A 57,671-nucleotide genomic window follows, 5' to 3' on the forward strand; every position below is an offset into this window, starting at 1 on the left:
TGGCGTATCAGGACATCATTAATGACGTCGGTAAGCTCCAGTGAAGGCAACAAAGAAGAGTACAGCTTCGTCTATGGCGACGAAGCTTTGTGTTACGAAGTCGTCCGCAAACCGCATTTAGACGGTAAGAAACGTAAAATCACCATCAAGGTTCATCCTAATTGTGAGGTAGTGATTACTGCTCCAGAAGATGCAGAGCGTAATGACATTCACCAAGCTGTGATGAAGCGTGCTTCGTGGATTTACGATGCGTTGAAAGAGTTTCGTAGCCATCTGGAATACGTCCAACCTAAACACTACGTCAGCGGTGAAATGCAGTTCTACCTTGGTCGTCGTTACGTATTGAAGATCGTGGAAGATGCCAAAGCACTACCAACAGTAAAAATGACTCGCGGTAAATTACTGGTCACCTTAACTCGGTTTAACGATGACAAAACGGCCATGGTCCGAGCATTGGTGCGCAACTGGTACAAGGTACGTGCGGAGCGTATTTTCCATGAGCGTTTATCTGAATTGCTGCCGCAAGCCACTTGGGTTGATGGTATCCCAAGCTTTCGTGTTCTTCCCATGAGTAAACAATGGGGAAGCTGCTCGGCTAAAGGAAACTTGATGCTGAACCCACACCTCATTAAAGCGCCTAAAGAGTGCATTGACTACGTTATTCTGCACGAGCTTTGCCACATCGCCGAGCACAACCACAGTGAGAAGTTTTGGCGGCTGCTGACAAGCGTGATGCCGCATTGGAAAGAAGTGAAAAGTAAGCTGGATGGTATGGCGGAGTTGTACTTGAATGAGTGATAATTTTGATTTTGAACTAGCGGAATTGCTGCGAAAGCAAGTACCTCATGATGAGTCGATACACAGTACTTTGCTTAGAACATTATTAACGTATGATCCAAATATAAAGCCTATCGGCGTGATAGGTAATTCAGGCTGTTGGATCGATGCTCCTTTTGTTCAAAAGCAGTATCAGTTCCTTTTCTATCGCTATCCTGACCATGTGTTATTAGAAACTATAGATATGGGTTTGTCTGTGAACGGTAAGTATAACTGCCTTTTTGATAACCCTGTCTCTTACACATATCGAATTGAGTCTACTTTTTTTAGTGGGAGAAGAACTAGAGATCGAGCCTCGTCTGCAACGAAGATAAGGTATTGTTTATCTTGTATAGAAGAGAGTATTGCAAGTGTCGGCTATGGGTATTTTCGGCACTTTTGGGATAGTTCAAATTTATGTCTTATTCATGGGCAACCACTTAAAGAACTACCCGAATTAGGGTTTGCTAAAACTCTAAAAGCCGTAAAGCGGCTGTTTAATGCAAAAGATTGTAGACAAGCGATAAGCTTAGCAAAAAAGCCTGAAGTAACTGCTAAATATTCTCCGAAAATTACATGGGATGAAACGGGAAGGTATGTATTCCCTATTAAATTTGCTCCAGGGTGTTTGATGCCCGTTTTTGCTCAGTGGGTTAATAGCAAATACTCAAAGTTCGAAAATATGAAATTACGAGACTTTGCACAAAAGGTTACAGGGCAGTATTTTAATCATTATTCTCTTTATGAATTTGATTATAGGCGAGATTTTGCGGGTATTTTGATGATGTGCGCAGAGTATGAGCCAGAGTTATTACATTCATTCATAGTTAATGAAGTTAGTCTTATTGGCTTAGAGTTGGGACCAAGAAAGCAAGGAGTTCTCCGAGAAATCTTTGCAAAGCACTCAGTGAGTGATTGTACCGCTTGTGTAGAAAAGTCTTGCATCATGAAAGCACATCAAGGCACTTTCAGTGTAGATGCAACAGAATTGAATCTTAAGAACTTATTTGAAAGTTCTTACACTCTTGCAAGAATATCTATGCAGGGTAGGCCTATTAGAACTAGTAAGGACTCGATCTGGGGAGTTATCGATGTTTCTCCAGAAATTGCTGATAGTAAAGCCTTTGAGAAGATAGAGTTTCAGCTAAACGAAGTTTGTTACAAATAGTGTACAAACTTTATTATTCCAATCTTGATTTAGTGTACAAACTTTATTGTGCCTAAACATCAACAAAGCTTGCGTGACTAGCTCAGTGACAAGATTAGTTAAAGCTCAGAGTGGAAACATTGAACTGACTTATGACATTTACAAGACGGCCTGCATTGCAGGCCGTTTTTTATTTGTGGAAAACTTACTCGTTGATTTCTTAAATTATCATTTGAACGCTTAACAACGCAGTTCTGCACGTGTGTATATGTCTTTGAAATCACCCAAGGATCAATGGCAATGATCTTTGCTCGAGCCGAAATGGACAAAAAAGGATCTATATTGATTTGGTTATCCACAATTTCTGTGGATAACCTGTATCAAATTCAGTGAGTAACCAGATCTAAGAGGAGTCGGGAGGTTATTTTGAAGACTGTATTTGAGCGAGAACTCGCCCTTCTTTGGTCAGAGAAGTCTTTAATGATAGGTGAAGTGCAAGCGCTAAGGAGCAGCTCATCATCACGAAAATAGCCAACATGATCATCAGTTGATACTTAATCGCGATCATTGGTGAAGCACCCCCTAAGATTTGTCCTGTCATCATTCCTGGTAGCGTTACCAAGCCTGTGGTTGCCATTGAGGCCATAATAGGAGACATCGCTTTCTGTATCGCATTACGCACAAAAGGCGCTGCAGCATAGGAAGGAGAGGCGCCTAAAGCGATAGCCGCTTCGTACTCTGATTTCTGCGTTTCAAAAGCACCGAACAAGTTCTGCAATGCCACGATGTTACTGCTTAAGCTATTACCTAACAGCATCCCTGCAATAGGGATTAAGTACTGAGCGTTAAAAACCGGTGTTGGTTTAATGATGAATAAGCAGATAAACAAGACAATGGGTACACAGGTTACCGCTAGGCTCACAGCGACTGGGACTAACAAGAGGTTTCGGGGTAACTTGGACTTTTCAACAATCGAGCTTGCCCCAACGATAATCATCGTAAATAACCACAGTAAATTGACCCACAAGCTATTCAAAGTGAACAGGTATTCTAGGTAGAGGCCAACCAGAAATAGCTGAACAGTCATGCGAATGATGCTGATAGAAGCCTCTTTGCCAAGGCCAAGTTTTAGCTTGTGGTTGATTACAATTGGCAGCAAGAGAAGTGAACTGAAAAACAATAATTGCCACCAAGATATATCAATAACGTCTTGCATAATGCTTCCTTTTAATAAGGCTTCTATCATATCTGAAAGTGCCAAATGATGCATTTCAACTGCAAAGTCATCGATTCGAAAAACGATCAATTATTTAACAAACAAAACACAAAATAGTGGTTGTTTGAGGCTTTTTTGGCTACTACTTAGTAGGTAAAAAGTTAAAATCGGTTGTCAAATAGTTGCGCGAGTGTTGGTTTTTAACATTTGTGAAATATACTTAATTCTTCACATTTGTTAATACTTTTTAATAAGTTTGTTTAACTGAAAACAAGTTTGGATGACCTCAAAAAAGTATTGATTAGCAAGGGTTATAACAGGAGATTTGATTGAACCCTACTTTGTGTATGGTCTAAAATTTGTTGTTAGATACTCAAGAACTTTAGCTCCTTAGAATGAGCTACTCGAAATTACTAAATACAAAATAGGCAAAATGTATGAGTGATGTTAATAAAATTGAAACTGGCGAAAAACGCTCGTTGGAGTGGAAGTCATTCCTCTTCATTGCAGTGGTTCTCTTTCCAATATTAAGTGTGGCTTTTGTAGGAGGCTACGGCTTTCTAGTTTGGGCACTGCAAGTGTTTGTATTAGGTCCCCCAGGTGCACACGGCGGCATGTAATGCCCTCTTGCTATCACATTTTTATTAGAACTAATTTTTAAGAGAGCTAAACATGAAATCATTTTTAGTTAAATTATGGCGCACAATGACTCGCCCAGCAGTACACATCAGTCTTGGTGTACTAACCATGGGTGGCTTTATCGCCGGTGTTATTTTCTGGGGCGGTTTTAATACAGCGCTAGAACATACAAATACAGAAGAGTTCTGTGTAAGCTGTCACACCATGCGTGACAACGTATACGTAGAACTACAAGAAACGGTTCACTGGAAAAACACTTCTGGTGTACGTGCTACTTGTCCTGACTGTCACGTTCCACATGAATGGACAGCAAAAATTGCTCGTAAGATGCAAGCATCTAAAGAAGTATTCGCTCAAGTATTTGGTGACCTAGATACGCCTGAGAAATTCGAAGCTCGTCGTATCGAATTGGCTAAACACGAATGGGATCGTTTCTCTTCGAACAAATCTCTAGAGTGTAAAAACTGCCACAACTACGATTCAATGGATTTCGAAAACATGCGCCCAACAGCGCGTATCCAGATGAAGAACGCGGCAGAGCGTGATCAAAGCTGTGTTGACTGTCACAAAGGTATTGCTCACAACCTTCCATTAGATATGGCATCAGCGAGCGGTATTGTTGGCGAGCTAGAAAATGTAGCAAGCAGCACATCTTACGCAAATGGTTCTGACGTGATCTCTATTCGTCATCTTCCAATGTACACGGATGAGACAGCAACAGTTGAAGCGGGTCTACTAAGCCCTGCAAGTAAAGTTGCGGTTATCGACGAAAAAGGCGACATGATCAAGATTCAAATCGACGGTTGGCGTAAAGCGAAAGGCTTCGGACGTGTAATCCAAGAAGACTTCGGTATGAACATCTCAACTGCAATCTTGACGAAAGATGTATCTCAAAGTGACGTTATCACTGTTGGTGAGAAGAAAGAAGATGAGCTTACTGGCCTTCCATGGGAAGAAGTTAACCTAGCACTTTGGATGAAGAAAGAGTCTATGGTTGATAACTTCGATCCAATCTGGAACGCAGCGGGTCAAGCGTACCAATCTAACTGTTCAACGTGTCACTCACAGCCAGATGAAGCTCACTTCAGCGCTAACGGTTGGGTAGGCATGCTAGATGGTATGATTGCGTTCGTTAACTTCGATACAGATACAGAAGCACTTGTTCTTAAGTATCTACAGAAGCACTCATCAGATTTTTCTGAAGGCCATCACTAATAAGACGTCAATTGGAGTAACACAATGGCAATTACAAGAAGAAGTTTTCTGAAAGGTGTCGCTACTACAAGTGCGGCATCGGTTATCGGTCCAAGCTTATTGGCGTCGGCATCAGCGTCTGCTGCAGAAACAGACGGCGCGTGGAAAGTCTCTGGTTCTCACTGGGGTGCATTCCGAGCTCGCGTTTACGCGGGTAAAGTACAAGAAATTAAACCTCTAGAAATCGATCAACACCCAACTGAGATGTTGAAAGGTATTAAAGGTATTATCTACAGCCCATCACGTGTGCGTTACCCTATGGTTCGTCTAGATTGGTTGAAGAAGCATAAATACAGCGCAGACACGCGTGGTAACAACCGCTTTATTCGTGTGACTTGGGATGAGGCACTAGACCTTGTTTACCGCGAACTAGAGCGCGTACAGAAAGATTACGGTCCATGGGCACTTCACACAGGTCAAACTGGTTGGAGACAAACGGGTCAGTTCCACAGCTGTACTAACCACATGCAACGTGCAATGGCACTTCACGGTTACTCTGTGAAGAAAATCGGTGACTACTCAACAGGTGCTGGTCAAACGATCATGCCTTACGTGCTAGGTTCGACTGAAGTTTACGCACAAGGTACATCTTGGGAACTTATCCTAGAAAACAGTGACAACATTGTTCTTTGGGGTAACGATCCAGTTAAAAACCTTCAAGTAGGTTGGACATGTGAGACTCACGAGTCGTTCGCATACCTAGAACAGCTGAAAGAGAAAGTTGCTAAGAAAGAGATCAACGTTGTTTCTGTTGACCCTGTTCAAAACAAAACAGGCCGTTACCTAGAAAACGAGCAGATGTACATCAACCCACAAACTGATGTGGCGTTCATGCTTGGTGTTGCTCACGTTCTTTACAACGAAGGCCTGTACGACAAGAAGTTCATCGAAACTTACTGTCTAGGTTTTGAAGACTTCATCAAGTACGTTCAAGGTGAAACGAAAGATAAAGTTGAGAAGACACCAGAGTGGGCTTCGGCTATCTGTGGCGCAAGCGCGGACTCTATCCGTGAATTCGCTAAGATGCTGGTTAACGGTCGTACGCAGATTCTTGTTGGTTGGAGTATCCAACGTCAAGAGCACGGTGAACAGCCTTACTGGATGTGTGCAGTTATCGCAGCAATGGTTGGCCAAATTGGTCTTCCGGGCGGTGGTATCTCTTACGGTCACCACTACTCAGGTATCGGTGTATCTTCAACTGGCTTCGCTGCTCCGGGTTCTTTCCCGTTGAACATCGACCAAGGTCAATCACCTAAACACACGAATACAGATTACAACGGTTATAGCCGCGTAATTCCAGTAGCTCGTTGGGTTGATAGCTTGCTTGAACCAGGTAAGAAGATCAAAGCGAACGGTTCTACTGTAACGCTACCAGACATTAAGATGATGGTATTCAGTGGTAACAACCCGTGGCACCACCACCAAGATCGCAACAAGATGCGTAAAGCATTCAAGAGTCTACAAACTGTAGTGGCTGTTGATTTCGCTTGGACTGCAACTTGTCGTCACTCTGATATCGTGCTTCCAGCATGTACTCAGTGGGAACGTAATGATATTGATGGCTATGGCGCGTACTCTGGCCGTGGTTTGATCGCAATGCACAAGCTAGTGGATCCTCTGTTCCAGTCTAAGACTGACTTCGAGATCATGTCTAGCCTAACTAAGCGTTGGGGTCGTTACAACGATTACACGCGTGGTATGGACGAAATGCAGTGGGTTAAATCTCTGTATGACGAATGTCGTGCATCAAACGAAGGCAGCTTCGAAATGCCTGAGTTTGCTGAGTTCTGGGAGAAAGGTTTCTTAGACTTCGGTAAAGGTAAGCCATGGACTCGTCACGCTTCATTCCGTGAAGATCCAGAGATCAACGCACTAGGTACACCTTCTGGTTTCATCGAAATCACAAGCCGTACTGTTGGCAACATGGGTTACGAGCACTGTCAAGAACACCCAATGTGGTTTGAGAAATCTGAACGTTCACACGGTGGTCCAGGCTCTGACAAACACCCGTACTGGCTACAATCTTGTCACCCAGACAAGCGTCTTCACTCTCAGATGTGTGAATCTGAAGAGTGGCGTGCGACTTACGCGGTACAAGGCCGTGAGCCAATCTACATCAACCCAGTCGATGCTAAGAAGAAAGGCATCAAAAATGGCGATGTAGTACGTGTGTTCAATGACCGTGGTCAACTACTAGCAGGTGCTGTTCTAATGGATAGCTACGCTCCTGGTGTTGTTCGTATCGAAGAAGGTGCTTGGTACGGTCCGATCAACGAGAAAGTGGGCGCGCTAGATACTTACGGCGATCCAAACACACTAACTCAAGACATCGGTACGTCTGAACTTGCTCAAGCGACTTCAGCAAACACATGTTTGGTTAACTTCGAGAAGTTCCAAGGCAAACTGCCTCCAGTAACTTCATTCGGTGGTCCAATCGAAGTTTCTTAAGACTTGTTCTTGAGAACCAAGATTGAAGCTTGAATTAAAGCCCCTCTAAGGATTCTTACAGGGGCTTTTTGTTTTTCTGGTGTTAGTGTTGGGGGTTTCTAATTAAGCATTGTAGCGACGCTTATGGAGGCATATATGGGAAGCGCTATAATGTGATGCGACTTAAGCAATTGAGCCAAGAGGGTAAGTCAAAAGAATCTCTTTTGAGAAGCTTAGGTTACTGGAAGCAATTAGATTACTGGAAACAAAAAGGCCGATACAAAGTACCGACCTAATAGAAACCTATGGAGTTAAGCTTGAACCTTGGATACAAACCGGAGCCTTAGATAAAAACTCAAGCTTCATTTATAAACCTAAGCTTCGAACGTAAGCCTAAAGTTCGAACATAAACCAGTAACCGTATGCACAAATCAAAGCGGGAACACTGGAATACAAGGTCGCGACAAGAGCGGCTTTCGGTGCCATCGCAATCGCAGGGAATAGCGCATCACCGTCATTCGAAATTGCGTTACCTACCTGAGCTGACAGTGGCAGTGCACCAGAAAGGTATAGGCTAGTGACCAGCAATTGCGGACCACACCCCGGTAACAAACCCATCAACACACCCGCCAGGGGGAGCATCATGCCCCAGCTTGAGAATAGTGTCGCAAAATCGACATTTGCTATCACAGAGCCAAATTCGAAGAAAAGAAAAGCAACCACCACCCATGCAGTAACGAAGTTAGTATCTTGAGCCGTTTTTTGTAGTGGATGAGAGCCTACACATTTCTCGTCTTCACTGACGGCTGATTTGTAATCTTCAATTTCACGGGTGAGACCCCATAGAAACATCGAGCTAATCAGCAAAATAGTTCCAGCCCATTCCATCGACATTTCAGGCAAAGCGAGCAACTCATTCACATCCACTTGAAAAGAGCCAAGTAGGGCAACCGCAGCACCTGGAATAATGAGTACAGACCATAGATAGCCTTGTAGGTTGATCGCTTTTTTCGATACTGCTTCTTTGTCTTGAAATTGAGAAGCACAGCTGCTCACCGCTTCATTTTTCTCTGCTTTTTTTGGGCGTAAGAAGTCGTCTGCGTGAAACAAGTTAATGATTCGACCTGACGCAGTTCCGACAATCACGCCCATCGCCATCATGGCTAAACCAGTCTTGGGTTCGCTTGCAATGAGCAGGAAGGCCGCGTCACCCATGGTTGAGACGAGCACAGCAACAACTGCGCCGAATCCGAGTTTGCCCGAGATAAATTGTGTGGTAACCACGATCGCACCACCACAACCAGGTAATGCACCCATCAGCGCAGCAAACACTACTTGGTTAGATCGAGATTGATGCACGAGCTTATTGAAGACGTTGTCTTTGTTGATGTACAAGCTTAACCAGTGGTAAATGGCTAACGTTAAAGCAACATAACAAGACACGGCCCAAAAGGCGTCTGACAAGGTAGTGACCGTCAATTCTCGCGTGGCAGGCGCCATAACTAAAGCTGCAAGTGAGATTGGTAAAAGCAGGCGCTTAAAGGACAGTGAAAACTGAGTTGTTTTCGCAGCGCTACTGCTTGGCAAAAAAGAGATTAGTCGATCCATAGGTGTTACTCAAAATTAGTGGCTTAAGATAAATATATACGAATGATAATAATTATCAATTGCATTTGTTGTATTTTTATCTATTGTTACCATTGGCTAAACCTACGAAACATGACCAACCTGAAAAAATGAGGTAAAGTATGGCTAATAAAGAGAGGCTCTAAAGGTAGAGTCATAATTGTTAGTGTAATAGGAAGAAACATGATTTTAGTTGTTGGTCACAAAAACCCTGATAGTGACAGTATTTGTAGTGCGTTAGTTGCAACAGAGCTTCTTAAAGCTCGTGGCGAGGAAGCGACACCAATTCGCCAAGGCGAGATCAACCGCGAAACTCAACACATTCTAGAAGTCGCTGGTGCTGAAAAACCAGAACTTCGTACTTCTGTTGCTGGTGAAAAAATCTGGCTAGTAGATTACTCAGATCTAGCACAAGCACCGGACGATGTTGCTGAAGCTGAGATCGTAGGTATTGTCGATCACCACCGTTTAGGTGACGCGATGACAGTTAACCCTATGGAAGCCTGGATCTGGCCTGTTGGTTGTACAAATACTGTACTTTTCAACATGTTCAAGATTGAAGGTCACTCTATCTCTCAACAAATTGCTAAACTGATGATGTCTGCAATTCTTTCAGACACGGTTGGTTTTGCTTCTCCAACATGTACTCAAAAAGACAAAGACGCGGTTGCTGAGCTTGCTGAAATCGCTGGCGTGACTGACGTTGATGCATTCATCAAAGCGCTTCTAATCGCTAAGACAAACATCGAAGGCCTATCTGCTGCACAACTAGTAGAAAAAGACCTTAAAGGCTACCCATTCAACGGTCGTGATGTTGTTGTTGGTCAAGTTGAGCTTGCGACTCTTGACCAAGTAGATGGCATGATTGAAGCGTTAGAAGCGGATCTTGAAGAACGTTGTGAGAAAGACGGTCTAGCATTTGCTGCGGTAATGCTAACAGATATCACTACTGCGCAAACTCACCTTCTATACAAAGGCGAGTGGGCTGATAAACTGGTTAAGCACGAGAAAGACGGCGTATTAATGATGGAAAATACATTAAGCCGTAAGAAGCAAGGCTGGCCTTGGTTACAGGGTGAGCTTGTTTAATCAAGTCGCTTAATTATAAACGCCTGCTAATTTAGCAGGCGTTTTTCTTTGAAGTGGATTTTCTTCTTCATCGAAAATGTTTGAAGTTAAAAGCTCTCGGCATAAAATAGCTTTAAGAGCAAAGTTACTGACTAAAGTAGGAAATTAAGATGACTACACAGCTAGACGATAAAAAAATCGCTGAAATCAATAAGTATACGGGCGAGCAACGCCTAAAGTACTGTGTGAAAGAAATCGTAGCGAACCGTGAAGTATGGATCTTAACCGATGAACACGGTTGTGTAATGCTGAACACAGAAGATGAAGACTGTGTTCCAGTATGGCCAAATCAAGAGTTTGCTGAATCTTGGGCTACGGGTGATTGGTCTGAGTGTAAAGCTGAGTCTATCTCGTTGAACAAATGGCACAGCCGTTGGACTAACGGTCTAGAAGACGACGAGCTTGCAGTGGTTGTGTTCCCGAACGAACAGGAAGAAGGTGTTATCTTGTTCCCGGATGAATTCGACTTCGAATTGAAAAAGCAGGCTGCTAAGCGCTAATGCTTTCGTAACACTGTTATATCGTTACATGGTAAGTCAGCGTTGCCTTTTCTTAGGCAGCGCTATCATTCTATTTTCCCATCTAAGCTGTTTACAACGCATTTTCGTTAGTACCCAATCAACTGATACAACGGCGCTTGCTGTGCGGATTTTGAAGCTTGTTGAAGCACACCTGTTTTACTGTACCTCTTGAGTATCTTTCGAACGACAGGTTTTACTTTAGATTTTGTCATTCCAGCTTTCAATTCTGGTTCATACAGTAGTTGCAATAGCACCACATCTAAGGGTGATAACAAGTCTTCTGGCGTATGGTCATTAAAAATAGAAGGGTAGGCTTTATCTGAATCATTCGGCAGGCCTAGAACCTGTGTGATTTCTTCCACGATACAGGCGACGAGCTTACCTCGAGATCTTGCTTGATCAACGGGAATAACAATACCAGCGTAAACAATCTCACCTTTAGAATTAGTTCGATAACCCGCCGTGCAAATAGCGTTGTTTAGATGCTGAGTTGATTTGAGTTTGAGCACCGATTTCGCCTCAGATACCCACTGACTTTGCCGCGTGTATATCCATTTTACGTTCGATTCAGACTCTTTGTTGACGATTGTTATCGGGTGCTGAGTGACTTCGGATAAGTGTCGGATATGAAGCTCTGTGAGCTCTTGATGCAGTTCTTCATCACCCACTCGATGATCGATCCAAATCTTGATCGGTTGTTTCCATTTGGCGAGTGGCTTGTTGCCTTGGGAATATTCGTGTTGAAGTGCGACGTTATAAAAGGCAGTTTCGACGAAGCTTCTATCTAACCAAGTGAGCGGTGTGCTTGCTGCGTTAAAGGAAAACAGCGCCAACAAAAGGGGAAGCATTGAAGCTCTTAATAACATACCTTTCCCCTTTGTTAAACGTAGCGTGATTCGAGGTTAGTGGTTCGGCGCTTTGGAGAAATGGCTCTCAACCAATCTTTGGGTGATTTGGTGAGTTGGGTTGGTCAGCACTTGATCCGTTTCCCCACTCTCAACCACATTACCTTCGTGCATGACGATGATTTTGTCTGTAATGTGCTTAACAATACCGAGGTGTTGAGATACATAAACGAACGATACGCCCATCTCTTCTTGTAACTCTAAGAACAGGTTGATGATTTGCGAGCGCATTGCCATGTCTAAACCATTCAACGCTTCATCAGCAACGATGATCGATGGTTGAAGAATCAAGGCACGAGCCAAACAAACTCTTTGTTTCTGGCCAGCAGCCAGCATCTGCGGGTAGAAGTAAGCATGTTCCGGTAGAAGACCCACACGTAATAGGGTGTCTTTCACACGACGCATACGGGCTTCTGGTGGCATATTGGTGTTTCGCTTTAATGGACCTTCAAGAATTCGACCAATCTGAATGCGCGGGTTAAGCGATGTGTTCGGATCTTGGAAGATCATTCGAATCAGCTTACAGCGAGTCGAGTAGTCCTTGTGCTCTAGCCTTTCACCGTTCACACGAATCTCGCCTGCAGTTGGCTCTACCATGCCTGCTAGCATTCTTGCTAATGTCGACTTTCCTGAACCATTCTGACCGATAAAACCAATCGTCTGTCCCGCCTCAAGCGAAAAGCTTACTGGTTTCACTGCCTGATGAATCTTTTTACGGAAAAGACCAGAGCGAGTCGTAAAGTCTTTAGATAAATCAATGACTTCTAATAATGCACTCATGATTTCTTTTTCTTCTCCATATTAAGAGGGAAGTGACAATTGAACTTATGGTTTTTGATTCGTTTGGTATAAGGAATCTCAACACATTGCCTTTGCGCATACGGGCAACGTGGTCCTAGTCGACAACCAATAGGAAGGTGCTGCAACGGAGGGATTGAACCTGGTAAAGACTGTAGTTTCTCTTTATGAGGAATCCAGTCGTTAAAGTCTGGCATCGCTTTCAATAGAGCGACGGTATATGGGTGTTTAGGTGCATCTAACAGCTTCTGCGTATCCGCTGATTCCACAGACTGACCACAGTACATAACGGTAATGCGAGTTGCCCATTGGGTAATGGTGGTTAAGTCATGGCCGATCAGCACGATGGTCGTGTTATTGATCTGATTCATACGACTCAACAGACGCAATATTTGAGACTGTGTAATCGGATCTAGATCGTTGGTTGGTTCATCAGCGATCAAGACTTTTGGTTTGGCTGCGATCGCCATGGCGATCATGACTTTTTGACACTCACCATCAGTCAACTCATAAGAGTAACTGTCTATAAGACGAGAGTGATCTTTAATACCGACTTTGTGCAGTAGAGCGATGGCCTGCTTCTTACGCCATTTGAATCTCTGCCACCACCGACCTTCAAACGAATAGGAAGGAATCGCTTCAATAAGTTGATGGCCCACTTTTTCAGATGGATCAAGACAAGAGGATGGCTCTTGAAAGATCATCGCGATATCACGAGCAATAACTCGGCGTCGTTCTTTGGGTGTCAGTTGCAGGAGGTCGATATTGCCAAGGCGCATTCGGTCGGCAGATACTTTCCAGTTTTCTTTACAAACCCCAACGATCGCTTTTGCAACTAAGCTCTTGCCTGAGCCTGACTCACCTACTAAGCCGCGAATTTCCCCTTCATTGAGGGTAAGACTCATTCTATCAACGGCTTTAACCATCCCTTGAGGGGTCTCAATCTCGATGGTTAGATGTCGAATATCAAGTAAAGGCATTATTCGATTCCTGCATTTAGCGCTTGGCGAACACCTTCACCGACGAGGTTAATCACGATCACTGTAAACATAATGGCTAAACCGGGTAGGGTTACTGTCCATGGCGCAAGATAAATCAGCTCTACAGAGTCACCCAAGATTGAGCCCCATTCGGTACTTGGTGCTTGAGCGCCAAGCCCTAAGAAACCCAAAGCCGTGATATCAAGAATGGCGACTGACAATGCCAGTGTAATTTCAAGTGCCACCACGGTAAGAATATTAGGAAGGATTGAATTCCATAACAGGTAGAAGTCGTTCGCACCATCGAGGCGAGAAGCCAAAATATAGTCTTTTTCTACCTCAGCGTGCACGGCAATGTATACCGAACGAATAAAGCGTGGAATCAATGCTAAACATAAGGCAAGCAAGATATTAAACTCGCCAAAACCAAGAAACGCCACGAAGATAATTGCTAGTAACAGAGACGGAATCGACATAACGGTATCAAGCAGGTGGTTTAGCGTGCTTGATAGTAATCCACGAGTCATCCCCGCAAGTACGCCAATCAGGCAACCAATGACTGCTGCGATAAAGGTAATCACAACCGCGGCACCAAACGTCAGCTGAGAGCCGATAATCAGACGAGAAAGAATATCTCGGCCTAAGTCATCGGTACCTAAGAAATACTCAACTGTTCCTGAGGGATCCCAAGAGGGTGGGGTTAACAGGTGTCCCGTTTGTTCTTGAGCATCATGCGGAGCTAGCCATGGTGAAGTGACGGTGATTAGAATGATTAAGGCCAAACACCACAGTCCAAACATAGCGAGATTATTGCCACGGAAGCTGCGCCAGAAACGCTCGAACTGGGTTGGAATCTGCTCTTCTTGGTAGACGTTATTTGTTAGCATACCATTCCTTCCTTACCAGTGGATTGACCATCGCGCCCAATAGATCGGACAGAATGTTTGCGGTCAAAACCAAGGTTGCTACCACGATCACGCCCGCTTGAATTGAAACGTAATCTTGATTAGATAAAGCATCCAATAACCAGCGGCCAATACCCGGCCAGTTAAAGATAGACTCGGTAATAATAGCGAGCGTTAACATACTTGATAGTTGAACGCCGACCTTAGGAATAATCGGTGGTATCGCATTTCTTAACACGTGCTGCGTGACGATCTCTCTTGTTGAAAGACCTTTAATTCGTGCGGCGCGGATGTAGTTTTGAGTCATCACTTCAGCCACTGACGCTCTCATCAGCCGAATTACCTGAGTCGTTGGGGCGAGTGCCAATACAAGACAAGGTAACGCCATATGTTCGATAACACTTTGCAGTGCGTGTGCTCGATAACGACCTTCAGCAAAAAAGGCATCAATTATAGCGAAGCCAGTGACGTGTTCGATTTCGTAAAGCAGGTCGTATCGCCCACCAACTGGGAACATCTCAAAGTGCAACGAAAACACCATGATCATCAGTAGTGCGACCCAAAATATAGGTGCAGAGTAACCGGCCATTGAAGTAAACGATATAGTGGTATCGACAAACTTGCCCTGTCTCATGCCAGCAATAGTGCCGAAAGGGATGCCGATAAACAGCGCAAGCACAAAAGCAAAGAAACACAGTTCTAACGTTGCAGGGAATACCACGACAAGCTCATCGATGATAGGCGCTCCGTGCTTGCTCAAGCCAAAGTTCAGTGTCGATAATTCTGTGATGTAACTAAGCCAACCGGGCCAGAAGTCTTGAATCGCCCAAGGTGAGGTTTGGTCTAGTCGAAGCAGAGCGAACCCCACTAACGTCAGGATCCCCAGTGTGATAATGAATAAGTTTACACGTCTTAATGTATACCAAAACATCACTGCACCTCTCTTCTGACTTGATCAAAAGGTTGAGCATTGAACGGGCTCTGCTTAAAGCCACTTAGCGAACGATCGTGCACGCGGAATTGCACGCCATGAGCAAGAGGAATCACAGGAACTTCTTCATTGAGAATGTTTTGGGCTTGTCGATACAAGTTCACACGGTGCCTTTGTTGATTGATCTCTAATGCTAAGTCGAGAAGGAAATCAAAGTCTGAATTACACCACATAGAGACGTTTAATCCTGCGCGCTCTGAGCTACATGAAAGAAGCGGACGTAAGAAATTGTCTGGGTCGCCCGTATTGCCGATCCAACCTGTGAGCAACAAGTCTGTTGAGGAAATTGATGACAGCTGCGTACGATCAAATCGATCGTCAGTATAGAGCTTAAGTTCGATACCAATATCAGCTAAATTTGCTTGGATTAATTCTGCCGTTTTCCTTGGGCTTGGGTTGTAAGCTCTTGGCTCTAATGGCACCCACATTGAAAGTTCTAGCCCAGGTTCTACCCCAGCTTCTTTAAGAAGCGCAACTGCGTAGTTGCGGTCATAGCGAACTTGAACGCTGTCTTTTTGGTAAGCCCAAGAGGTCGGTGGCAAGAGAGTGTAGGCTTTCGTGCCCGTACCGTAATAAACAGAATCAAGAATGTTCTGACGATTAATAGCCAAGTTCAGCGCTTTGCGCACTCGTGAGTCACGCAGTGCAGGGTGCTCGGTGTTCAGTGCGATGAAAGAGACATTAACCGCAGGCGTGGCGGAAATCTTCAACTCTTCATGAGCTTGAATAATAGGAATCTGACTAGAAATCGGTGAGTTCAATACATCACACTCACTACGAAGTAGCTTGGCAAGAGTCCCTGTCCCACGTTGTGAAGTATCAAACACAACTTGGTCCATTTCTACGTCACCCTTCCAATAGTGCTTGTTCTTTTTCAAGCGAACTAGATCATTGATTTGGTATTCATCCAAGTAGAAAGGACCTGTGCCAACGGGCTTGGAGTCTATTTCATTCTTTTCATCCGTAGCAATGAGTTTATTGGCATATTCTTTAGAATGAATGACCGCATAGCTGGTGGCGATATTGTTGAGGAATGAATTGTCTGGGCGACTTAATTGGAATTTCACCGTCAGGTCATCAACCGCAGTGATATCAATGATCAGGTTTTGGAAGTCGATACCGGCAAACCATGGGTATAGGCCGCCGCCCACATAATGAAATGGGTTTGAACTATCAATGATTCGCTCAAAACTAAAGACCACATCTTGTGCATTCATACTGCGAGTTGGGGTAAACCAGTCTGTGGTTTGAAACGCAACATTAGGGCGCAGTTTGAACGTGTACTCTGTACCCGATTCATCGACAGACCAGCTTGTTGCCAAGTTCTGTTTTGGTCGATAAGTCATTGGATCAAGAGTGAGCAGTGTATCGAAAATTTGAGGGCTCAGCGATTCTGAGGTAATGCCACTATCAACCAGTTGTGGGTTGAAAGTACTAGGATTACCTTGGCCGCAATAAATGAAGCCTTTTTCACGGATTTGCTCGTGATTCACACTCTCACCACATCCGGCTAAAAAGCTCAGCGTGCAGATGCTCAGTGATAGTCTTATTAGTGCTTTCATAAAAAGAAATACTTTTCGAAACGAGGCGTTAGAGGAGCCTCAAGATCCGGATAATTTAACATTTTATTTATTCGGCTCCAAATAATAATCAAGTGCTGACAGCTATTTATCGTTAGCTTGTCCGACAATCGCGTACTTCCTCACCATTCCACGTAATTGGTTGTAGGTTAATCCAAGTAATTCTGCTGCTTGTTTCTGGTTGTACTTGCTCTGTTTTAGGGCTTGATTGAGCAGCTTAATGTCTTGTTGTTCTTGCCATGCTTTGTAATCAAGTGGCAAAGAAAACGAGCTCTCTGATGAAGTATGGCTGTTGGAGGGCGCATTGCCAATTTCATGCGTGGAATCTTGATCTATTTTCCATGCGGGTTTGAATGGGTTAAACACCAAAGATTCAATAGGATATGGGTCTTTACCGTGCTGGTAGACTGCGCGCTCAATAACGTTCTTGAGTTCTCGCACATTCCCCGGCCATGAATAATCCAGCAGCGCCTCAACGGCAGACGGAGCAAAGCCAACAAACAACTCCAATTCTAATTCACGGCACATCTTAATGGCGTAGTATTCTGCCAGCAGCGTGATGTCTTCTTTTCGCTCTCGAAGAGGGGGGATAGTAATCACGTCAAACGCGAGCCTGTCCAATAAGTCGGCTCTGAATTCGCCCCTTAATGCCATGTCTGGCAAGTCAGCGTTGGTCGCGCAAACCAGTCTTACGTTGGCACTTAAAGCTTTTTGTCCGCCGACACGTTCATACTGCCCGTATTCAATAACGCGCAATAGCTTCTCTTGAACGGCTAGGGGCGTGGTCGCGAGCTCATCAAGAAACAGTGTTCCACCTTCCGCTCTTTCAAATCGACCCTGATGACGGCCTTTTGAACCAGTAAAGGAACCAGACTCATGACCAAACAACTCAGAATCAATCAAACCTTCACTGAGCGTTGAGCAATTAAGTGAGATCAACGGCTGATCCCATCGCCTTGAAAGGTAATGCAGCCTTTGAGCTATGAGCTCTTTACCCGTTCCACGCTCTCCAATGATCAGAATCGGTCTTTCGATTGGTGCGAGTTGGGACACTTTATCTAAAACGGAGAGAAAACTGGGTGATTCACCAATGAGGTTCTGCTGCATAGCGGGTCCTTGTGTGATTTGAGCGCCGATGGATGTGATTTAGAGGGCTTTATTTAAATCACATCATGTAAATAGCTTAAGTATAAGAGTCGTAGTGGTGAAAAATACCAATACTTGGCTAAATTCATCATAGCATGGTTCGGGTTAATCACCATTTTATTGTAAGTGTCTGATAATAAATGGCTTAAAAGTTGGCACGCTACTTGGATTACTTATGGTAGGTTTAACAACAAACGTAAATTTTTGAGCAAGTGGATTGAGAAATCGAATAACGCTTTAAAGCACATTTGCCATCATTGTAATTAAGGAGTTCCTCATGGGTATTTTTTCTCGCTTTGCAGACATTGTAAATTCGAACATCAGTGCACTTTTAGACAAGGCTGAAGATCCTGAAAAGATGATTCGCCTGATTATCCAAGAAATGGAAGATACGCTGGTTGAGGTTCGCACTAACTCCGCTAAAGCTATCGCAGATAAAAAAGAGTTAGCGCGTAAAGTTGAAGCTATCGAAACTCAGATTCTAGATTGGCAAAATAAAGCGACACTAGCACTAACTAAACAACGTGAAGATTTAGCTAGAGCGGCGCTAATCGAAAAGCAAAAACTTGAAGATATAATCAAAAGCCTTCACACAGAGCAAACCTTGGTTCACGAAACCATCGAAAAGCTGACCAGTGAGATTGGCAAGCTTGAAACCAAAATCGCAGAAACACGTGCGAAGCAGCAAGCATTAATGATTCGTAATAATGCGGCAAGCAATCGTCGTGATGTTCAAAAGCATCTGCATTCAAGCAAAACCCACGAAGCAATGGCGAAGTTTGAGCAATTCTCGCGTAAAGTGGATGAATTAGAAGCTGAAGCAGATGTTTACGCCAAAACAGGTAACGCAAAATCGTTAGACCAAGAATTTGCAGATCTACAAGCTCAAGATGAAATTGAAAAAGAGCTGGCGAAACTGAAGCAACAAGTTGAAAACCGCGATAAATAATTTTAGGAGTTGTCTATGTCAACATTTCTAATTGCAGGTCCACTGATTGTCTTTTTAATCTTTGTGGCACCGCTATGGTTGTTCTTACATTACCGTAGCAAGAAGAAATCCAGTAATGGTCTTTCAGAAACGGATCTTGATCGTCTGCATAAGCTTTCTGCACAAGCTGAATCCATGCAAGATCGTGTGAAAACACTGGAAAAAATACTGGATGCGGAGTCGCCAAGCTGGAGACGAAACTATGAGTAGAGAACTGTATCGCGACCCAATTAACGGTAAGTTATCTGGAGTGTGCGCAGGGTTAGCAAACTACTTTGGCCTTGAAGTGTGGTTGGTTCGCATCTTGGTTATCTCGGCGGCACTGCTTGGTGGTAGCTTTTTGGTGTTATTAGCGTATGTAGCTTTGACATTTATGCTTGAAAAACAACCACCTCAGTATGTCGATCAGATGAAAGCCAAACAAGAGCACACACTGAAGCAAAAACCTTGGGAAAAAGGGCAAACCGCAGAGTCGTTATTGGGCACTTTAGAGGGTGATTTCCAGAAATTAGAGACCAGTGTTCGCAATATGGAAGCTTATGTGACTTCGGATACTTTCAAAGTCGATCGCGCATTTAAGAACATGTAGTGGTAAACCTGAAAAACATTAGATAACGGTTTAGGAAAATTTATTCCAAGCCGTTATTTTTTTTAATAATTTTGTCTAAATAAATCTTACGATAACTGGTAAGTTACATGTGATTAATCTATGTTATAAAAATATTTATAGTTATGGATGATCACTAATGTATAGAGCCTCCGTTGTCCTATTGACAGCCTTAGCTGGGTTGTCTGGGTGTGGTAAGGAGCTTCCTCCCGTACCTGAACCTGATTCTAGACCCGCCAAACTCTTCACTGTCTCCGTCGGTAGTAATGCCTTTGAACGTAGCTTTCCTGCCACCACAGAAGCGGGTGACAAAGCAGTACTGGCATTTCGTGTTCCAGGGCTACTTCAGACTATCGATGTCACATCTGGTCAACAGGTTACCAAAGGTGATGAGCTTGCAACGCTTAATCCTGACGAATATCAGTTGTTAGAGAAGCAAGCGAGAGCCAACTTTAAACTTGCCGATGTTCAATACCAACGTTCAATTAAGTTGCGCAAAGATCGCGTCGTATCTGAGCAAGACTTCGACCAAGCGAAAGCTAATCATAATTCTGCTAAAGCGGTGCTTAACCAAGCAAAAGCCAACCTACGTTATACCACTTTGGTTGCGCCTTACGATGGTACTATCTCCATCATTCCTGCTGAAAACCATGAATATATCGCTGCCAAACAAGGCGTGATGAATATTCAAACGAATCAAATCCTCAAAGTCGTATTCTTATTACCCGACCAACTTATCACGCGCTTTTCTTCAGGGTTTGAGACGGATGCAACCATGGTTTTTGATGCTTTCCCGGGTAGCTCCTACGCTTTAGCATTCCAAGAAGTTGATACTGAAGCGGATCCCAAAACCGGGTCGTACAAAGTCACCATGGTAATGGAGAGACCAACCGATGTTGGTATTTTGCCGGGTATGTCAGGCACGGTTCATTTAGTTTCAGCGTTAGCGGCCGCCACAAAAATTCCCACATCAGCAATGATGACTGATGGGGATGATGTCTCTGTGTGGCGCGTGAATAGCGACGGTATTGTTGAAAATGTCGCAATCATCATCGATGAAAAACGCCATATTGTTTCAGGGTTGAACGATGGTGATCGCATCGTAACTTCTGGTGTTAATGGTCTTGAACCGGGCGTTAAAGTTCGAGAGTGGATCAAGGAAAGGGGGCTATAACATGAAAACACTTAAAGTGGCCGCTGGACTGTCGTGTTTGGCTTTACTTACGGCTTGTAAAGATAAACAAGTTGTAGAAGTGAATAACACACCCTTGGTTAAAGCTATCGAGATTTCAGTCATCGACTTTAGCGACAAACTCTATTTCCCTGCGGTTGCAAACGCTGCCGAGAAGGCTCATCTCAGCTTTCGAGTCGCTGGTGAAATCAATAAGCTTGATGTGAAAGAAGGTGAGCGTGTTTCACAAGGAGACATCATTGCAGAGCTTGACCCTACCGATTATCAACTGGATGTCGACAATGCTCAGGCACGTTACACGGTAATTAACAGCCAATACAGACGTTCAAGTCCGCTAGTGAAGAAAGGTTTATTGGCGAAGTCACAGTTTGATGAAATTGCTGCTCAACGCCAGATCGCTTATGCCGAGCTGGAACTCGCAAAACTGCGCTTGTCGTTCACTAAGCTTCGTGCCCCTGTTGATGGGATCATTTCTCGTGTCAGTGTCGATCAATATGAAAATATTCAGGTAGGCCAGCAGGTCGTGAACATTCACAGTATCGAAGATGTTGAGGTTGTTATCCAACTGCCTGACCAGATTTACGTGAATCAGCCTAGCGAACAGCTGTTATCGAATGTTGAGGCTGTGGTAAGAGTGCCCAGTGGCAATGAATACACGGCGGCTATTAAGGAGTTCACCACTGAACCTGACCCAAGCACGGGCACGTTCACGGTTACGCTTGCTCTACCTATGCCGGAAGATGATTTGATTCTGGATGGTATGGCCGTTGAGGTGACGTCAAATGGGCGAGATATCGGCTTGGAGTTAAAAGCTGGGGTACTTATCCCAATCGAAGCTGTGTTTAATGCGGATGGCGATGATTTAACGCGTCAAAACTCTTATGTATGGGTGCTCAATGACGACAATACCGTCTCGAAACAGCAAGTCGTATTAGGAAAAGCAAATCAGAAAACATTGCAGATCATGAAAGGATTAGAAATGGGGCAGCATGTCGTTGTTGCAGGCATATCGCGATTGCGAGATGGGATGACAGTGGAAGTATTGTCTCAGGAGACGAACAATGAGTGAAGTAAATAACAAGCCCCAAAATGACGATCAACAAGGTGATGATCAGATCACAGGTGTTGCTTCTTACTTTATACGTAACAAAGTCATTAGCTGGATGCTATCTTTGATCTTTCTTATTGGTGGTGTCTCTGCATTCTTCGGCTTGGGGCGTTTAGAAGATCCTGCCTTTACCATCAAAGATGCGATGGTTGTGACCTCTTACCCAGGGGCCACACCTCAACAAGTCGAAGAAGAAGTTACTTACCCGCTAGAAAAAGCGATTCAACAACTTACCTATGTGGACGAAGTGAACTCTATCTCTAGCCGCGGCCTATCACAGGTAACGGTGACGATGAAGAACAACTACGGCCCAGATGATCTTCCGCAAATATGGGATGAACTTCGCCGAAAAGTGAATGATCTCAAGGTTGAACTGCCACCCGGCGTCAATGATCCTCAAGTCATCGATGACTTCGGTGATGTTTACGGTATTTTGCTGGCGGTGACGGGGGATGGCTATAGCTACAAAGAGTTGCTGGATTACATTGATTACCTGAGGCGAGAGCTAGAGTTGGTTGATGGGGTCAGTAAAGTCTCCGTTTCCGGCCAACAACAAGAGCAAGTGTTCATTGAGATATCGATGAAACGGATAAGCTCTCTGGGTCTGTCTCCAAGCACGGTATTTAACCTTTTATCGACTCAAAATATTGTATCAAGTGCAGGAGCGGTAAGAATTGGTGATGAATATATTCGAATCCATCCAACCGGTGAGTTCCAAAACGTTGAACAGCTTGGAGATTTGATTCTTACGGAAGGTGGCGCTCAAGGGCTTATCTATCTAAAAGATGTGGCGAATGTAACTCGTGGTTACGTTGAGGTACCGAGTAACATCATTGGTTATAACGGCGAACTCGCGCTTAACCTGGGTGTCTCTTTTGCGCAAGGCGTGAACGTGGTCGCAGTGGGTGAAGACTTTGATCGAAGACTCGCCGAGCTTAAATATCAACAACCCGTCGGTATCGACATCTCCGAGGTTTATAACCAACCTAAAGAAGTGAACAAGTCGGTAAGCGGATTTGTGGTGAGTTTAGGGCAGGCGGTTGCGATCGTAATCGTGGTGTTACTGTTCTTCATGGGAGTACGATCGGGCCTGTTGATTGGCTTGATACTGCTATTGACCGTATTCGGCACCTTTATTTTCATGCAGTACTTCAAAATCGATCTTCAACGTATTTCACTGGGCGCGTTGGTTATTGCCTTGGGGATGCTGGTGGATAATGCCATTGTGGTGGTGGAAGGGATATTGATCGGTACGCAGAAGGGGAGGACCCGGATGCAGGCCGCCACTGATATCGTGACCCAAACCAAATGGCCACTGCTTGGCGCAACGGTGATTGCGGTCACCGCGTTTGCTCCAATAGGTTTGTCTGAAGATTCAACGGGCGAATACTGTGGCACCTTGTTCACGGTGCTATTGATTTCATTGATGCTGAGTTGGTTTACCGCCATCTCGATCACGCCGTTTTTTGCCGATATCTTCTTCAGAGGACAGAAGGTTGATCCCGATAACGAAGGCAAAGACCCATACAACGGGATGGTTTTTGTTATCTATAAAAACTTCCTTGAGTTCTGTATGAAACGCGCGTGGCTAACCATGATCGTTCTGGTGATTGGTTTAGGTGCGAGTGTGTACGGTTTTGGCTTTGTGAAACAAGCATTCTTCCCGTCTTCAACCACTCCGATGTTCCAAGTGGATGTTTGGATGCCGGAAGGTACGGATATTCGAGCAACTAATACCAAGTTGAGAGTGCTTGAGAGTTGGTTGTCGGAACAAAGTGAAGTTGAACATATCACGACCACGGCCGGTAAAGGTCTGCAGCGTTTCATGTTGACCTACTCACCCGAGAAGAGTTATAGCGCGTATGGCGAAATCACGGTTCGTGTGAAAGATTATCAGGTGCTTGAGGGGCTGATGCGTCGCTTCCGTGAACACGTTGACAGTCAGTTCCCAGAAATTGATTACAAACTTAAGCAAATTGAATTAGGTCCTGGTGGCGGTGCGAAAATTGAGGCTCGAATCGTCGGTTCAGATCCAACCGTGCTACGTTCAATCGCAGCTCAAGTTATGGACATCATGCGTGCCGATGACGGAGCGTTTAACGTTCGTCATGATTGGCGTGAAAGAACTAAGGTCTTAGAGCCTCAGTTCAATGAAAGCCAAGCGCGTCGTTATGGTATTACCAAGTCTGACGTTGATGATTTCCTAGCGATGTCTTTCTCTGGTAAGTCGATTGGTGTGTATCGTGATGGTACTACGCTGATGCCTATTGTGGCTCGTTTACCTGAAGATGAGCGAATTGATATTCGCAACATCGAAGGTATGAAGATTTGGAGCCCGGCATTAAGCGAATACATTCCGTTGCAACAAGTGACGCTTGGCTACGAATTGGAATGGGAAGATCCGCTTATCATCCGTAAGAACCGTAAGCGTATGCTGACGGTAATGGCCGACAACGACCTATTGGGTGAAGAAACGGCTTCGACGTTACAGAAACGCTTACAGCCACAAATTGAAGCGATTGATATGCCACCGGGTTATTCGTTGGAGTGGGGTGGTGAATATGAGTCATCTGCTGATGCACAAGCGTCACTGTTTACCACTATGCCGATGGGTTACCTGTTCATGTTCTTGATTACCGTGTTCTTGTTCAACTCGGTCAAAGAGCCGCTGATTGTTTGGCTAACGGTTCCATTAGCGCTAATCGGGGTAACGACAGGCTTGTTAGCCTTGAATACACCATTTGGCTTTATGGCATTGCTAGGCTTCTTGAGTTTATCCGGGATGCTACTTAAGAACGGTATCGTATTACTTGATCAAATTGAGATTGAAATGAAATCAGGTAAAGACCCTTATGTTGCGGTAGTGGATGCAGCATTGAGTCGTGTTCGCCCTGTATGTATGGCAGCGATTACAACGATTCTAGGTATGATCCCGTTACTGCCTGATATCTTCTTCAAGCCGATGGCGGTAACCATCATGTTTGGTTTAGGCTTTGCAACGGTACTGACTCTTATTGTTGTCCCAGTGCTGTATCGCCTATTTCATAAAATTGAAGTGGCTTAACGTTAGTTAACCTTTGAAATAATGCCCCCATCTGGGGCATTATTTTTATACACGATTATTAAAAGAGACCGTAAAAATGGAAGTGAACACATCAGATCGAACGTGTGCATGGGCACTTAAGCACGAACTAGAAAGGGAATATCACGACGCTGAGTGGGGCGTGCCTGTTTATGATGACCAAGTTCTGTTTGAGTTCATTACTTTAGAAGGCGCTCAGGCTGGTCTTAGCTGGATTACTATCCTTAAAAAGCGCGAAGGCTATCGTGCTGCGTTTGATAACTATGATCTCAACAAGCTTGCAGCGATGAACGAAGATAACGTGCCTCATATCATTGAAAACTTCGATGTGGTTAAGCATAAGGGCAAGATCGCCTCTGTATACGGTAATGCTCGAGCAACGCTTGAACTCCAGAAAGAGTTTGGCTCTTTATCAAATGCTTTATGGCAATTTGTCGATAACAAGGTGATAGAGAACAACTGGACTGAGATGTCTCAAGTTCCCGCTTCTACCGAGCAATCTAAAGCGATGAGTAAGTTTTTGAAGAAGAGAGGCTTTAAGTTTGTAGGGGAAACAATCTGTTACGCGTTTATGCAAGCGACAGGTATGGTTAATGATCATTTAGAAGGTTGTCCACACAAATAAAAGTGTTATTTCTCGTCGCGAAATAATTGCGTGAGAATTGGAAAATTTACTGGTCATTTGTAAACTATTCAATATCATATGCGACCGAATTCAAACCTAGAAGACGATAGTGAAACAACAAATCTACCAAATATGTGATGCTAGTTATGATCCCTTGCTTAGGCAGTTTGTGCGTGAAGATGGCCACGTAGAAACAATTGCGCCGTTAGAAGGTAAGGTGTTTCTATTCTTGCTTGAAAATGCTGGTGAGTGCATCGAGCGAGGTATGATATTTGATAGGTGTTGGGGTAATGTAATTGTTTCAGAGCAAGCGCTGACTAACGTTATCTCAAAGATTCGAAAAACACTGTCTAGGGTAACTTGTGGTTGCGCGACGATTCGTACCGTTAGTAAGACCGGTTATTCTCTTGAAATCGACGAGTTGAGCCGGTCCACAGTAACTGAAGAGGTGCCTTCTCAAGCGAGTAAAGAAGTCTACGAACTAGGTGTCTCGCTTGCCGATTCTACGTTGAAGCAAAACGTACCTTTGTCCCAAGAAATGTCCCAAGAAATAACCCAAGACCCGTTAACAATAAATGAAGTCTTGATTGATGCAGATTCTGCGAAAGTTGTTTCTTCCGAGCTACCTAGTGACTCACACCTAGATCAGAGTGCAGTTAAGCAAGAACAGGCAAATGTTGTGTCTAATAGACACCTCGCTAAAGCCGGTTATTTACTCGCTTTGGTTTGTGTCGCAGTAACGGCGTTCAACCTTTTCCAAACCTACTATACGCCCCTGCCTTATTTTATTGATAAAGCGGAATATCGTGACAGTTACACCGACAATACCAACCACTACTTCTTCCATATTGCTCATAATGACTCCTATTCGTTGCCTGCGGTCACTCAAAAGCTTACAGCGGTGATACCTAGCCACTGTAACGTTGATGTATTTGTCCGTATTTACCCATCAGTCGACCAACCCGAAGATGACGCGTTATACATGTTGATTCAAAGGAAAGATGGTGAGGCTCTGAATTATAGTGCTTCGGTTTTCAATGTAGAGTCGTCTTTTGATTCCTTTGCTCAGTATATGAAGAAGAGGAGTTACTTTTGCGACTAATTGGTTTACTTATTTTGGTGGTAATTGCTGCAGCAAGTTTTTGGCCAGAACAGAACGTATTAGCGGGCACTCAATGGCATTGCAAAACGATTAAAACTGATTTTTTATCTCAGGCATTCCAACCATATCAATCGCTTTATGAACGTATAAGCCTTACTTTTCAATCTGACCATACCTTTAGCATGAGAGAGTTTGTGACGATTACAGAGCAAGACGGTAAGGAGAGTACTATGGAAAATCTGTATTTCGGGCACTATGAGCTTGATGGGAATAATTTGTCGATGAGCATTATAGATGTGAGAACGGCGACCCCTTTCCATGATCCAATTATTAACAATGAATATAGTGAGTATAAAGGGGTGACGATTGATTACGCTATTGCAGTCAAGGATCAGTCTTTGTATTTGTTCAATGAACACCGCTCTGAAATTTTCAATTGGGCGTGCTTTGACGTTCAGTAGCTTTTTAAAGCGATGTGTCTAATGCGCTAATCTAAAAAAAGGCAGGAATATCCTGCCTTTTTGGTCTGAGTCTGCTAACGCTTTAAATTAAACGAGCGCGTTGTAACGCTCCAATCCTGCTTCTAGGTCTGCAATCAGGTCATCAACGTCTTCTAAGCCGATATGAACACGTACCAAGGTTCCAGCGAAGTTAGGGTTCGCTACTGTTCTTAGGCTATCAAAGCTGTTCGGTTCGTTCGCTAGAATTAAGCTTTCAAAGCCACCCCATGAGTAACCCATACTGAAGTGTGTCATACCATCAAGCAGCGCTGTGGTCGCTTTTGTATTCGAGTTCTTCAGCACGAAAGAGAACAAGCCATTACCACCAGTGAAATCTCGTTTGAAGAATTCATGGCCTGGGCAAGACTCAAGGGCAGGGTGACGAACATGATCAACCTCAGGTCGAGTCTCCAACCATTTTGCGACTTTCAAGCTGCTTTCTGCATGTTGGCGTAGTCGAACGTCAAGAGTACGAATACCACGAAGGGCAAGGTAAGCGTCATCTGGTGATACACATTGCCCCATCAAATAGCTCTGTTCTCTTAGTTGATCCCAACACTTCTCGTTGGCAACAGCAGTCCCTAGCATCACATCAGAGTGACCAACAATGTATTTGGTCGCAGCTTGAATCGAGATATCAACGCCAAAATCAAACGGTGAGAAGTTCACACCAGCAGCCCATGTGTTATCGAGCATCACGATGATATCGTGTTCATGAGCAATACGCGCTAGCGTTGGAATGTCTTGCACTTCCATGGTGACTGACCCCGGAGATTCGGTAAACAGCACCTTAGTGTTTGGCTTAATAAGGTCTTGGATGCCTTCACCGATGGTTGGCTCGTAGTAGGTCGTCTCTACACCCATCTTCTTCATTATGGTGTCACAGAAATCACGCGTCGGTTCGTAGCAGGTGTCGACCATCAGAATATGATCGCCTGTTTCTACAAAAGAAAGAATGGCATTTGAAATGGCTGCAGTACCACAAGGGTAAAGTGCACAGCCTGCGCCGCCCTCGACTTCAACCATGGCATCTTGGAAAGCGAAGTGAGTGTTGGTTCCACGGCGTCCGTAAAAAAGCGTTTTATTAGCGCGATTAATCGTAGCTTTACGCTTTTCTTCTACTGAGTTGAACACGACAGTAGAAGCGCGCTGTACTGGTGGGTTAACGACACCATTGGTCCACTTTTTATCACGACCTGCAGTGATCAGTTTAGTGGTTTTGTTCTCGGACATGCTGTGAATTCCTTATCAATCGGTTATGTCCTATTTAAAACATGCCAATAGCATTCAAAGCAAGAGCAGAGGGGGAGTTTTTATGCTTTTCTTTCGCTTTTTAACCTTTCACGTCGTTTATTGTGAAAGGTCAAAAATCTGATAATCAGAGAGATATGAGTCGCAGTGGGTCCATTGATTGGATTACAGCAGGGGATTGAACAAATAGAACAATCGTTCGAAGAAGCGGTTACGTAAATTTCTCTGCTCCCATTGCTCCAATTCCACTGGATGAGATGATTCAATATAGGATTGCTGCAAATCAAACAGTTGCTTGGTGAAGTGTACGTCATCAACGGCTAGTGTCACTTCGAAGTTTAGCCAAAGGCTACGCATGTCGATATTGACCGTCCCGATTAAGCAAAACTCTTCATCAATCACTACCGATTTGGTGTGAAGAAGGCCACCGTAAAATTCGTAAATCTTAACGCCAGCTTCAAGTAACTCTGTATAGAAAGCACGAGAAGCCCATTTAACCATCAATGAATCGTTGTTGTGTGGAATGATCAGTTCGACGTTTACGCCCCTTTGCGCTGTCATTTTTAGCGTTTCTAACAAGTCGGCACTCGGTACAAAATAAGGCGTAGTGATGCGCACAGAACGATTGGCTTGATTAATAGCAATAGTCAGAACTTGTAGGATCAAATATTCCGGCATACCAGGACCAGACGGAACGACCTGAACCGGATGGTGCGTCATTACTTCTTCAATCGGGCATTCAGGTAAATCAGGAAGAATGCGTTCGCCTGTTTCTACTTCCCAATCCCAACCATGAATGGCCGAAAGCACGTTAACGGTTGGCCCAGTGACTCGGACCATTACGTCGATCCATTGACCAACGCCTGAACTCTGCTTGAAATGCGCCGGATCCACCATGTTCATTGAACCGGTATAGGCGATGGATTCATCAATCACGATGATCTTACGGTGCTGTCTTAGATCTAGGCGACGTAAGAAAATACGCCATGGGCTTACTTCTAATGCTTGAACAACTTGCACACCAGCGTCTTTCATCATTGAACGCCAATGGCTTTTGAAAAAGCGTGGACTACCTGCTGAATCGAGTAAAACCTTAACATCTACGCCACGCTTGGCCGCTCGAATCAGTGCAGAGGCTACGGAGTCGGTTAGGCCACCAGGATGCCAAATGTAGAAAACCATTTTGATACTGGTTTGTGCGTTTTCTATATCTTCGATAATTGCGTGCAGGATCTCATTGGGTGAAGCTTGCAGTGAAAGTGTGTTTCCACTAAGTGCAGGAATACCCATTCGATTATTACAAAGCTCATCAATCTTGTGGATTGGGGAGCCAACTTTACCTGGAAGGTGAACCTGACAATCATTTAATTGGCGGAACCAATCACCGAACGGAGTAAACATGCGATGTGCGCGCTCAGCCCGCTTTCTACCTAGGTTTAGCTCGCCGAAAAGGAAGTAACAGGCCACGCCAACAATCGGGATAATGTAGATAACCATCAACCACGCGAGAGAAACGCTGACAGAGCGTCGTTTTAGTACGACACGGAAAGTCACACCGGCGACGAGAACCCAGTACAAAGCAACGGAAGCTAAAGTTAAAAAATGGTAGAGCTTTTCCACATTGAATACTCGAAAAAAGAGACACTTAGATAGTAATGCTATTTTGAGGATATGGGAATTTAAGGAATCAACTATTTACAAAATAGAGCAAAAGCTGTAAACAGGTTATAGTTGTTAAGTTTTGGTTAACTTAAGAAGAAAACGATTGTTTTGTATAAAAAGACGGCATTTAACCATAAAAATTTACATTGGTAACGAAATATGTACGGTTCGGACTTCCAATTTTATTCTTAAACTGGTTTACTTGCCATACAACGAGCGTCAATCAAATCTTTTAAGTGTGTAAATTTTTTTATACACCTTATCTTTTAAAGACGCCACCCAAAGCAAAACACAACATCACACAACACAAAAGTTTGGAGTACACGTGGCTACTAGTAATACAACCACAACACCCCGCGATACCTGGGGTTCGAAGTTAGGATTCGTAATGGCTGCAGCAGGTTCTGCTGTTGGTCTAGGTAACATCTGGAAATTCCCTTACACAGCAGGCGAAAGTGGCGGCGGTGCATTCGTTGCAATTTACCTGTTTTTTGTAATCTTCATCGGTTTCAGTGTCATGCTGACTGAATTTGCGATTGGCCGTCATACGCAAAAATCAGCAGTAGGTGCATTTAAATCAACTGACCGTCGTTGGACGTTCGCTGGTGTTATCGGCGTAGTCAGTGGTCTACTTATCATGGGTTTCTACCCTGTAGTAGGTGGCTGGTCTATCGCTTACATCGGTAAAATTGCTGGTGGTCTACTAGACGCACCTGAGGCAATTGGTGACAGCTTCGGTGGCTTTATCTCAAACCCAGTTCAACCACTTATGTGGATGGGCCTATACCTACTACTTAACGTTGTTATCGTTATGAAGGGTATTTCTGGCGGTATTGAGAAAGCGGGTAAGATTCTGATGCCACTTCTTTTCATCATCCTTATCGTGGTATCAATCAAAGGCCTAATGCTTCCGGGCGCGATGGCTGGTCTTGAATTCCTATTCAGCCCTGATTTCTCTAAAGTAGACAGCGGTGTAATTCTAGCTGCACTAGGTCAAGCATTCTTCTCATTATCTCTTGGTATGGGTTGTATGTTGACTTACGGTTCTTACCTTAAGAAGAAAGAGAACCTAGTTCAAACTACAGCTATGGTTACGGCGATGGATACAGGCGTTGCTATCCTAGCTGGTGTTGCAATGTTCCCTGCAATGTTCGCATTTGGTATGGAACCTGCGGCGGGCCCTGGTCTAGTATTCGTTGTTGTTCCTCAGCTATTCGCTGAAATGGGCGGCGTAGTTGGTCTTCTATTTGCTCTAATGTTCTTCGTTGGTCTAAGTGTTGCGGCACTGACTTCTTCAGTATCTCTACTTGAAGTTGTGGTTTCGTACCTAATCGATGAGAAAGGCATGAAGCGTGTGACTGCAGTACTGTCTGCAAGTGTAGTAATGGCGATTCTATGTATCTTCGCTTCTCTATCACTTGGCGGCTTCGGTCCAACACTGTTTGGTACTGGTGCATTTGATATCTTCGACTTACTAACGGATAAAATCTTCCTAGCAGTTGGCGGTATGTTGGTATGTATCTTCGCTGGTTGGAGACTAAACCGTGCTGACCTAGAGAAAGAAATCACTAACGACGGTGAAGTATCTTTCCCACTATTCGGTCTATGGTACACACTTGTTAAGTACATCATCCCAGTAGCTATCGCTATCGTAGCGTTCATGGGTATCTCTTCTGGCTTCGACAGCGGTAAAGGTGCAATCATGCTACTAGGTATTGGTATCATTGCTGGCTCTGCGCTTATCTCTAAGAAGCTATAGCTCTTAGAAGCTACAATCGCGAGTTAAAGTAAGTTAAGAAACGGGAGCCATTGGCTCCCGTTTTTTTATGCTATTAACTTAATTATCAAAGAAAAATAAATACTTAAAGTTATTGGTCTGGTAGCCGATATAATGAAAAGTAATAGCTGATTGAGCTGTATTTTATTTAAGTAGGTGTTGTGTGAAATTGTCAGTTAGGAAGAAGTTGTACGCCGGGTTTGGCTCTATATTGGCGGTGCTTGTCACGTTAGTCGGTATTGTATGGATAGAAGTCATTGGGGCTCACAAGAGCGCTGATGAAATTAGGATGGATGATGTACCGGGAACGGTGACCTACCTTGTATTGATAGATGAAGCCGGGGATGTTTATCGCGATGCACTTGGTGCGATTACTCAGGCCGACAATGCGCTTAATGATTATCGAACCAACAAGAATGAATTTGCTCAGGCTATTAAAGAAGCAAAACGTTTAGAGAGTAGAGGTTCAGAAGACCATCGCCGTATTGAGCGAATTGAAGACCTGATGGGGCGCTTTACTCAAGAGTTTGAATCTAAGCTTGTACCTATGATCAACGATGAGTCTGCGCTGTTATCGAATATCCAGCAGCTTCGCTCCTTATATGAGAGCAATCTAATCCCGGTTGAAAACTTACTGGATCAAGCGTCTGCAAGTGAGCGTGCCGATACAGAACAATCGCTGCTTGTATTAACCGATTCGTTTACCACCATCGAACGCACTATCATGGTGTTGTCTGCCATTGCGATTGTGTTTGGTTGTGTGATTGCGTATGTATTGTCTAGCTCTATTACTAACCGTCTAACTCGTGTTGAACAAGTTGCGCGACGCGTGGCAAATGGCGACCTTACCGCTGGAGATATTGTTGATAATTCTGGCGATGAATTGGCCGATCTTGCTACGTCGATTAACCAAATGCAGAAATCTTTGGTCGACCTATTGGGTTCAATCTCTTCTGTGACGAACCAAGTTCAATCGGTGACCGGTGAGCTATCATCAATCAGTCAAGACATCGTTTCTGGTGCCTCTGCGCAAGCTGATAAAGCTAACCTGATTGCGACTGCCGCAGAAGAGCTAAGCTTGACTATTTCGGAAGTCGCTCAGCAAGGTACTTCTACTTATGAAGAGGCGCGTCGCTCAGAAACGTCAGCAGAAGATGGCCGTAACGTGATTGTTGAAATGGTGGCAAGTATCCAACAAGTGTCGACTCAAATGAGCGACATGTCGGTACAAATGAATACGCTAGGTTCACATGGTGAACAGATTGGCAGCGTTATTAAGGTAATCGAGGACATCGCTGGGCAAACCAATCTACTGGCGCTGAATGCTGCGATTGAAGCGGCACGTGCTGGTGAGTTTGGACGTGGCTTTGCAGTGGTTGCTGATGAAGTACGAGCACTGGCAGAGAGAACGACCAAAGCGACTCAAGAAGTGTCTGGTATCATTCAGTCGATTCAATCTGGTACGCAAGAAGCGGTGACTTACACTCAAGATAACTGTCGTCTAGTTGAGATTGGTGTTGAGCAAAGCTCTGGCGCAGTTTCGGCGCTAGAAGCGATTGTAAGTGGTGCTGGCAATGTACAAAGCATGGTCAACTCTATCGCGACAGCGGCAGAAGAACAGACAGCGGTGACCAAAGAAATTGCAGCGGATATTACGGCGATCAGTGATATTTCTGAGCAGTCTTTGCAATTAGCGACTCGCAGCTCTGAAAATACCTCAGGCTTGAACGCTAAAGTTGCTGAGCTAGAAGCATTAGTCGGTAAGTTCAAACTCGCGTAGGGCGGGTGGCTTTGTTCTATTTTCCGAATGCCAATAGAACAAAGACCAAGCACTGATCGCTACTTGCTGAAAAGAAGCCCAATGATTCAATATTTATTGAGTGAGTTGGGCTTTTTCGTAGCTGGAATCTGGGTTCAGACACGGTATACTCCACGTTCTACAATGGAGCTAGCCTTTAAATGTTCGACATTCTTCTGAACCACTCTGATTTTTTACTCATAAACAAACATCCTGGCGTCAGCGTCCATAAAGACGATGGTGATACCATGTTGTTGCAAGAAGTTGCTAAAGCAATCAACGAGCCGAAGCTATACCTAGTCCATCGTCTCGATAAAATGACATCAGGTATTCTACTGCTGGCAAAAAATGCTTCGGCAGCAAGTGAGCTTTCACAGCTGTTCGCAAAGCGTGAAGTCGAGAAGTACTACCTTGCGATTGGTTCGAAGAAGCCTAAGAAAAAGCAGGGGCTGATTTCAGGAGATATGGAGCGTTCACGACGCTCGAGCTGGAAGTTACTGACAAGCAAAGAAAACCCAGCGATTACCCAGTTTTTATCTGCAACGGCTGAACCCGGTGAGCGTCTATTTTTATGTAAACCCTATACGGGGCGAACTCACCAGATCCGTGTCGCGATGAAGTCGATCGGCTCAGCCATTGTTGGTGACCCTATTTATAATCCATCGAGTGAGGCTGATAGAGGTTATCTGCATGCCTTCGCGATTCGATTTACCTATCAATCACAAGCCTACGAATATGTCTGCGATCCAAGAAGCCTAAACTCCTTGGGTGAGAAGTGGCATCAAGAGATCGTGTCTAATGGTTTAGACAACTGGCTTGAACCTTGGTCATTAACTTGGCCAAAGCTAAACACTAAGTGAGTGAAATAATGGAAGCATCAGCTTTACCTCTGTTTTTTAGTCATATTGAACAGCAACTTAATGAAGTGCCGAATGAACTACGCCGTATTTTTCACGGTCGTGGTAAGTTTTGGCCAGGCCTAGATCAACTGACATGTGATTGGGTTGATGGGCAGTTATTAGTTAACGTATTCAAAGAAGTGGATGACGAATTCTTATCATCTCTTAAAGCTGGATTGGTTGATTTGACTAATAAAGACATCTGGCAAGCAAAGCTGGGCACAAGTATTGTTCTGCAACATCGTTATGCCGATGGTGCGCCGTCAGAGGTTTTATGGGGTGAACTCAATGACTCACCCGTTGTGGTTGAGCACGGTCTTAAGTACCAGTTAGACATTGGCCGTAATCAGAACTTTGGTTTGTTCCTCGACATGCGTAATGGTCGTCAGTGGGTACAAGACAATGCCAAGGATAAGAATGTTCTTAACCTGTTCGCATACACTTGTGGTTTCTCTGTCGCGGCTATCGCTGGTGGCGCTCGCCAATGCATGAACGTAGATATGTCGCGCGGCTCTCTAAATAAAGGCCGTGATAACCACCGCTTGAATGATCACGACATGCGCTCGGTTAACTTCCTTGGTTACGATATCTTTAAGTCGTGGGGGAAAATCAAGAAGGGCGGCCCTTACGAGCTAGTTATCATTGATCCGCCTTCGTTCCAAAAAGGCAGCTTTGCTCTAACCAAAGATTACAAAAAGATCTTACGTCGCTTGCCTGATCTTCTAACAGAAGGCGGAGAAGTGATTGCTTGTGTTAACTCACCAGCAGTATCGCCAAACTTCCTAATTGAGACGATGGCAGAAGAAGCGCCAAGCGTTGAATTCATTGAGCGTCTGGACAACCCACCTGAGTTTGTCGATGTCGATCTTGATTCAAGCTTGAAGGTGTTGAGGTTTAAAATTAGCGCTTCTGCAGATGCCTAATTAGGTTTAAGTATTAGCTAGAATATAACACCGCCGCTCATCTGAGCGGCGTTTTTGTTTATGAGGAATGCAGAAATTCACACTAGTTGTTTTGATTCTTGAGTGTCTGAAACCCAAAATAAATGCGCATAAACGTAGTCAGCCAACACGCAGCGCCAAAGGTATAAGCGATAACTGCAAAGTGTTGAGGCCAAATACAGAAAGCAATGAAACACGCGATGGTTTCTGTACCTTCGGTTAACCCCGACATGTAATAGAGAGACTTATGTTTATAGACTGGGTTTTCAATGCCTCGCTTACCAGCCATAACCGCAAACGCTAAAAAGCTGCTGCCTGTGCCGATAAAAGAGAAAATCAAAAATGCACCGGCAATGGCGTTGTGTTCTGGGTTGGCGATAACAAAGCCAAAGGGGATTAATGAGTAGAAAAGAAAATCGAGGCTGATGTCGAGGAAACCGCCCGCATCACTAATGCCTTGGATTCGAGCCAAGGCCCCATCAAGCCCGTCACAAACCCTGTTAAATACAATAAACCCCAACGCCCATTCGTATTGTTGAAATGCCAATGCTGGAAACGCTAAACATCCAACCAGAAACCCAAACAGGGTGGTTTGGTTGGCTGTGATGCCGAATCTATTAAGTAGTTTGGCTGATTGATTTAATGGCCACTTAATGACCTTAATAGAGTACTTATCCAGCATGGTTACTTCTCCATGGCCAAGACAGAACTTTTGCCCCTTGAGGCACATCGGTTTGGTCGTGCGTCACCATTAATGTCGGAATATTTGCCTTAATGAGTTGCTCAAATACCCAGTCGCGAAACTGGGCTCTGAGTTCTTGGTCGAGCTTACTAAACGGCTCATCAAGCAACGCCAATTTCGGTTTCGCCAATAGCATACGAGTTAAGCTAATTCTCGCTCGCTGGCCGCCAGATATTTGGTCGGGAAACGACTCAGCCAAGCGGGTCAGTTCAATGTCTTTTAATGCTTCCATTGCTTGTTGCTGGCGATCTGAACCCTTAACCGAGTTTGGTAACGAAAAGGCCAAGTTCTCCCATACTTTTAGGTGTGGAAACAACAAGTCGTCTTGAAACAGAATACCAACTTCACGCTGATGTGATGGGAGATCGTCTAGTTGAATATCGTTCAAAATAACGGTGCCAGAGTATGAGAACTCGTCATTTAGGTGACCCGCGATGGCATCTAACAAAGTCGATTTTCCGCAGCCACTTGGCCCCATCAACGCCAATATTTGGCCTGATTCTAATGTTACGTTTAGCGCTGAAAACAGCGATTCGCCACCGTTTTTATGGATGGCGAGGTCGTTGAGGTGCAGACTCATTAGTAAGAAAACCTTTAAAAGTAAGACGGCGATATCTAAGTTGAAGTCGGCTGACTAATATCGCTAAAGAGAAAAAGAACAGAGGCAACAAGGCCTGCCAAATGGCATAAATTGCGGTTACCCTGCGGTCGAAACCACTGGTTAGGGCAACGGCTTCTGTGGTGATGGTGCTAATACGACCAGCACCGAGCATCAATGTCGGTAAGTACTGAGCCAAACTCACACTGATCCCAACCGCCCAAGCGAAGGCGATGGCAGGCAGTAATATAGGCAGCTTGATCGAATACCAGCTTTGAAATGGCGATTTACCCAAGCTCAGTGAAGCTTTTATCAGCCCATCGTTGAAGCTTTTCCAAGGGCCGTCTAGAGACAAATACACAAATGGGAAGGCGAAGAATACGTGTGCCCAAATTACCCAAAAGTCATAGGCGCTGCTGCCGATATAAAGCGTGGTCACTTGCATGCCGAACAATACCGAGAGTTGAGGTATCAACATGGGAATCGCGATAATAAAGCCCGGAACTTGCCACTTGTATTTGATTCGGTACTCATGAGCTACCAGCGCGAGTAATAAAGCAACGGAAGCAGCAATCAGACCAATCCATAAGCTTTGACCAACGGTGTTCATGATGCCATCCCACTCGAATTCCCAGAAGCGCATGCTGTAGCGGCTAGGCAGTAAATCAGGGAAGCGCCAGCGCTGAGCAAAACTCCAGATAATCATCAAAGGAATGATCGTCAGTGACAAAGCTGCAAGAGCTGTGAATACGGTTTTCCCCGGTAAGTTAGCCCCTGTTCTTCCTGAATACTGCCACGTTCGAAAATATTTAAGAATTGCCCATTCAACTAATCGCGCCAAGGCGATGATCAACGAAGCCAAGCCAAACAAAACGATCGCACCAGCAGCAGCTCGTGGTAGTAGATTAAGATCTGGATCGTTGAACCATTGCCATACCAAAACGGCAAAAGTCGGTGGGTTGGTTGGGCCAATGATCAGAGCGATGTCGACAACCGATACGCTATAGGCGAGCACAGCCAGCATTGGGAAGCGAAGCTTAGTAAACCATTGCGGGAAAATACACTTCCACCAGATCTGAGCGCGGCTGTAACCGAGTGATGCACTCACCTTAGTGATACGTTCTACATCGATTTGTTGAAGTATCGATATGCTCATCAGCAACAAGAAAGGAACTTCTTTGAGTGCGAGCATAATGATTAGGCCAAACGCGTAAGGATCTTTGATCAGCAAAGCCAATTCAGAGCTTGTAGCCGATTCATCAAGTAAGTGGTGTACGGCTCTTGCTCCAAGGCCTGTTGGGCTAAACAAAAAAGCAAAGCCGATAGCGAAAGCCACATGCGGAATGGCAAGCATTGGCGATAGCGTTAGCTCAATCTTTCTCCAAAACTTGTTTCCCCAAGAAGCCTGAAGAATACAAAAGGTCAGGAAGCAGGCAATGTAGCTGCTGGCGACCGCTGAACCTAGGCTTAAGCCAATAGAGTGCCAAGCCCCTTCCCATTGAAAGACTTGGCTAAAACCGTTGAGTGTTGGCTCGTCTAAACCTAAGGGCGGGATGAAACTCAGTGACGAAGCCACGACTCCCGCTACCCCAGGAATGGTTGGGATGATACATACCGCTATAACAACAAAATATAGAGCGCGTAGCATGCAGACTAGTTACCGTATCGCTTAAGCCACTCTTTCTCGAGCGCATTTTGCCAACTAGGATGCGGTTCATCAATCGATTTAAATTGCTGAGTATTTTTAGCGCTGCCGGTTAAGTACTTACTGCTCAATACAGAAGGGTCACCCCAAACATTGAGGTCACCTTTGCGAGATTGTGCTTCTGGGCTCAACAAGAAGTTGATGGTCACTTGAGCACCCGCGGTTGCATTGGCATTCCAAGGAATCGCAAGGAAGTGAATGTTAGACAGAGCGCCGCTTTCTAACGCATAAGTCTTGGTAGTTTCCGCTAGGCGGCCACTTGATTGTGCTGAATATACAGAGTTTGGATTGAACGTAATCGCGAGGTCGAGCTGTCCGTCATCCAGAAGTTGAATGCTTTCAGATGTACCTGCAGGAAATTGCTTTCCGCCTCTCCATGCCACTTTATGGAATTTATCTAAGTAAGCCCACAGTGGTTCCGTAACGTCTTGGAAGGTATCTTCTGAAACGGGTTTAGCAAGCGCAGGACTGTTGTTTGTTAGTTCAATCAGTAGAGACTTAATGAAGCTCGTACCGTGAAACTCTGGTGGGCGCGGGTAGCTTAAGCGATTCGGGAATGCCTGAGCGTAGCTCAACATCTCTGAAAACGATTGTGGCGGATTGTGCAGTGTTTCTTGGTCGTGGATGAAGACAAGTTGCCCAACGCCCCAAGGTGCCTCCAAGCCTTCTGTTGGCTCCGAGAAATCGACATCGATCGGCAAAGACTTATCCACGTACTGCCAGTTTGGAAGTGTTTGAGTGAATGGTCCAAACAACAAGGCATTTTCTTTCATTGAACGGAAATTCTCGCCGTTAATCCAGACGATATCGACACTGCCTTCAGTGTTCTTTCCTGCCGCCTTTTCTGCGAGTAAGCGAGTGGTAGTTTCTGCAATATCGGTTACTTTCACATGTTTTAAGGTAACACCGTACTCGCTTTGTAATTTCTTACCCGCCCACTGTAGGTAACGATTGATTTCTTGGCTACCGCCCCAAGCGTGAAAGTAGACAGTTTGTCCTTCTGCCTGCTGTTCGATTTGGTTCCAGTTATTGGTTGATGTTGCTTCATCAGCATAAATGGTTGCGCTGTATGCAACGGTTGCCATGATTCCTAACGTACTTACTATCTTGTTCATAAACTTTTCCATTTGGTAGTGAACGGGTAAGAGCATTGTTATTTAGAACTCCCTACAGTTATTCTATCTGTTTCTGAAATAATTTCTAATTCAACAGTAAATTCAATCAATTACTTGAGAACAAGCAGGGAGGGCGTGCTGGTCTTTTTTGGTTAGACTTTGTTCGATATGCGACCGTCTCAAAAGCTCGACAGACTCTAGGCTCTTACCATCCTAGCAATAGACCGATAAACCAGTGAATTTATTGCATCTAAATGAGAGATATTTGAGGTTTATTGGAGGTTGGTACGAAAAGTAGGCGATGAGTGTTAATTTTGAAGGTGTTGTGAGGGTAAGCAGGCAATAAAAAAGGAGCCATGAAAGCTCCTTTAATCAATATCTATTTCGAGAAAGGATTAGTTTACCCAATCACGAATTGTGTACGTTAGCGTGTGTACATCGTTTTTCAGTACTAGCGTATCGTTTGTTAGGGTTACGTCGCTCCACTCGCTTAGAGTAGCAGAAACCGACTGTTCGATTTCCATCGCAGAGCCGTGACACATTTTCATTGTCATGCCCATTTGCTTGATACGGAATTGACCGTCTTTCAGCTCGCCTTGGCCGAAGAAGTTGTTACAACCAGCCATGCCGTTTGCAGTCATCTTTTCGCCGATCTCTAGACGAGGAGCTGCTTGGTCTTCGCTTTTCGCAATGTCCTTGCCATCAATTTGCGCAAGTTCCCAATTATGGTGCTGTAGATCGGTTGGTGTTACTTGCATCGCGTTGTCACCTGTTGTTGTGCATGCTGCTAGCATCATAGGTAAAGCGGCTACTGCTAGTAATTTTTTTGAACTAAACTTCATATTATAAGGCTCCAAAGGAAAGAACGAAGTTACCGAATAAGTGTAACTTGATGGGTTCAAAGTATAGTTTACAAAACACTATATGTGTCAGTATAAGGTCATAGTTTAGTATGTATTTCACGAGCTGGGCGACAAATTAATCGCTTATTTTTTAATTAGTAAGCTCGATTTTGATGTGTAAGGAGGCATGGTGGAGCAGTTAGAGTTTTTCCAGGTTCCAAGCCCTTGCGTTGGGGTTTGCTCAAGCGATGATAAAGGCTATTGCAATGGTTGTATGCGCAAAAGAGAAGAGCGCTTTAATTGGATGTCGATGACTCCGTCAGAACAATTGCACGTGATTAAGCTGTGTCGTCAGCGCTATCGAAGGAAGATAATGAAGCAAAAAAACTTGGTTGGTAAGTCGGTCGACGAAGAGGGAAATACAAGTCCCCAAAGAGATCTTTTCGGTTAAAGAGGAAGTATCAAGATTTTATTTAACTCCGAAGTAACTATTACTTTACATAATGGTTGGGGTGTAATATTAAGGTAGGTACCTTTGTACCAGAAGGAGTGATGTCGGTATGAATAAAAAGAACGTAAAACTCAAAAAAGAACCGGTTAAAGCACTGGATCGAAAAAACATTGGGGCGAAAAATGACCCTGAAGAGAGCCCGCGTGATTGGCATTCGATGTCAGAAGAAGAACGAATGGAAATCCTTTCACACCTTTCAGACATGCCTTTTCAATAACATCACTGGTTCTTCAGAGTCTTTCTAACCCCTGTTTTCTTAAATAAACAGCTTTCTGAAATAAACATATTGCTAAACAAACATGTGATTCGCTTTCGTTACACCACGATGGTATGTACAAAATGTATCATCGGCTTCGGTGGTCTTACTATGAATCTTAATGTTGGTTATCATTTCTACAGCCCCTGCATCGTAACAAGCTTGCTCTGCCTTTTTAACGATATCGAGTAAGTGATTGAGTTCACCTTTCATAGTGGTTTCCATCGCACCAACTTGGAAAGGGACATCGGCTGCTTTCACTACTTCAATGGCTTTATCAACTACTTCGAAGTTGTTGCCTTCTTTAACGCGAGGGATAACTTGGAAGGCAACCATCACTTCTTTTTCTCTTTTTAACTCAGACACTTTCTGCTTACTCAATGATAGGGATTTGTTGCAGATGATAGGTTAATGCGGAGATAAATTCTACAGTGGTTATGCTGCTTTATTTAAGGCACGAGTGACTGGAGATATCGGACTACTTACTACCCCAGTGGTCGCTAACCCAACCACCAATATGCTCATCAAAATGACTACCACTGAACCTCTGGTTGCGTTCCACCGAGGTATCACAGTCGTCTTTGTTGTCGATTAGGTTTTGTATGTAGTTTGCCATTGGGTCATTGGAACTCTGACGATCTCGGCGAGTAGCCACTTCCTTAATCAGTTGTAATCGATATGTAGAGCTTGCACGTTTCATTTCAATGACCTCCCGGTTTTTAGACACTAATAGAAAAATCTAGTTGCCAGATATAGGGGCGTCAACGTGATCAGAAAGTATTTTTTTTGAGCAACCAAGAATCAATACCTTGGCTTCATAATTCACAAAAGTGTCATTTAAATTGGCATTTTTTCTGAGTCGATAGGTTGTAATTTTATATCTGATTGCATATAAAAAGCCCAGTACAAACTGGGCTAATCGATTTTCTATGGTTATTTTGAAGAGCTGGCTATTTTGAAGAGCTGGCTATTTCGAAGAACTTGGCTTGCTCTTAAATTGCTTAGCACTTTTCTTCTTTGCGGTTCTTCGGTTAGCCATTTTGTCTTTAGGTGGACGTTTGCGAGCTGTGGCTTCAGATGCAGGTTTGTCTGTAACAGGGAAACCTTCTAATGCTTGCAGCACAAGAGGCTTATTGGTCAGAGTACGAATCGCATTCAAGTAATCAGTTTCGCTGTGACTAACCAGAGAGATAGCGCAACCAGTGCTTCCTGCTCTTGCTGTGCGACCAACTCGGTGTACGTAAGTTGCGGAGTGTGTCGGCAAATCAAAATTAATCACGACAGGCAGCTGATCAATATGGATGCCGCGAGCCATCACATCAGTCGCGATAAGCACACGGGTCTCGCCATTTTTGAAACTCTCTAATGCTTGCTCTCGTTCTTCTTGGCTCTTATTTCCGTGTAACGCACTCACATTGATTTTGGATTTATTCAATCGCTTGGTTAATGCGTCGGCATTGTCTTTCGCACCAATGAACACCAATACTTGCGGCCATGGGCTCTGATGAAGTAGGGCGATAAGCGCTTGAGCCTTACTGCCTTTGTTCACTAAATACAGAGTTTCTTCAATAGTCGCGACCACGCTGTTTTCTTGGTGTGTCGTGACTTTAACTGGGTTTGAAAGAAGCAGCTCAGCCTGACTAACCAACTCTGGCGGAAGTGTCGCAGAGAACAACAGTGACTGACGTTTGCTCGGTAGTGCTGCAGTAATCGCTTGAATATCGGGCCAAAAACCCATGTCGATCAGGCGGTCGGCTTCATCAAGAACCAATGATACGCACTGAGTTACATCCAGTTCGCTACTTTTGATTAAAGCAAGTAGACGCCCCGGAGTAGCGATTGCTAATTGCGGTTGGGTTAGTAATTGTTGCTGTTGATCATCAGTATTCACGCCACCGGTTAAGGTTACCAATTTGATATTGAGCGCTGTCGCGACCGGCTCTAAAGATTCAGTCACTTGAGACGCGAGTTCACGTGTCGGGACGATGATAAGCGCTTGCAGTCCATTCACATCATGGTTGATGTTGTTCAGTAAGGGTAAGCCGAACGCCAATGTTTTTCCGCTACCCGTTTGAGCCAACGCAAGTACGTCTTTACCCGCAATAATTGATGGAATTACCGCTTGTTGTATCTCAGTCGGTTTGTCGAATTGAGAAGGGATCGCTGTGACGGTTTTTGCGTTAAGGGTGAGGTTATCAAATGACATAAATGAACCAAGTATCAAAATGGAGGTGGAGTCTAACAGGGCTATAAATGTTAGAGAATGAGTTTTGCTGCGTTACAGGATAAACGGGTGAATTATACACGTTAAATTTAAGCGTTATCCATACAACTGAACTAAGGCAAGCGAGCTAAGCCAAGCTAATTAAACGTTGGGCATATTGTAATGGTATTGAATGGACGTACAATACCCGCCCTAAAACGATCAAGTATGACTAGGAAGCTTTAAGGAAATGAGAGCGAAATGAGTTGGGAAAGTATCTGGCTGTTTATTATCATCGTGTTTTTTATTGCCATCATTCCAGGCCCAAATGCTTTGTTGGTATTGAGTACGGCTTTAACTCAAAGAAAGTTGTTTGCGTTTATTAACGTGTTGGGTGTGTCATGCGGGTTCTTATTTCATGCGTTTGTTTCTGCGAATGGCATGAGCTTACTGTTATCTAAGACTCCAATGGCCTTTGAGGGACTGAAGTGGGCGGGTGTCTTGTACTTAGTCTGGCTTGGTTATAATCACTTTCGAGCGGCACTGCGAGCTCAAGAGGGTGTACTTGCTATAGTGAGTGCATCGGGCAGTAAGCTCTATAACCAGTTTTTCAAAGGACTCATCACTAATCTACTGAATCCTAAAATCGTTCTGTTCTACCTTTCGATATTCCCTCAGTTTGTTTCTAAGGATCACATTGTGTCCGACAGTTTAATGCTGGGCGCGATACAGGCGACAGTGGTTGCGACATGGTTTTTGGTTGTCATTTTGATGGCTGATACGTTTAAGAGATTATTGACGAAAAAGCGCACGTCTCAATGGATGAACATTGTGTGCGGGTTGTTGTTTGTTGGCTTCAGTATTCAGTTGGCGCTGTTTCAGCTTTAGGGTTCATAGCTAACAATCGCACCCCTAGCATATACGACTCATATCTCACTTTTTACTGAATGCTCAGCAATCCTTGTTTCTGTTCATAAATCTCTAAAGCATTAGCTCGTAAAGTCGATATAATGGTCAGCTATCAATTCGGTGAATGTGTTCGTTCGAAATCCAATTGAAGCTAAAGGCTATTGCTTTACCGAATAAACAGAGACAGGGAGTCACAGATGAGTGAAGAGTTATTCACCCAGAAACGCAAATATTATCGCTTGAAGTACCCAAAAAAGGCACGTCCAGTGATGCGAATTAAGGATGAGCTTTTTCATGTGAGTGAAGTGTCTGAAAAAGGTGTGCGCTTGATGATGCGTAACATCATTCCTGTTTATCGAGGCTTCTCAATGGCGGGCAGTTTAAGACTGCACGATAACAACACCATTGATATTAGTGGTGCAGTGCTGCGACAAGAAGGCGATGAAGTAATCGTTCAGTTGTTAGAAGGACCAAGCTTCAAAGATATGGTGTCAGAACAAAGACACATTAGACAAAGATACCCAGTATTTTTTGCTAGCCTCAGAGTGGCATAAAAAGCTTTTAAAGTTAGATGCCTTAAAGCCCAAGTCATTCATTCAGATCCGATATTAAAAAAGCCCAGCACTTTCACAAGTGCTGGGCTTTGCTATATATGTAAGCAAACTAACTATACGGACAAACTAAGGCGCTTAGCCTGTCTATGGTTCGTTTTATAGCTCGTCTACTGTTGCCCAAACCGCGGCTAGCATGTCGTGACCAAATGCAACACTGCGCTCTGGAGACCAACCGTAAAGTTCGTCAGCGTGGCTGATGTGATCTTTAAACGGCATCTCGACAGTGTAAGCCAGACATTTGAACTGCTCACCGATCCAATTTGTGCCGACGGTCATATTTGCTTTGCCCGGTTCGTCTTTATCGTAACCAAATTCATCTTGGAATTCTGGCGTGATAGTCAGAAGCGCTTGCTTGAAGTGATTCTCCAATTTTGCAATGCGCTCGTTGTATGAAGGTGTGCCTTCGCTACCTGCAACAAAGTTATATGGAATCGCTTCGTCGCCATGAATGTCTAGGCACAGATCAACGCCAGTTTCTAGCATGCGCTCGCGCACAAGGAAAACTTCAGGGCTGCGTTCTAGAGAAGGTGATTGCCATTCGCGGTTAAGGTTTACACCAATCGCATTAGTGCGCAGGTGACCACGGATGCTGCCATCTGGGTTCATGTTCGGTACAACGCGGAACACAACGCTGTCTAGAAGAGAGCGACCGACTGTGTCTGTCTCATCAAGCAGGCGTTGCAGCAGACCTTCGATTAGCCATTCAGCCATAGTCTCGCCTGGGTGTTGGCGACCAATAACCCAGATGTTTTTCTTCTCTTCACTTGGCTCACCAATGGTTAGCAAAGTGATGTCGTTGTTGTCTAGCGTGTGACCCAGAGTTTCTAACTTACATGCTGGGTGAGTTTGAGCACTGTGCAGAAGATCTTGGTGACGATCGTATGAGTACGGCGCGAAGTACGCGAAGTACATTGAATCGTGTTCAGGGATGATATCAAAGCTTAATGTATCGCCATCGAACTGAGATGGAATACGGAACCACTCTTCACGGTCATAAGATGCTACAACATCATAATCTTTCCACCCATCAGGGTAAGCAGATGTTGCCAATTGGCCGATTTCAAAGTGGTGAGCTTGTTGAGCTTCACTTTCTAAACGGAAGTGAAACCACTGAGAGATTTCAGTCTGGTTGTCTGCTGGGATAGTCAGTTGAATATTTTGTGGTGAATCTGCTGAAACGACGTGAATGTTGCCGCTTTCGAAATTGCTGAAAATTTTCATTGTAGTTTTTATCTCGTAGTTGAGTTGCCGTAAGACTAGCACACTTTTTTTCGAGCAAACCACTAACTAAATCGTAATGAGATGTTATTTCAATTCTCTATTTTTTGTTATCTACCTTTAAGCAATCTGATTTTGAACTAGCGGCGTTGACAAGTAGTACAACCACGACAGGCAGAACGTGTGTAACGATCCAGTTTACTGCGTTGAACCTTACAGTACGCGTTTTTCAGTGCTCTTCTTCCAGAAAACCAATCATCGGGTTTCGACAGGATCAGATAACCATTAAAGCGCTTCACAAGCTCTATTCTATTTTGGTCGATAAACTTGCTATCAAAGCCAATTTCAAAGTAATCAAGCGCTTGTTCGATGGCGGTGAAACTCGCTATTTTTTGCTGGAATTCTGTTTGGTTCATGGGGATTAGTCTCTGAACTGGTGGCAGCTATTGTACCGAGTCTACGACTTGTTTTATTGACTTTAGTTATGACTTATCTGGATTTTAGTCATAGGTTTTCTCAACTTAAAATGATCTTTTTAACTCTTTGAAGCTTATAGATAAAACATCAATGAACTGTGCAGGAAAGAATCATGAACCGGATCAACCCAAAGAAGTTACTTCGTAGTAAATGGACCGCGGTTAGCCCAGTAAAGAAAGAAAAGCATTTTATGGTCACTGAGGTTGAGTTTGAAGAAGGGGAGGTGATTCGTTGCTTGATAGAAGCAGTGATGACCAAACGAGAGGAAGCTATTAATTGGCGAGATCTAACCGACAAGGAGCATTGGCTTCCAGGTTGGAAGTAAGGACGTGAAGTAACGAAGAGTATCTCAACTACGCCCGTTTTAACTGCCCGCTACCGTTTGCAATTGCCAGTATTTGAGTCCTTCTAACACACCTTCAGCGTGTGTTGCTCTGCTAGTATACACATTGTCTCGATCAGACAAGTGAGCGACCTCAGGATAATGGTTAGCCACTAATATTGAGTTTATGCCCTTTATCGTCAGCATAGAGGTGTCGTTGGCAGAGTCACCGGCAACGCACACTTCTTCAACGCTCAACTCATGTTGTTTAAGTAGATGATGAATCGCTGTGGCTTTATTGACACCTTTAGGCGTGATATCTAGGTACCAATCGTGAGAGTAAGTGAGGTGTACATCTATCCCGTGTAATTCTAAGCTCGATTCGATCAGTTCATGCTGAGGCTCTGAGAGCTTTCCTTCAAAAGTGATTTTGTAATCACCCTGATGGCTCTCTAAGCGTTCGCCCATGAAATCGAGTGGCGCCAGTGCTGACTCTACCTTTGATTTGTTCCAAGAAGCTTCTAATTGGTTGTGCCAAATATGATCAGGCTTTTGGGAGTGAACGTGATGAATTCTGGTGCCCACATCGCTGATAATACTGTGTGGTTTCGGGTAGTTATCTGATGCCAAACCCACCCGAATTGAGGGCAGAGTTCTACCCGTCGCGATGATAAAGCGGATATCAGGTTGCTCCGCTAAGTAGTTAAATAACTGATTAACCCCATGAGATGAACCCCCATCAAGCGTACCGTCAAAGTCACACACCAGCATTTTTATCATTCGAGCGCCTTGTCCTTTTCTTTAATAATCGCGGAAAGTATGTCGATTTCTTCTATAAATAATGGCTCAGCAATGAGGACTCTACAAGTTGTCTTTCGGCTTAGATAATCGACACTCATTAGTTTGCAGTAAGCATCACACTTGGCGTTATGTTTTGGATACTGAAGATAATTCTATCAATTTGACCAGTGCCAAACTTGGTTTATTCCATCGGCTATTCTATTTTCATATAGTGACCTTCTGGCCCTCTATTGGTTTAAATGAGCGGTTGTGAATACCTCTGCGTTTTTGCCGAAGCTATACCGATCTTCTTGTTACATCGATAGAGAAGAAGGGGAGATTTTGCTCTCCGTAAAGCGCAAATTTCCAGTTTTTAGATATCGTTAAAGCCACAATAAATAGTTTGTATTCGAATTATTTGTGCACGAAGTATTTACGTTGAATCCTAGTCTGTTTCACCCATTAATTGTTTTAATGTGAAATAAATATTCAATAATCTATCAGTAAGTAATAGATAATATTGAACGCATTTATATCGTTTTAATATCCTTTATTATCAGTGTTTTGGTGGGTTTTTTCTGGATATTGAAACTTGATTTTGGTTGGCGAAATGATTGTTTTTGATAAGGGTTACCGAACGCAACCCCTTGATTTACAGCTCTACATTGCTTAGAGTGCTAATCGTTTTTCGAGCTTAAATAACCATTTTTAAGTTAAAATAGCTAAGAAAGGATTAGATTATATGGATCCCATACTGGAAGTTAAGGGACTGTACAAGGTGTTTGGTGAAGACACCGACCGTGCTTTTACAATGATTAATGAAGGCGCGGATAAAGACAAAATTTTCGAAGAAACAGGGTTAACGATCGGTGTTAACGATGTTTCTCTTAGTATTCAAGAAGGCGAGATTTTCGTGATTATGGGATTGTCAGGATCTGGCAAATCAACCCTAGTACGCCTTCTTAACCGCTTAATCGAACCTACCAAAGGTAATGTGCTTCTTCGAGGCAAAGACATTGCCCACATCTCAGAAGATGAACTGCGCGAAGTCCGCCGCAACAACATCTCCATGGTTTTCCAAAATTTCGCACTGATGCCGCATATGACAGTTATCGAAAATGCTGCATTTGGCCTTGAGCTGGCAGGTGTTGAAGTAGATAAACGAAAACAGTCAGCATTTGAAGCGTTAGAGCGCGTAGGTCTTGGCGCATACTCAGAATCGTACCCAGATGAATTGTCTGGCGGTATGAAACAACGTGTTGGTCTAGCGCGAGCCTTGGCATGTGACCCAGATATCCTGTTAATGGACGAAGCGTTCTCGGCACTCGATCCTTTGATTCGTACTGAAATGCAAGATGAACTGATTCGCCTACAAAATGACGATAAACGAACGATTGTATTCATCTCCCATGATTTGGATGAAGCGATGAGAATCGGTGACCGTATTGCCATTATGCAAAACGGTGAAGTGGTTCAAGTGGGCACACCAGACGAAATTCTTAACAACCCAGCGAACGACTATGTCGAAGCCTTTTTCCGTGGTGTGAATGTCGCAAGCGTACTTACTGTGAAAGACATTGCACGCAAGAAACCGGCTGCGGTATTTAAAAAGTCAGAACACGACGGTCCAGCTTCCGCTCTGCAAATCCTAATGGATAACGACCGTGAATACGGCATCGTTGTTGAAAAGAGCAGTCTTTACTCCGGCATTGTTTCTATTGACTCTCTTCGTAAAGCTCACAAAGAGAACAAATCATTAGTGAGCGCGCAGCTCGATGATGGATTAACGCTGAACCCTGATTTACCAATCAATGACGTGCTTGGCCTTGTTGGTGGTGTGCCTTACTCAGTGCCTGTTGTGGATGAGCAAGGTAATTACTTTGGCGTGGTAACTAAGTCACGTTTGCTACAAACATTGGATAAGGGGTAGATCATGTCGTCTGAACAAACAAATAATGACCCATGGTCACAGTCTGCTCCTGCCGCTCAGCCATCAAGTGATCCTTGGGGTCAAGCCGCTGACACTTCACCATCGGCAGATTGGCTAAGCAGTGAAACTGTAGAAACCATTCCTTTTGATCCTCTTAATCCTTTTGCAGAGGCAGTTTTGCCTGTTGATACTTGGGTTGAGTCTGGATTGAATTGGCTAGTTGAACACGGACGACCATTGTTTCAAGCAATTCGTGTACCTATCGATTTCATTCTAAGTTCATTTGAAACGGCATTGGTGTCTACGCCAGCCCCATTTATGCTCATCATTTTGTTCTTGGTGGCATGGCAGTTTTCAAACCTGAAACTGGGTGTTGCTACGGCAGTATCTCTTACTATGATTGGTTTGATTGGCGCTTGGTCTGAAGCGATGACCACGCTTTCACTGGTGATGACATCTGTATTCTTCTGCCTGTTGATCGGTTTACCCATGGGGATATGGCTCGCCCGCAGTAACACGGCGGCTAAATTCGTTCGCCCAATTCTGGACGCTATGCAAACAACGCCAGCCTTCGTTTACTTAGTACCCATCGTAATGTTGTTTGGTATCGGTAACGTTCCGGGTGTGGTGGTGACCATTATATTCGCACTGCCACCGGTGGTACGTTTAACCATCCTAGGTATTCAGCAAGTACCGGAAGATTTGATCGAAGCGGGTCATTCATTCGGTGCAAGCAAAAAGCAGATGCTTTACCGAATTCAGCTGCCACTTGCATTACCAACCATTATGGCGGGCGTGAACCAAACACTGATGTTGTCGCTATCTATGGTGGTTATCGCATCAATGATCGCGGTAGGTGGTTTAGGTCAAATGGTACTGAGAGGTATCGGCCGTCTAGATATGGGACTGGCCGCTGTTGGTGGTCTCGGCATCGTTATTCTAGCAATCCTGCTTGACCGCATTACCCAAGTTCTTGGGGTAAATGCAGGTAATACAAAATTACGCTGGTACCACATGGGCCCTGTTTCTCTTGTGCTCAATGCGATAAATCGCGGCAACAAATCAGAACTACAATTAAGGAAAAACACCAATGAATAATTCATGGAAGAGCAAACTTGCAGTTAGCATCGTTTCTACATTAGCAGTATCAACTAACGTGTGGGCAGCAAGCTTACCGGGTGAAGGTGTATCAGTTCAGCCAGTTCAATCGTCTGTAGCGGAAGAAACATTCCAAACGTTGATTGTTAACCGCGCCCTTGAAGAGCTTGGCTACGACGTGAAATCTACGCAAGAAGTGGACTACAACGTAGGTTACACCTCTATCGCAAAAGGTGACGCGACGTTCCTAACGGTAGGTTGGTTCCCGCTTCATGCTGATAAATACAAAATGGCGGGCGGCGATGACAAATTCTACCGCGAAGGCCAATATGTAAGCGGTGCCGCTCAAGGTTACCTAATTGATAAGAAAACGGCTGAAAAATACAACATCACTAACATTGGTCAACTGACGGATCCGAAAATCGCGAAGCTGTTTGATGCGGACGGTGATGGCAAAGCCGATCTTACAGGCTGTAACCCAGGTTGGGGTTGTGAGATGGTGATTGAACATCAACTTTCAGCGTTCAAACTGGACGATACGGTAACTCACAACCAAGGTAACTACGCTGCAATCATTGCAGATACGATTTCTCGTTACCAAAAGGGTGAATCAATTCTTTACTACACGTGGACACCTTACTGGGTAAGTGGCGTATTGGTGCCTAACGAAGATGTAGTTTGGTTAGAAGTACCTTTCTCAGCACTTCCTGGCGAGCGTTCGAATGTGGATACAACGTTATCTAACGGCAAAAACTACGGCTTCGAAATGAACTCAATGCGCATTATTGCGAACAAAGAGTTTGCTAAAAACAACCCATCAGCAGCGAAGCTTTTCGAAATCATCAAACTTAACATCAATGATGTAAGTGCTCAGAACATGATGATGAGTAAAGGCAAGAACAGCTCTGCGGATATCGAAGCGCACGTAAACGGTTGGATCAAAGCGAACCAAAGCATGTTCGATGGTTGGATTACAGAAGCGAAGAAAGCAGCACTGTAACTTTGACTTGTATTCGCTCTGTCTTACCAGACATTTTGATTTGAAATGATGAGCGTGTTGAGTGATTGTGTAGAGTCACTGAATCACCTTCAAATCAAGTGATAAGGCGACAAGAGTGAACGTTAAAAAGCCAGCAGTCCATTTGGATTGCTGGCTTTTTGTTTTCTGTTTCTGTTTCTGTTTCTGTTTCTGTTCTTGAGCTGTGAGCTTCTAGCTTTTAATTACAGCTCTAGCGTTCGCCTTGAACTTCGAAGTCGTCGCTGACTAAACGAGCGCAACCATCCGCTTCCAGTGCCCAGTGTTCACGATGAACAACACCAAACGCCTTGTTCATTGTCCAGCTAGCGGTAAGAATGTAACCACCTTCTGGGTGTTCTTCCCATTTTACATCGGTGTAATCAACGTCTTTGAAGCCTTGGTCGATGATGTTTTGCCAAAATGCTTGAATCGCTTCACGACCTTCAAAAGTACCAAATGGACGCGCTTCCATTACACAGCTTTCAGTATATTGAACGGCACAACCTTTTGCATCTTGGCTGTTGAATGCTTTCTGCCACGCGTTAATGCCTTGCTTACATGCTTCTAAAATTTGGTTGTCTAACATTGTCTTTCTCCATAACAGTATTGTTTCGAGCACTGTCTTTTTGATTTGGTATCTCGATAAGTTGAATTGAGTTTAATCTTGGAAATTGATTTGAAAAACAGAGATAATAGAAAATACTGTTTGTAAAAAGAGAACAATAAGATGAGTAAGCTAAAGCAGATGTCGATTTTCGCTCATATCGTAGAGCAGGGTTCAGTCTCGGCTGCGGCTGAAAAGCTTGAGTTGTCTAAATCTGTCGTCAGTCAGCACCTCAAAATCTTAGAACAAGAGCTAGGCGCTTCTCTTCTTAAGCGCACAACACGCAGGCAATCGCTGACTAGTATGGGTGAGCGTTTTTATTTGAGTTGCAAAGACATCAACGTGATCGCTGAATCGGCTTGGGATATGGCGAAAGCTGAGCTAGAAGAGCCCCAAGGTCGGATTCGTATTACGGCGTCGAATGCTCTGATGGACTTGCTCGTCGTACCCGTCATTGCAGATCTGATGAAGCAATATCCGAAGCTAAAACCAGAACTGATAAGCGACGATCAGCATCTAGACTTCATGGAACACGATATTGATCTCGCGGTACGAGTGGGCAGTTCTCGTGACAGTAACCTCAAACAGAAACGCTTGGGTGAATTTAAAGACGTGTTATGTGGTGTTGAAAGCATGCTCTCTCGTGAGCTTGAATCTATTCCTTACATCGCAAATTCTTGGCAGGGAAAACAGGTGACTCATCACTTTAGTTCGCAAAATGAACAAGACTTTATTTACCAACAGCCAGCCAGCTGCATTACGAACTCCTTTCACAGTTGTCTCGCCTTGATCAAATCTGGCGTCGGTATCGGCGCTATTCCAGACTTTTACCTTCATCATCTATCCGGTGAGGTGGTCGACATGATGCCAAGCTTTCAATTACCCACTAACACGGTTTATGCGTTGAACCCATTCGCTTCAAACACGCCTATCGCCATCAAGCTGTGTGTTCAAGCGTTGGAAGATAAGCTTAAGCAGAACTTAGTTTAAGCTTTCTAGACACAGCTCTAGGGTTATGAGGAGGTGGCCAATTGGTCATCTCTTCTTTTATCTTTCTACCTCTCATTTCTACGATACTGTATTTGTTTAATTGTGTGCATATTGGCAAAAAATCCAACCCTTACTTATAGTTAGTCTTAGTGTCTAGTTGCTTATCAATCGCTAAGAGGTGCCGTTATTGTCTGATCTTTGTACCAAGTCATGCATCGAATGTGGGTTAGTCAGTCAGTTCCGGGAATTACCTTCGGGCAGTGAGGCGTCGTGCCCTCGTTGTCATCATACTTTGTGCAGCATCGGCGCGAGTAAGGGGCAAGGAGTGATGGCCTACGCAGTGGCCAGTTTGATCACACTCGTGATGAGTCTTACTTTTCCCTACATGTCATTTAGCGTCCAAGGTATCAGTCAACAAATAACCCTTTATCAAGCCGTAGATATGATGAATAGGTTAGATAATTCACTGATTGCCGCACTCTTATTTCTTGCCGTTATTTTCTTGCCTGCTTATTTTCTAATTAGCGCGATCTGGTTCTATTCGTTGACTGAAAAAAGGCGCACTCACTCGCCGAACCTAAGCCGTTTAGCGATCTTCATTTTAAAGACCTTGAGCTGGGTTAAACCGTGGCTCATGGTGGATGTATTTTTGATTGGTGTGTTGGTTAGTTTGATTAAAATAGCAGCACTAGCCGATGTCTCTATGGGCATATCGTTTTGGGCATTTGGTATCTACGCTATGCTGGTGGTCAAAACCATTTCGTTGGTTGATTTTGATTGGATCTGGGACCGATTGATCCCACCTAAGCCGTTGCATGAATCGGTAACGGGTAGCCTTTTTCAAAAGCACGACCATTTGGTTTGTCATGTTTGTGGGCAGGTTCACTTGTACGATGAACAACTTAGTCAATGCTCTCGTTGTCATGTTCACCTACACCGATTTAATCCAACTAAAAACCTTCAGATAGCGTGGGCTCTATTACTCACATCCATTATTTTTTACATCCCGGCAAACCTATACCCAATGATGTATACGTCTGCATTCGGGACGAGTGAAGGTTCAACCATCATCGAAGGTGTCATCATTCTGTGGAATATGGGGTCATACCCAGTCGCTTTGATCATCTTGCTTGCCAGTGTGTTTATACCGATGGCAAAAATGATTGCGCTCGCATACTTGTATTGGAATGCAAAAAGGGTTCAGGGTTTACCTGTTCATGAAGCGACTCGATTTCTCAAAATATACCGTGTTACTGAGTTTATTGGTCGGTGGTCAATGATAGATATTTTTGTGGTTGCCATTCTGGTTGCCTTGGTTCAATTAGACGGATTGATGGCGATTTATCCTGGGCCTGCTGCTTTGTCTTTTGCTGCCGTCGTCATTTTCACTATGTTGTCGGCAATGATTTTTGATTCTCGAATTATATGGAAATAATCTCTCGGTAGAGGTGTGGGGTATATGGAAAAACAAAGCGCGTCAGATGCGAAAGTATCAAAAAAAAATGAATTGTCTCCGGTCTGGATTGTGCCCATTATCGCGGTTCTGGTCGGCTGTTGGATGTTGTTTCAGTACTTCAACAATCGCGGACCAGAGATCACTTTGATCTTGCCTGATGCTTCAGGTATCGAAGCTGGAAAGACAGCAATTAAGTCTAGAAATGTACATGTGGGCACTATTACGGATGTCGCGCTGAGTGAAAATTACGAATACATCATAGCCAAAGCTCAGATAGACAAGAAAGCCTCACGCATGATCAATAAAGAAACCCAGTTTTGGGTGGTTGAGCCCCATGTCGGCACCGATGGCATTAGTGGGCTTGAGACCATTTTGTCGGGGTCGTACATTGAGTTGAAGCCGGGTAAATCGAGTGAGTCTCAATTGAAGTTCGATGTATTAGACACACCACCCGTCGCGGGACCAGATACCAAAGGAATTCGTGTGGTGGTTTCACATAATAAGGCCAATCAACTGCGTGTAGGAGAACCTGTCTTGCATCATGGCTTCGTGGTGGGTCGGGTTGAGAAAACAAGCTTTGACTATGAAAAGAAAGAGGGAAAATACCAACTGTTTATCTTTGCACCTTATGATGGCCTGATTTTCGAAAAAACGCAGTTTTGGCTATCTTCTGGAATCGATGTGAAGTTTGGTGCGAATGGTTTAGACGTTAACTTTGCATCAATAGAAAGCATCCTGACTGGTGGTGTGAGCTTTGATGTAGCCGAGAGTATTAAGCCTGGATTGCAGATAAAAGAGAACCTTCAAGAGTACACTCTGTACGACAATTACGACGCGGTTTTACAAGGTAAGTACACGACATCGATCGAGTATGTGTTGCTATTTGAAGAATCGGTTCGAGGTTTAAGGAAAGGGGCTCCAGTGGAGTATCGTGGTGTCAGGATTGGCACTGTGGATACGGTGCCGTTACAAATTCGCATGGATAAAGATGGCAAGGTCTCGAACCGTATTCCTATCTTAATCAAGCTGGAAATAGAACGAGTTTCTGAAGTCTTTAGAGCCGTGAATGCCGAAGCCTTTGCTGAACGCGTCAGGCTGCAAATGGGCGAAGGGTTAAGAGCGACCTTGAAAACGGGTAACTTGCTTACAGGAGCGCTGTTTGTCGACATTAATTTTTATGAAGATGAGGAGACTTACGAACCCAGAGAATTTGATGGTTACCCTGTGTTCCCAGTTGTCGCGGGTGGTCTAACCGAAATTCAAAATCAGATCACCGATTTCCTAACCAAGATTAACGAGCTACCGTTAGACGCGACTATCGCCAATTTAAACGGATCGCTTGCATCATTAGATACTACCTTGAAGAGTGTCGATCAACTGATGGGTAGTGAGGGCGCAAAAGCGTTACCACAAGATCTGAGTGACACCATGAAGCAACTTGAGGCGACATTAGAAAGTTACGATGATGACTCCGACGCTTACAAGCAATTGATCAGTGCATCTGAAGAGTTAGAACATGTGTTAAAAGAGCTTCGCCCACTGATTAAAGTACTGAACGACAAACCCAATGCGTTAGTGTTTGGTAGCGAAGTAGAAGAAGACCCGATTCCAGTTAAGGGAGTGGAATAATGAGAAAGCAATTTATATCACTGGTTGTGTCAGTTGGGCTCTTGGGGTGCGCAGCGCCTACTGATGGTACTAACGCCTACCTCTTGCCTGAAAGTACATTGGATAAGCCCATCTTTAAGGTCAAAACTAGTGTTGATTTGCCGGATTACCTCGACACGATAGGAATAGCTTATCGCAAGTCTGAAAATGAATTGGTGTCTGCGCGTAAACACGTTTGGGCGGAAAACCTTGAAGGGTTGCTTGAAGAGCGAGTCAATACTTCTGATACATCGGGAGAGCCTGAAAGAGAGTTGACGATAACCTTTGAGCAGTTCAATGGTTCTTATACCGGAAACGCAGAAGTGAAAGGAACTTGGGTATTGAGCGAGCAAGGCTCAGAGCTCGCGCGTGCCGACTTCGAATCAAAAGTACCCTTGAAAGAAGCAGGTTATGAAGCACTTGTTGAAGCCCTAGGTGAAGGGTTAGATGAGGTGTTATCTGAGATACAGACGCAATTGCCTTAGGTGTCTGTCTGTGTGAATACCGCTGGTAGTTATCTGGCTAATTGACTTATTCACCCGATTACTATTGGGTAGCCTCTCGGAGAATTAAAAAGCCACCTATTGTTTGGTGGCTGTTTATATCCAGTAAACCTGAGTCGTTAACCATATTTATTAATAAATGCGATAACATTCTTGTTACTCAGTAATTCGATTTTGTCGATAGTCAGTACGCAATAGCGGTAGTTTTTGTTTTTGAAGGTGATGTTCGACTTTTGTTCTGTTGGTTCTGAAAACTTCCATATTTCAAATCCGATGTTCTTCATAAGTTCCAATGCACTTGGGTTCTTTATGATCATGGAATACTTTTTAATCTTAGTATTTCTTGCAAGAAGCTTCATATCGGAAATCAGGTTCGCAATAGATTGTTCACGCTTCTCAGAGTGACCGCTAACCACAATGTAATTTAAGTTATGATTAGAATCTAAAGAGCAGGCTTGCTTAATATGTAGATGCTTATTTTGGTATTGCTCGAATACCTCTTCGTTGAAGAAAAAACCTAGG

The 57,671-nt window shown here is 44.1% G+C and carries 57 protein-coding genes (2 of these 57 running past the window's edge); 33 read left to right on the top strand and 24 right to left on the bottom strand.

What is annotated here, in order from left to right; all coding sequences use genetic code 11:
• The 3 genes in view from M4S28_RS06800 to M4S28_RS06810 are tightly spaced (each overlapping or abutting the next) and all read left to right on the top strand, a layout consistent with a single transcriptional unit that may run on beyond the window.
• Positions 1-22, top strand: partial view of a type I restriction endonuclease subunit R gene (locus tag M4S28_RS06800; protein WP_249632186.1) — the final stretch only. Its footprint begins 3,254 nt before the window's first position; only the last 22 of its 3,276 coding nucleotides appear in the window; its start codon lies off the left edge, out of view; the stop codon is at positions 20-22.
• Positions 22-798, top strand: a complete 777-nt coding sequence (locus tag M4S28_RS06805) for a M48 family metallopeptidase (RefSeq protein WP_249632187.1) — start codon at positions 22-24, stop codon at positions 796-798. The genes M4S28_RS06800 and M4S28_RS06805 overlap by 1 nt, the downstream gene beginning before the upstream one ends.
• Positions 791-1,984 (top strand): hypothetical protein, encoded by a 1,194-nt coding sequence (locus M4S28_RS06810; protein ID WP_017089029.1) that lies wholly within the window; start codon positions 791-793, stop codon positions 1,982-1,984. Before M4S28_RS06805 ends, M4S28_RS06810 begins: the two co-directional genes overlap by 8 nt.
• Positions 1,985-2,384: 400 nt before the next feature.
• On the opposite strand, the gene M4S28_RS06815 is transcribed toward M4S28_RS06810, so the two are convergent.
• Complete coding sequence (locus M4S28_RS06815; RefSeq protein WP_102483026.1) at positions 2,385-3,179, bottom strand: ABC transporter permease; 795 nt, start codon at positions 3,177-3,179, stop codon at positions 2,385-2,387.
• 437 nt (positions 3,180-3,616) lie between these two features.
• Here M4S28_RS06815 and torE point away from each other — a divergent pair, with 437 nt between their 5' ends.
• Genes torE through torA form a run of 3 tightly spaced genes read left to right on the top strand, consistent with a single transcriptional unit; the run spans position 3,617 to position 7,520 of the window.
• Positions 3,617-3,799, top strand: coding sequence for a trimethylamine N-oxide reductase system protein TorE (gene torE / locus M4S28_RS06820; RefSeq protein ID WP_004734591.1), 183 nt, complete (start codon positions 3,617-3,619; stop codon positions 3,797-3,799).
• A gap of 52 nt (positions 3,800-3,851) precedes the next feature.
• Positions 3,852-5,033: a pentaheme c-type cytochrome TorC gene (torC, locus tag M4S28_RS06825; RefSeq protein WP_065205537.1), complete on the top strand. Its 1,182-nt coding sequence runs from the start codon at positions 3,852-3,854 to the stop codon at positions 5,031-5,033.
• Between the two features lie 24 nt (positions 5,034-5,057).
• On the top strand, positions 5,058-7,520 hold the full coding sequence (gene torA / locus M4S28_RS06830; protein ID WP_249632551.1) for a trimethylamine-N-oxide reductase TorA: 2,463 nt from the start codon (positions 5,058-5,060) through the stop codon (positions 7,518-7,520).
• Between the two features lie 372 nt (positions 7,521-7,892).
• Here torA and M4S28_RS06835 read toward each other — a convergent pair whose 3' ends face one another.
• A complete protein-coding gene (locus M4S28_RS06835; protein ID WP_249632552.1) occupies positions 7,893-9,107 on the bottom strand; it encodes a putative manganese transporter in 1,215 nt (404 codons plus the stop codon).
• A gap of 201 nt (positions 9,108-9,308) precedes the next feature.
• Between M4S28_RS06835 and M4S28_RS06840 the strand changes: the two genes are divergently transcribed.
• Positions 9,309-10,214, top strand: a complete 906-nt coding sequence (locus tag M4S28_RS06840; protein ID WP_065681213.1) for a manganese-dependent inorganic pyrophosphatase — start codon at positions 9,309-9,311, stop codon at positions 10,212-10,214.
• Positions 10,215-10,363: 149 nt separating this feature from the next.
• Positions 10,364-10,753 (top strand): DUF2750 domain-containing protein, encoded by a 390-nt coding sequence (locus tag M4S28_RS06845; protein ID WP_004734596.1) that lies wholly within the window; start codon positions 10,364-10,366, stop codon positions 10,751-10,753.
• A gap of 107 nt (positions 10,754-10,860) precedes the next feature.
• Here M4S28_RS06845 and M4S28_RS06850 read toward each other — a convergent pair whose 3' ends face one another.
• The 7 genes from M4S28_RS06850 to pspF all read right to left on the bottom strand — a co-directional run bounded on the left by M4S28_RS06850 (position 10,861) and on the right by pspF (position 18,040).
• Positions 10,861-11,640 carry a DUF2927 domain-containing protein gene (locus M4S28_RS06850; protein WP_249632553.1) on the bottom strand — a complete coding sequence of 260 codons (780 nt, stop codon included), beginning with the start codon at positions 11,638-11,640 and terminating at the stop codon, positions 10,861-10,863.
• 36 nt (positions 11,641-11,676) lie between these two features.
• The gene (locus M4S28_RS06855) at positions 11,677-12,459 is read right to left on the bottom strand and encodes a peptide ABC transporter ATP-binding protein (RefSeq protein WP_017086198.1); all 783 of its coding nucleotides are present in this window, start codon (positions 12,457-12,459) and stop codon (positions 11,677-11,679) included.
• Complete coding sequence (locus M4S28_RS06860) at positions 12,456-13,457, bottom strand: peptide ABC transporter ATP-binding protein (protein WP_151407675.1); 1,002 nt, start codon at positions 13,455-13,457, stop codon at positions 12,456-12,458. Before M4S28_RS06860 ends, M4S28_RS06855 begins: the two co-directional genes overlap by 4 nt.
• A complete protein-coding gene (sapC, locus tag M4S28_RS06865; protein ID WP_017078998.1) occupies positions 13,457-14,344 on the bottom strand; it encodes a putrescine export ABC transporter permease SapC in 888 nt (295 codons plus the stop codon). The genes M4S28_RS06860 and sapC overlap by 1 nt, the downstream gene beginning before the upstream one ends.
• Complete coding sequence (locus M4S28_RS06870; RefSeq protein ID WP_004734601.1) at positions 14,331-15,293, bottom strand: ABC transporter permease; 963 nt, start codon at positions 15,291-15,293, stop codon at positions 14,331-14,333. Before M4S28_RS06870 ends, sapC begins: the two co-directional genes overlap by 14 nt.
• On the bottom strand, positions 15,293-16,915 hold the full coding sequence (gene sapA / locus M4S28_RS06875; protein WP_017083274.1) for an ABC transporter substrate-binding protein SapA: 1,623 nt from the start codon (positions 16,913-16,915) through the stop codon (positions 15,293-15,295). The genes M4S28_RS06870 and sapA overlap by 1 nt, the downstream gene beginning before the upstream one ends.
• Positions 16,916-17,017: 102 nt before the next feature.
• Positions 17,018-18,040 carry a phage shock protein operon transcriptional activator gene (pspF, locus tag M4S28_RS06880; RefSeq protein WP_004734603.1) on the bottom strand — a complete coding sequence of 341 codons (1,023 nt, stop codon included), beginning with the start codon at positions 18,038-18,040 and terminating at the stop codon, positions 17,018-17,020.
• A gap of 316 nt (positions 18,041-18,356) precedes the next feature.
• On the opposite strand from pspF, the gene pspA reads away from it, so the two are divergent.
• From pspA to M4S28_RS06925, 9 genes are all read left to right on the top strand, one after another.
• The gene (pspA, locus tag M4S28_RS06885; RefSeq protein ID WP_004734604.1) at positions 18,357-19,028 is read left to right on the top strand and encodes a phage shock protein PspA; all 672 of its coding nucleotides are present in this window, start codon (positions 18,357-18,359) and stop codon (positions 19,026-19,028) included.
• Positions 19,029-19,043: 15 nt separating this feature from the next.
• Entirely contained in the window at positions 19,044-19,277 is a 234-nt protein-coding gene (pspB, locus tag M4S28_RS06890; RefSeq protein ID WP_029224500.1) for an envelope stress response membrane protein PspB, read from the top strand.
• Complete coding sequence (gene pspC / locus M4S28_RS06895; RefSeq protein ID WP_029222097.1) at positions 19,270-19,656, top strand: envelope stress response membrane protein PspC; 387 nt, start codon at positions 19,270-19,272, stop codon at positions 19,654-19,656. Before pspB ends, pspC begins: the two co-directional genes overlap by 8 nt.
• Positions 19,657-19,813: 157 nt before the next feature.
• Positions 19,814-20,848: an efflux RND transporter periplasmic adaptor subunit gene (locus M4S28_RS06900; protein WP_249632554.1), complete on the top strand. Its 1,035-nt coding sequence runs from the start codon at positions 19,814-19,816 to the stop codon at positions 20,846-20,848.
• A 1-nt stretch (position 20,849) separates the two neighbouring features.
• The gene (locus tag M4S28_RS06905) at positions 20,850-21,935 is read left to right on the top strand and encodes an efflux RND transporter periplasmic adaptor subunit (protein ID WP_249632555.1); all 1,086 of its coding nucleotides are present in this window, start codon (positions 20,850-20,852) and stop codon (positions 21,933-21,935) included.
• A complete protein-coding gene (locus M4S28_RS06910) occupies positions 21,928-25,038 on the top strand; it encodes an efflux RND transporter permease subunit (RefSeq protein ID WP_102510995.1) in 3,111 nt (1,036 codons plus the stop codon). The genes M4S28_RS06905 and M4S28_RS06910 overlap by 8 nt, the downstream gene beginning before the upstream one ends.
• Positions 25,039-25,114: 76 nt before the next feature.
• A complete protein-coding gene (locus M4S28_RS06915) occupies positions 25,115-25,681 on the top strand; it encodes a DNA-3-methyladenine glycosylase I (RefSeq protein ID WP_249632556.1) in 567 nt (188 codons plus the stop codon).
• Positions 25,682-25,790: 109 nt separating this feature from the next.
• The gene (locus tag M4S28_RS06920; protein WP_249632557.1) at positions 25,791-26,783 is read left to right on the top strand and encodes a winged helix-turn-helix domain-containing protein; all 993 of its coding nucleotides are present in this window, start codon (positions 25,791-25,793) and stop codon (positions 26,781-26,783) included.
• On the top strand, positions 26,774-27,244 hold the full coding sequence (locus M4S28_RS06925; RefSeq protein ID WP_249632558.1) for a hypothetical protein: 471 nt from the start codon (positions 26,774-26,776) through the stop codon (positions 27,242-27,244). The genes M4S28_RS06920 and M4S28_RS06925 overlap by 10 nt, the downstream gene beginning before the upstream one ends.
• An 87-nt stretch (positions 27,245-27,331) precedes the next feature.
• Here the strand turns inward: M4S28_RS06925 and M4S28_RS06930 are convergent, their stop codons facing one another.
• Both M4S28_RS06930 and cls read right to left on the bottom strand, forming a co-directional pair.
• Positions 27,332-28,516, bottom strand: coding sequence for a cystathionine beta-lyase (locus tag M4S28_RS06930; RefSeq protein ID WP_017094405.1), 1,185 nt, complete (start codon positions 28,514-28,516; stop codon positions 27,332-27,334).
• Between the two features lie 183 nt (positions 28,517-28,699).
• On the bottom strand, positions 28,700-30,154 hold the full coding sequence (cls, locus tag M4S28_RS06935) for a cardiolipin synthase (RefSeq protein ID WP_249632559.1): 1,455 nt from the start codon (positions 30,152-30,154) through the stop codon (positions 28,700-28,702).
• A gap of 367 nt (positions 30,155-30,521) precedes the next feature.
• Here cls and M4S28_RS06940 point away from each other — a divergent pair, with 367 nt between their 5' ends.
• The 4 genes from M4S28_RS06940 to M4S28_RS06955 all read left to right on the top strand — a co-directional run bounded on the left by M4S28_RS06940 (position 30,522) and on the right by M4S28_RS06955 (position 35,593).
• Positions 30,522-31,955: a sodium-dependent transporter gene (locus M4S28_RS06940; protein ID WP_012604350.1), complete on the top strand. Its 1,434-nt coding sequence runs from the start codon at positions 30,522-30,524 to the stop codon at positions 31,953-31,955.
• Positions 31,956-32,136: 181 nt separating this feature from the next.
• Positions 32,137-33,753 (top strand): methyl-accepting chemotaxis protein, encoded by a 1,617-nt coding sequence (locus M4S28_RS06945; RefSeq protein ID WP_249632560.1) that lies wholly within the window; start codon positions 32,137-32,139, stop codon positions 33,751-33,753.
• Positions 33,754-33,932: 179 nt separating this feature from the next.
• A complete protein-coding gene (locus M4S28_RS06950; protein ID WP_004734618.1) occupies positions 33,933-34,631 on the top strand; it encodes a TIGR01621 family pseudouridine synthase in 699 nt (232 codons plus the stop codon).
• 8 nt (positions 34,632-34,639) lie between these two features.
• The gene (locus M4S28_RS06955) at positions 34,640-35,593 is read left to right on the top strand and encodes a class I SAM-dependent methyltransferase (RefSeq protein WP_102441935.1); all 954 of its coding nucleotides are present in this window, start codon (positions 34,640-34,642) and stop codon (positions 35,591-35,593) included.
• A gap of 82 nt (positions 35,594-35,675) precedes the next feature.
• On the opposite strand, the gene M4S28_RS06960 is transcribed toward M4S28_RS06955, so the two are convergent.
• The 5 genes from M4S28_RS06960 to M4S28_RS06980 form a co-directional block, all read right to left on the bottom strand.
• Positions 35,676-36,293, bottom strand: coding sequence for a CDP-alcohol phosphatidyltransferase family protein (locus tag M4S28_RS06960; protein ID WP_017079012.1), 618 nt, complete (start codon positions 36,291-36,293; stop codon positions 35,676-35,678).
• Positions 36,283-36,933 (bottom strand): ATP-binding cassette domain-containing protein, encoded by a 651-nt coding sequence (locus tag M4S28_RS06965; RefSeq protein ID WP_249632561.1) that lies wholly within the window; start codon positions 36,931-36,933, stop codon positions 36,283-36,285. The genes M4S28_RS06960 and M4S28_RS06965 overlap by 11 nt, the downstream gene beginning before the upstream one ends.
• Entirely contained in the window at positions 36,899-38,599 is a 1,701-nt protein-coding gene (locus tag M4S28_RS06970) for an ABC transporter permease (protein WP_249632562.1), read from the bottom strand. The genes M4S28_RS06965 and M4S28_RS06970 overlap by 35 nt, the downstream gene beginning before the upstream one ends.
• A 5-nt stretch (positions 38,600-38,604) precedes the next feature.
• Entirely contained in the window at positions 38,605-39,771 is a 1,167-nt protein-coding gene (locus M4S28_RS06975; RefSeq protein WP_249632563.1) for an ABC transporter substrate-binding protein, read from the bottom strand.
• 395 nt (positions 39,772-40,166) lie between these two features.
• Entirely contained in the window at positions 40,167-40,613 is a 447-nt protein-coding gene (locus tag M4S28_RS06980) for an META domain-containing protein (RefSeq protein ID WP_029224504.1), read from the bottom strand.
• A gap of 187 nt (positions 40,614-40,800) precedes the next feature.
• Here M4S28_RS06980 and M4S28_RS06985 point away from each other — a divergent pair, with 187 nt between their 5' ends.
• Positions 40,801-41,064 (top strand): DUF1289 domain-containing protein, encoded by a 264-nt coding sequence (locus M4S28_RS06985; protein WP_017079017.1) that lies wholly within the window; start codon positions 40,801-40,803, stop codon positions 41,062-41,064.
• Between the two features lie 109 nt (positions 41,065-41,173).
• Positions 41,174-41,341: a hypothetical protein gene (locus M4S28_RS06990; protein WP_017079018.1), complete on the top strand. Its 168-nt coding sequence runs from the start codon at positions 41,174-41,176 to the stop codon at positions 41,339-41,341.
• A 72-nt stretch (positions 41,342-41,413) separates the two neighbouring features.
• Here the strand turns inward: M4S28_RS06990 and M4S28_RS06995 are convergent, their stop codons facing one another.
• The 3 genes from M4S28_RS06995 to M4S28_RS07005 all read right to left on the bottom strand — a co-directional run bounded on the left by M4S28_RS06995 (position 41,414) and on the right by M4S28_RS07005 (position 43,586).
• The gene (locus M4S28_RS06995; protein ID WP_249632707.1) at positions 41,414-41,716 is read right to left on the bottom strand and encodes a thiamine-binding protein; all 303 of its coding nucleotides are present in this window, start codon (positions 41,714-41,716) and stop codon (positions 41,414-41,416) included.
• 142 nt (positions 41,717-41,858) lie between these two features.
• Positions 41,859-42,080, bottom strand: coding sequence for a hypothetical protein (locus M4S28_RS07000; protein ID WP_004734659.1), 222 nt, complete (start codon positions 42,078-42,080; stop codon positions 41,859-41,861).
• A gap of 267 nt (positions 42,081-42,347) precedes the next feature.
• Positions 42,348-43,586, bottom strand: a complete 1,239-nt coding sequence (locus M4S28_RS07005) for a DEAD/DEAH box helicase (protein WP_249632564.1) — start codon at positions 43,584-43,586, stop codon at positions 42,348-42,350.
• Between the two features lie 258 nt (positions 43,587-43,844).
• Between M4S28_RS07005 and M4S28_RS07010 the strand changes: the two genes are divergently transcribed.
• Together M4S28_RS07010 and M4S28_RS07015 are read left to right on the top strand one after the other, a co-directional pair.
• Positions 43,845-44,471 carry a LysE family translocator gene (locus tag M4S28_RS07010; RefSeq protein ID WP_102533528.1) on the top strand — a complete coding sequence of 209 codons (627 nt, stop codon included), beginning with the start codon at positions 43,845-43,847 and terminating at the stop codon, positions 44,469-44,471.
• Positions 44,472-44,689: 218 nt separating this feature from the next.
• Positions 44,690-45,046, top strand: coding sequence for a hypothetical protein (locus M4S28_RS07015; protein ID WP_004734656.1), 357 nt, complete (start codon positions 44,690-44,692; stop codon positions 45,044-45,046).
• A gap of 156 nt (positions 45,047-45,202) precedes the next feature.
• Here the strand turns inward: M4S28_RS07015 and M4S28_RS07020 are convergent, their stop codons facing one another.
• Together M4S28_RS07020 and M4S28_RS07025 are read right to left on the bottom strand one after the other, a co-directional pair.
• Positions 45,203-46,327, bottom strand: a complete 1,125-nt coding sequence (locus tag M4S28_RS07020) for a M14 family metallopeptidase (RefSeq protein WP_004734655.1) — start codon at positions 46,325-46,327, stop codon at positions 45,203-45,205.
• Positions 46,328-46,464: 137 nt separating this feature from the next.
• The gene (locus tag M4S28_RS07025) at positions 46,465-46,740 is read right to left on the bottom strand and encodes a nitrogenase-stabilizing/protective protein NifW (RefSeq protein ID WP_004734654.1); all 276 of its coding nucleotides are present in this window, start codon (positions 46,738-46,740) and stop codon (positions 46,465-46,467) included.
• Positions 46,741-46,913: 173 nt separating this feature from the next.
• Here M4S28_RS07025 and M4S28_RS07030 point away from each other — a divergent pair, with 173 nt between their 5' ends.
• Positions 46,914-47,126: a TIGR02450 family Trp-rich protein gene (locus M4S28_RS07030; RefSeq protein WP_017093192.1), complete on the top strand. Its 213-nt coding sequence runs from the start codon at positions 46,914-46,916 to the stop codon at positions 47,124-47,126.
• Between the two features lie 39 nt (positions 47,127-47,165).
• Here the strand turns inward: M4S28_RS07030 and M4S28_RS07035 are convergent, their stop codons facing one another.
• Positions 47,166-47,903 (bottom strand): HAD-IIB family hydrolase, encoded by a 738-nt coding sequence (locus M4S28_RS07035; protein WP_249632565.1) that lies wholly within the window; start codon positions 47,901-47,903, stop codon positions 47,166-47,168.
• Positions 47,904-48,645: 742 nt separating this feature from the next.
• On the opposite strand from M4S28_RS07035, the gene proV reads away from it, so the two are divergent.
• From proV to proX, 3 genes are read left to right on the top strand one after another with little or no spacing between them, the layout of a single operon-like run.
• Positions 48,646-49,833 carry a glycine betaine/L-proline ABC transporter ATP-binding protein ProV gene (proV, locus tag M4S28_RS07040; protein ID WP_017086175.1) on the top strand — a complete coding sequence of 396 codons (1,188 nt, stop codon included), beginning with the start codon at positions 48,646-48,648 and terminating at the stop codon, positions 49,831-49,833.
• A gap of 3 nt (positions 49,834-49,836) precedes the next feature.
• Positions 49,837-50,931 carry a glycine betaine/L-proline ABC transporter permease ProW gene (proW, locus tag M4S28_RS07045; RefSeq protein WP_004734649.1) on the top strand — a complete coding sequence of 365 codons (1,095 nt, stop codon included), beginning with the start codon at positions 49,837-49,839 and terminating at the stop codon, positions 50,929-50,931.
• On the top strand, positions 50,924-51,931 hold the full coding sequence (proX, locus tag M4S28_RS07050) for a glycine betaine/L-proline ABC transporter substrate-binding protein ProX (RefSeq protein ID WP_102504035.1): 1,008 nt from the start codon (positions 50,924-50,926) through the stop codon (positions 51,929-51,931). Before proW ends, proX begins: the two co-directional genes overlap by 8 nt.
• Positions 51,932-52,160: 229 nt before the next feature.
• On the opposite strand, the gene M4S28_RS07055 is transcribed toward proX, so the two are convergent.
• Positions 52,161-52,535 (bottom strand): YybH family protein, encoded by a 375-nt coding sequence (locus M4S28_RS07055; RefSeq protein ID WP_249632566.1) that lies wholly within the window; start codon positions 52,533-52,535, stop codon positions 52,161-52,163.
• Positions 52,536-52,676: 141 nt separating this feature from the next.
• On the opposite strand from M4S28_RS07055, the gene M4S28_RS07060 reads away from it, so the two are divergent.
• The 4 genes from M4S28_RS07060 to M4S28_RS07075 all read left to right on the top strand — a co-directional run bounded on the left by M4S28_RS07060 (position 52,677) and on the right by M4S28_RS07075 (position 57,131).
• Entirely contained in the window at positions 52,677-53,543 is an 867-nt protein-coding gene (locus M4S28_RS07060; protein ID WP_249632567.1) for a LysR family transcriptional regulator, read from the top strand.
• A 187-nt stretch (positions 53,544-53,730) separates the two neighbouring features.
• Positions 53,731-54,978: a paraquat-inducible protein A gene (locus tag M4S28_RS07065; protein WP_133149480.1), complete on the top strand. Its 1,248-nt coding sequence runs from the start codon at positions 53,731-53,733 to the stop codon at positions 54,976-54,978.
• A gap of 24 nt (positions 54,979-55,002) precedes the next feature.
• Positions 55,003-56,628, top strand: a complete 1,626-nt coding sequence (gene pqiB, locus M4S28_RS07070; protein WP_249632568.1) for an intermembrane transport protein PqiB — start codon at positions 55,003-55,005, stop codon at positions 56,626-56,628.
• The gene (locus tag M4S28_RS07075) at positions 56,628-57,131 is read left to right on the top strand and encodes a PqiC family protein (RefSeq protein WP_054541021.1); all 504 of its coding nucleotides are present in this window, start codon (positions 56,628-56,630) and stop codon (positions 57,129-57,131) included. Before pqiB ends, M4S28_RS07075 begins: the two co-directional genes overlap by 1 nt.
• Before the next feature lie 137 nt (positions 57,132-57,268).
• Here the strand turns inward: M4S28_RS07075 and M4S28_RS07080 are convergent, their stop codons facing one another.
• Positions 57,269-57,671, bottom strand: the final stretch of a protein-coding gene (locus M4S28_RS07080; protein ID WP_102495844.1) for a helix-turn-helix domain-containing protein. The gene runs 1,457 nt beyond the window's last position; the window shows 403 of its 1,860 coding nt (coding positions 1,458-1,860); the start codon falls outside the window, past its right edge — the gene reads right to left on this strand; the stop codon is at positions 57,269-57,271.

This window comes from Vibrio sp. J383 (genome assembly GCF_023503985.1).
GTDB classification, from domain to species: Bacteria; Pseudomonadota; Gammaproteobacteria; order Enterobacterales; family Vibrionaceae; genus Vibrio; species Vibrio splendidus.

Coding starts and splice junctions, on each gene's coding strand:
- M4S28_RS06805 (WP_249632187.1), top strand. CDS start 22: ATGACGTCGGTAAGCTCCAGTGAAGGCAACAAAGAAGAGTACAGCTTC.
- M4S28_RS06810 (WP_017089029.1), top strand. CDS start 791: ATGAGTGATAATTTTGATTTTGAACTAGCGGAATTGCTGCGAAAGCAA.
- M4S28_RS06815 (WP_102483026.1), bottom strand. CDS start 3,179: ATGCAAGACGTTATTGATATATCTTGGTGGCAATTATTGTTTTTCAGT.
- torE (WP_004734591.1), top strand. CDS start 3,617: ATGAGTGATGTTAATAAAATTGAAACTGGCGAAAAACGCTCGTTGGAG.
- torC (WP_065205537.1), top strand. CDS start 3,852: ATGAAATCATTTTTAGTTAAATTATGGCGCACAATGACTCGCCCAGCA.
- torA (WP_249632551.1), top strand. CDS start 5,058: ATGGCAATTACAAGAAGAAGTTTTCTGAAAGGTGTCGCTACTACAAGT.
- M4S28_RS06835 (WP_249632552.1), bottom strand. CDS start 9,107: ATGGATCGACTAATCTCTTTTTTGCCAAGCAGTAGCGCTGCGAAAACA.
- M4S28_RS06840 (WP_065681213.1), top strand. CDS start 9,309: ATGATTTTAGTTGTTGGTCACAAAAACCCTGATAGTGACAGTATTTGT.
- M4S28_RS06845 (WP_004734596.1), top strand. CDS start 10,364: ATGACTACACAGCTAGACGATAAAAAAATCGCTGAAATCAATAAGTAT.
- M4S28_RS06850 (WP_249632553.1), bottom strand. CDS start 11,640: ATGTTATTAAGAGCTTCAATGCTTCCCCTTTTGTTGGCGCTGTTTTCC.
- M4S28_RS06855 (WP_017086198.1), bottom strand. CDS start 12,459: ATGAGTGCATTATTAGAAGTCATTGATTTATCTAAAGACTTTACGACT.
- M4S28_RS06860 (WP_151407675.1), bottom strand. CDS start 13,457: ATGCCTTTACTTGATATTCGACATCTAACCATCGAGATTGAGACCCCT.
- sapC (WP_017078998.1), bottom strand. CDS start 14,344: ATGCTAACAAATAACGTCTACCAAGAAGAGCAGATTCCAACCCAGTTC.
- M4S28_RS06870 (WP_004734601.1), bottom strand. CDS start 15,293: ATGTTTTGGTATACATTAAGACGTGTAAACTTATTCATTATCACACTG.
- sapA (WP_017083274.1), bottom strand. CDS start 16,915: ATGAAAGCACTAATAAGACTATCACTGAGCATCTGCACGCTGAGCTTT.
- pspF (WP_004734603.1), bottom strand. CDS start 18,040: ATGCAGCAGAACCTCATTGGTGAATCACCCAGTTTTCTCTCCGTTTTA.
- pspA (WP_004734604.1), top strand. CDS start 18,357: ATGGGTATTTTTTCTCGCTTTGCAGACATTGTAAATTCGAACATCAGT.
- pspB (WP_029224500.1), top strand. CDS start 19,044: ATGTCAACATTTCTAATTGCAGGTCCACTGATTGTCTTTTTAATCTTT.
- pspC (WP_029222097.1), top strand. CDS start 19,270: ATGAGTAGAGAACTGTATCGCGACCCAATTAACGGTAAGTTATCTGGA.
- M4S28_RS06900 (WP_249632554.1), top strand. CDS start 19,814: ATGTATAGAGCCTCCGTTGTCCTATTGACAGCCTTAGCTGGGTTGTCT.
- M4S28_RS06905 (WP_249632555.1), top strand. CDS start 20,850: ATGAAAACACTTAAAGTGGCCGCTGGACTGTCGTGTTTGGCTTTACTT.
- M4S28_RS06910 (WP_102510995.1), top strand. CDS start 21,928: ATGAGTGAAGTAAATAACAAGCCCCAAAATGACGATCAACAAGGTGAT.
- M4S28_RS06915 (WP_249632556.1), top strand. CDS start 25,115: ATGGAAGTGAACACATCAGATCGAACGTGTGCATGGGCACTTAAGCAC.
- M4S28_RS06930 (WP_017094405.1), bottom strand. CDS start 28,516: ATGTCCGAGAACAAAACCACTAAACTGATCACTGCAGGTCGTGATAAA.
- M4S28_RS06950 (WP_004734618.1), top strand. CDS start 33,933: ATGTTCGACATTCTTCTGAACCACTCTGATTTTTTACTCATAAACAAA.
- M4S28_RS06955 (WP_102441935.1), top strand. CDS start 34,640: ATGGAAGCATCAGCTTTACCTCTGTTTTTTAGTCATATTGAACAGCAA.
- M4S28_RS06960 (WP_017079012.1), bottom strand. CDS start 36,293: ATGCTGGATAAGTACTCTATTAAGGTCATTAAGTGGCCATTAAATCAA.
- M4S28_RS06965 (WP_249632561.1), bottom strand. CDS start 36,933: ATGAGTCTGCACCTCAACGACCTCGCCATCCATAAAAACGGTGGCGAA.
- M4S28_RS06970 (WP_249632562.1), bottom strand. CDS start 38,599: ATGCTACGCGCTCTATATTTTGTTGTTATAGCGGTATGTATCATCCCA.
- M4S28_RS06975 (WP_249632563.1), bottom strand. CDS start 39,771: ATGAACAAGATAGTAAGTACGTTAGGAATCATGGCAACCGTTGCATAC.
- M4S28_RS06980 (WP_029224504.1), bottom strand. CDS start 40,613: ATGAAGTTTAGTTCAAAAAAATTACTAGCAGTAGCCGCTTTACCTATG.
- M4S28_RS06985 (WP_017079017.1), top strand. CDS start 40,801: ATGGTGGAGCAGTTAGAGTTTTTCCAGGTTCCAAGCCCTTGCGTTGGG.
- M4S28_RS06990 (WP_017079018.1), top strand. CDS start 41,174: ATGAATAAAAAGAACGTAAAACTCAAAAAAGAACCGGTTAAAGCACTG.
- M4S28_RS06995 (WP_249632707.1), bottom strand. CDS start 41,716: ATGGTTGCCTTCCAAGTTATCCCTCGCGTTAAAGAAGGCAACAACTTC.
- M4S28_RS07000 (WP_004734659.1), bottom strand. CDS start 42,080: ATGAAACGTGCAAGCTCTACATATCGATTACAACTGATTAAGGAAGTG.
- M4S28_RS07005 (WP_249632564.1), bottom strand. CDS start 43,586: ATGTCATTTGATAACCTCACCCTTAACGCAAAAACCGTCACAGCGATC.
- M4S28_RS07010 (WP_102533528.1), top strand. CDS start 43,845: ATGAGTTGGGAAAGTATCTGGCTGTTTATTATCATCGTGTTTTTTATT.
- M4S28_RS07015 (WP_004734656.1), top strand. CDS start 44,690: ATGAGTGAAGAGTTATTCACCCAGAAACGCAAATATTATCGCTTGAAG.
- M4S28_RS07020 (WP_004734655.1), bottom strand. CDS start 46,327: ATGAAAATTTTCAGCAATTTCGAAAGCGGCAACATTCACGTCGTTTCA.
- M4S28_RS07025 (WP_004734654.1), bottom strand. CDS start 46,740: ATGAACCAAACAGAATTCCAGCAAAAAATAGCGAGTTTCACCGCCATC.
- M4S28_RS07030 (WP_017093192.1), top strand. CDS start 46,914: ATGAACCGGATCAACCCAAAGAAGTTACTTCGTAGTAAATGGACCGCG.
- M4S28_RS07035 (WP_249632565.1), bottom strand. CDS start 47,903: ATGATAAAAATGCTGGTGTGTGACTTTGACGGTACGCTTGATGGGGGT.
- proV (WP_017086175.1), top strand. CDS start 48,646: ATGGATCCCATACTGGAAGTTAAGGGACTGTACAAGGTGTTTGGTGAA.
- proW (WP_004734649.1), top strand. CDS start 49,837: ATGTCGTCTGAACAAACAAATAATGACCCATGGTCACAGTCTGCTCCT.
- proX (WP_102504035.1), top strand. CDS start 50,924: ATGAATAATTCATGGAAGAGCAAACTTGCAGTTAGCATCGTTTCTACA.
- M4S28_RS07055 (WP_249632566.1), bottom strand. CDS start 52,535: ATGTTAGACAACCAAATTTTAGAAGCATGTAAGCAAGGCATTAACGCG.
- M4S28_RS07060 (WP_249632567.1), top strand. CDS start 52,677: ATGAGTAAGCTAAAGCAGATGTCGATTTTCGCTCATATCGTAGAGCAG.
- pqiB (WP_249632568.1), top strand. CDS start 55,003: ATGGAAAAACAAAGCGCGTCAGATGCGAAAGTATCAAAAAAAAATGAA.
- M4S28_RS07075 (WP_054541021.1), top strand. CDS start 56,628: ATGAGAAAGCAATTTATATCACTGGTTGTGTCAGTTGGGCTCTTGGGG.